The following is a 57,671-nucleotide window of genomic DNA, read 5'->3' as shown; positions in this document are numbered from 1 at the left end:
TGGGTTATCGGGGTGCTCGCGTTGGTGGCCCTGGACTGGGGTGTCACTTCGCTCAGTTCGGGGGAGTTCGGTCAGGCCAACGGGTGGTTGGCGGTGATCCTGCCGGCCTGGCTCTACTGGGATGACTTTCGCGCCTGGGGGTTCGGTGCCGCCCGGGTGGTGGCGGGCCTGGTAGCCGGGGCCGTGGGGCTGGCCCTCGGCCTAGCGGTGGCTGGCCTCACCGCTGAGCTGCCGCCGGTGGTCTCCGGCGGGCTGGGCGCGGCGGCCTTCACTGTGGGGTACGCGGTGGTGTGGTTCCACGGCGTGCGGTGGCTCGCCCGGAGGACGGGCTGAGGCCGCCCGCTGACGGCGGAGAACGGAGTACGGAGATGAGCGCGGCGGTCAAGTACACGCTGGGCCGGATCGGGCTGTTTGTCGTCGTGCTGGCGGCCCTGTGGTTCGTGGAGTTGAATCTTTTCATCAAGCTGATGGTGGCGCTGATCTTCTCGGCGGCGCTCTCCTTCTTCCTGCTGCGTCCGTGGCGGGAGGAGATGGCCGAGGAGATGGCCGCTGCCACCGAGCGGCGGCGCGCGGAGAAGGAGCGGCTGCGCTCCGCGCTGGCCGGCGAGGACGACGCCGGGACGGACTCGGCGGAGTCGGGCGGCGACGCGCCGAAGTCCTGATCTCTGGCCGGGAAAACCGAGCCGCTGCCGGGACGGCCCGGCTTCGGCGGCGGGTGTCCACACGCAGCAGGAGTGTGGTGCTGCGGGATCGCCATTTAATTTATACATGGAAGAATATTGATATGACCATGCGTTGAGTGGTGGAGTGTGCGGTACCAGGCGGGAAAGGTTTCCCGCGCTTGTCAGGAGGTTGTCCATGGCCTTCCGCACCCCCACCCTTCGCCGCCGCCTCGCGCTCGTCGTCGCCGCGGGGTTCGGCCTGCTCACCTTTGCCGCGTCACCGGTCTCCGCGAACACCACGCCGGACCCCACCGGTGAGTCGGCCATCGTCCAGTACCGGGTGCTCGGCCCGCGTACCGTGACCGACCGCAGCGCGGTCGCCAGCACCGGCGCCGCGATCGACTACTCCGAGCACGGTGTCCTGCACGTCTCCGCCACCGCCGCCGAGGCCGCCGCGATCACCCGGCTGGGCTTCGAGCTGGAGGAGGTTCCGGTAACGCCGACCGACCACGACCACGGGGACGTCGGCACCTTTGACTTTCCGCCTGCCGACTCCGACTACCACAACTACGCCGAGCTGACGGCGGTGGTGAACCAGGTGGTGGCGGACCACCCCAGCATCGCGCGGAAGGTCAGTATCGGCACCTCGCACGAGGGCCGGGACCTGATGGCGGTGAAGATCTCCGACAACGTCGGGACCGATGAGGACGAACCGGAAATCCTCTTCAACTCCCAGCAGCACGCCCGGGAGCACCTGACCGTGGAGATGGCGATCTACCTGCTCAACCTCTTCACCGACGACTACGGCAGTAACTCCCGGGTCACCAACGTGGTCAACAGCCGGGAGCTGTGGATCGTGCCGACCGTGAACCCGGACGGCAGCGAGTACGACATCGCCACCGGCTCGTACCGGTCATGGCGCAAGAACCGGCAGCCGAACAGCGGCTCGTCCTGGGTCGGCACCGACCTGAACCGCAACTGGGACTACCTCTGGGGCTGCTGCGGCGGCTCCTCCGGCTCCACCTCGTCGAGCACCTACCGGGGCCCGTCGCCCTTCTCCGCCCCGGAGACCGATGCGGTGCGCGACTTCGTTGACAGCCGGGTCGTGGGCGGAGTCCAGCAGATCAAGGCCAACATCGACTTCCACACCTACTCCGAGCTGGTGCTCTGGCCGTTCGGCTACACCTACAGCAACACCGCCCCGGGGATGACGGCCGACCAGTACAACACCTTCGCCACCATCGGCGGGGAGATGGCGGCCACCAACGGCTACACCCCGCAGCAGTCCAGCGACCTCTACATCACCGACGGCAGCAGCATCGACTGGATGTGGGGGGAGCACGAAATCTGGGCGTACACCTTCGAGCTCTACCCCGGCTCCGCCGCGGGCGGCGGCTTCTACCCACCCGATGAGGTCATCCCGGCGGAGACCGCCCGCAACCGGGAAGCGGTGCTGCTCCTCTCCGAGTACGCCGACTGCCCGTACCGGGCAATCGGCAAGGAGGACCAGTACTGCGACGGTGGCGGCGGCGGGGAGACGGTCTGGGCGGACACCTTCGAGACCGCGACCGGCTGGACCATTGACCCCGACGGCACCGACACCGCCACCACCGGCCAGTGGGAGCGGGGCGCCGCCCAGGCGACCAGCTACTCCGGTGCCAAGCAGCTCACCCCGTACGCGGGCAGTAACGACCTGGTTACCGGTCGGCTCGCCGGCTCCTCGGCGGGCACCCACGACATCGACGGCGGCGTGACCAGCGCCCGCTCCCCAGCGGTGGCCCTGCCGTCGAGCGGCACACTGACCCTCTCGTTGGCCTGGTACCTGGCGCACTACTCGAACGCCTCCTCCGCCGACTACTTCCGGGTCAGCGTCGTGCACAGCGGCGGCACCACCACCCTGCTCAACCAGGCCGGGGCGGCGACCAACCGCAGCGCCTCCTGGTCGGTGGCCAATCTCGACCTGACGCCGTACGCCGGCCAGTCGGTCCAGATCCAGGTGACGGCGGCGGACGCCGCCGGCGGCAGCCTCGTCGAGGCAGCAGTCGACAACGTCACCATCACCGTTTCCTGAATCCAGGTGGGGGCCCTGTCCCGGGGCCCCCACCCCACCTCGTCACACGTCTGCGGCCAACTCCGGGCTCCGGCCCGACCGTGCGCTACCGTGCTACCGACCATCCCGCAGCGAAGCCGGTGGGAAACCGGCACTGTCCCGCAACTGTGATGCCCCGGGCTTGTCCCGGAGACGAGTCAGGTCGCCTGCGGTCGGTCGCGATACGCGCTCTCGAGGAAGGGCGCCTCGTGGACGGGCACCTCGGTCCCTGTCGGCGAAGCACCAACTCCTCGACCGACAGGAGGCCCGATGTCCAGACGTACCCCCCGGTTCTTCACCGCGGCCCTCGCGGTGGCCGCGCTCGCGCTCGGCGGCTGCGCCGAGAAGACCACCGATTCCCCCGCAGCCGAAAGCGGCGCGTCGAGCGCCGCGACCTTCCCGGTGACTGTCGGCTCGCTGACGCTGGACCAGCAGCCCGAGAAGATCGTCTCGCTGTCGCCGACCGCCACCGAGATGCTCTTCGCGATCGGGGCGGGGCCGCAGGTCGTCGCGGTCGACGACAACTCCAACTATCCGGCGGAGGCGCCGCGGACCGACCTCTCCGGCTTCCAGCCGAACGCCGAGGCGATCGCCGCCCAGAACCCCGACCTGGTGCTGCTCGCCAGCGACCAGAACAAGATTGTGGACCAGCTCACCACGCTGAAGATCCCGGTCTTCCTCACCCCGGCGGCGGTCACGCTGGACGACACCTATCGGCAGCTCACCGAGGTGGGCGCGCTGACCGGGCACCCCGCCGAGGCCGCCGACGTGGTCAGCCAGATGAAGGACGACATCGCGGAGTTGGTCGCCGGCCTGCCCCAGCGGGCGGAGAAGCTCACCTACTTCCACGAGCTCGGCCCCCAGCTGTACACCGCCACCAGCAAGACCTTCATCGGCTCGCTCTACGCGCTCGTCGGGCTCGAGAATATCGCCGACCCGGCCGACGCGGATGGCGCGAGCGGCGGCTACCCACAGCTCTCCGAGGAGGTCATCGTCCAGGCCAACCCGGACTTCGTCTTCCTCGCCGACACCAAGTGCTGCCAGCAGAGCGTCGCGTCGGTCCAGGCCCGACCCGGCTGGGCGACGATCACCGCCGTGCAGGAGAACCAGGTCGTCGCGCTCGACGACGACATCGCCTCCCGGTGGGGCCCGCGCGTCGTCGACCTGCTCCGCACGATCATCGAGGCGACCGCCAAGGTCCCCGCGTGACGCTGGACCGGCGGCGGTAGCAAGGCCTTCCCATGCGGCAGGTGGTAACCCAGCGCCCCTCCGGCCTGCCGGAGGGGCGGCCGGCCGTGGCTCGGCCAGCCGGGCTGCGGCCCGGCTGGCTCGTCGCCGGGCTGGCCGCGGTCCTGGTCGCCCTGGTGGCGGGCGTCTCCCTCGGCCCGGTCAGCCTGCCGCCCGGCAGCGTCGCGGTCGAGCTGCTGAACCTCCTCCCCGGGGTCGGCCTCGACAGCGGGCTCACCGAGCGGGAGATCGCCATCATCACCGAGCTGCGCCTGCCCCGGGCCGTGCTCGGCCTGCTCGTCGGCGGGTTGCTCGCCCTGGCCGGCGGCGCCTACCAGGGCGTGTTCCGTAACCCACTGGCCGACCCGTACCTGCTCGGGGTCGCGGCCGGCGCCGGGTTGGCGGTCACCGTGGTGATCACCATTGGCGGGGCCGGCGGGGCGAACACCGGGCTGCCGGTCACCGTCCCGCTGGCCGCGTTCGTCGGCGCGATCGGCGCGGTCACGCTGACCTACCTGCTCGGCTCCGCCGGTGGCCGAAGCCGATCACCGGCGACCCTGATCCTGGCCGGGGTGGCGGTCTCCGCCTTCCTCTCCGCCGGACAGACGTACCTGCTGCAACGCAATGCAGACAGCATCCAACAGGTCTATGCCTGGCTACTCGGACGGCTCGCCACCGCCGGCTGGCACGACGTGTGGTTGGTCCTGCCGTACTTCCTGCTGACCGCCGTGGTGGTCCTGCTGCACCGGCGGGAGCTGGACGTCCTCTCGGTCGGCGACGACGAGGCGACCAGCCTGGGCCTGCACCCGCAACGGTCCCGCTACCTGCTGATCGCCGCCGCCTCCCTCGGCACCGCCGCCGCGGTCTCCGCGTCCGGGCTGATCGGCTTCGTCGGAATTATCGTGCCGCACGCCGTACGACTGCTCGCCGGCTCCAGCTACCGGGTGATCCTGCCGCTGTCGATGCTCTTCGGCGGGGCGTTCCTGGCGCTGACCGACGTGATCGCCCGTACCGCGGCTGCCCCCGAGGAGATCCCGATCGGTGTGGTGACCGCCCTGCTCGGCGGCCCGTTCTTCGTTCTGGTCCTGCGCAGCGCCCGGCGGGTGCTGGGATGAGCGCGCCGGCAGTGGCGGTACGCGACCTGCGGGTCCGACTGGCCGGCGTACCCATCCTGACCGGGGTTGATCTGAGCGTCGCCGCCGGCGAGTGGGTGACCGTGATCGGCCCGAACGGCGCCGGCAAGTCGACGCTGCTGCGCGCCGTCGGCGGCCTGCTGCCCACCGAGGGCGCGGTCTCCCTCTTCGGTACGCCGATCCAGCAGCTGTGTCGCCGGGACCGGGCCCGGGTGGTGGCGACGGTGGCCCAGTCGCCGGTGGTGCCGGCGGGGATGTCGGTCCTGGACTACGTGCTGCTCGGCCGCACCCCGTACATCGCGCCGCTGGGCCGGGAGTCCACCGCCGACCTGGCCGCCGCGCACGATGTCCTGGACCGGCTGGACCTCACCGGATTCCACGCCCGGGAACTTGCCACCCTCTCCGGTGGCGAGCGGCAGCGGGTCTTCCTGGCCCGAGCCTTCGCCCAGGGGGCCACCCTGCTGCTGCTCGACGAGCCGACCAGCGCGCTGGACATCGGCCACCAACAGGACGTCCTCGAACTGGTCGACCAGCTCCGCCGTGCGCATGGCCTGACCGTGGTCGCGACCATGCACGATCTCTCCATCGCCGGCGAGTACGCCGACCGGATGGTGCTCCTCGCGGACGGCCATGTCGCCGCCGTCGGCAGCCCCCGGGAGGTGCTCACGACGGAGCTGCTGGCTCGCCACTACCGCGCCACCGTGAAGGTGATCGACGGCGAGCACGGCCCACTGGTGGTACCCGTCCGCCCCGCCTCGGCGCCCGACGGGGTGCTGGGCCGGTGCTGACCGCCTGGGCAGGGATGCTGGAGGTCAGGGCGGGGCGATCGCGTTGAAGAGGGCACCCTGTGGGTCGCGCAGGGCCGTGCAGCGACCGGCCGCGCTGTCGCGGGGCGGCACCAGGATCGCCCCGCCCAGGGCGGCAGCCCGGGCGGCGGTCGCGTCCACGTCCGCCACCCCGAAGTACACCGACCAGTACGCGGGCGCACCGGCCGGGAGGTCGCCGAGCGGCGTGGTCATCCCGGCGACGATCTGGCTGCCGAGGCGCCAGCCGGTGTGCCGGGCCGAACCGGTTGGCGACTCGTCCGGCTGCCAGCCGAAGACCAGCTCGTAGAAGACCTTCGCGCTCTCCGGGTCGGGGGTGACCAGCTCGGTCCAGCTCATCGCCCCCGGTACCCCGAAGACCTCACCGCCGGGCATCGTCAACGGCTGCCACACAGACAGCGTCGCCCCCGCCGGGTCGCTCAACACCGCCATCCGACCCCGGTCGAACACGTCGAAGGGGGGCACCACGAGCTGCCCGCCGGCCTCCTCGACCCGAGCGGCCACCAGGTCGGCGTCGTCGGCGGCGATGTAGATCGACCAGATCGGCACCTGCTCGGGAATGGCCGGCGGCCCGGCACCCGCCACCGCCTGGCCGTGGCGGAGGAAGTCGGTGTAGCCGCCCGCCTCGGGCTCCGGCGCGATCCGCCCGGTCCACCCGAACAGCTCCGGGTAGAAGCGGCGCGCGTCGTCGAGGTCCGGCGTGGCCAGGTCGGCCCAGCAGGGGGTGCCCGCCGGAACGATGCCCACGTCAACCCCTCTCGTCCGGGCCGGCCACGGTGGCCGGCCCCGACCCGCATGGTGGCACTGCCGCAGCCCGATCGGCGGGAAAAAGGGAAATGTCACCCCCAAGAGGTGTCCTGCGGCAGGGGAGACCGAGTGGCGTTCCGCCCGTCGATGGCGGGCGCTGCTGCGCCGGGTGCCGCAGGACCGGGAGGCCCACGCCGACCCCGCCGACGAGGTCGCCGGTCGGCTGGACGACGAGCGCCGGATGGCGTCGGTCCTTTTCGGCAGTCCGCCGGCTGCCTCGCGCCGAGCGGGAGGCGGTCGCCCTGTGTCTCTGGTCCGGCGTTTCCTACGCCGAGGCCGCGGCCGTGCTCGGGATCAGCGAGGTCGCGCTTCGTTCCCGGGTGAGTCGCGTCCGGGCACGGCTGGCCCGGATATTCAGCACCGACAACAAGCAGGAGCAGTGATGACCGATCTCCTCGATCCACCCCCATGCGAGTCGCCATCGCCGCAGCCACGGCAGTCGTGGCTGTCAGCGCGGTCCTACTAGTCGGCAGGCCGGGTCTACCCGGAGCAGACCCCACCAGCGGGATCGAACTACTGGCGATGGGTCCAGCCGAGCTGAACCCGACGTTGCGTAGGTCGGTCGAGCAGTGTCTGGAGTGGAGAGCACAGCACTCGGTCTCCGAACCCACCGAGAATTCAACCGAAGGCGGCGCCGCCAGCGGAGGAGGCTGATGGGAGGAAGTGCCGGTGTTGCTGTCGGCGGCCGCCAGCGAAAATTCGTCGATGGGAGCGGCCGGACGGGCTAGGCTGGTCGATCCGTGCGCTCTCGCGCCGCGCCGAGGCACAGCCGGTACCCGACGTGGGTGGCCGGGCGGCCAGGTCACCCTGTCGACCCGGAGGAGCCGCCGTCATGCCTGCCGACCACACCGCTGACCTCACTGTTGAGCTCGACGCCGAGCGCACGCACATGGCCGCGTCGCGGGCTGCCCTGCACGCGATGCGCCGGCACGCCGAAGCCATGTACGCCGTCGGCGAGAAGATCGCCGGGGATCCCTTCTCCGCGGAGACCCTCGGGGTGGCGTTGGCCCGGCGGGTGGCCGAGCTCGCCGACGACCCCCGTACGCCGCTGTTCTTCGGCCGCCTCGACCTCGACGGCGCCGCCGAGCCCAGAGAGACCCTCGAGCCGGGAGCGGGTCCGGTGACCGGCCGCTATCACATCGGACGGCGGCACGTTACCGATCAGCTTGGTGAGCCGCTGGTGCTGGACTGGCGAGCGCCGGTCAGTCGCGCTTTCTACCAGGCCAGCGCCCGTGACCCGCAGGGCGTACGGACCCGCCGTCGGTTCGGGTTCGCCGGGGGCGACCTGACCAGCTTTGAAGACGAACGCCTCGACCAGGGCGAGGAACTCGGCAGCACCAGCAAGATCCTGATCGAGGAGATCGAACGCCCGCGGGTCGGGCCGATGCGCGACATCGTCGCCACGATCCAGCCCGAGCAGGATGAGCTGGTTCGCGCCGACCTCGACACCTCGATCTGCGTACAGGGGGCACCCGGGACCGGCAAGACCGCCGTCGGTCTGCACCGGGCCGCCTACCTGCTCTATCTGCACCGGGAACGGCTTCGGCGTACGGGCGTGTTGATTCTCGGACCGAACTCGGCGTTCCTCGGCTACATCTCGGCGGTCCTGCCCGCGCTCGGTGAGCTGGAGGTGCGGCAGGCCACCCCGGAGGGGCTCATCGGCCGGGTGCCCATCTCCGGTGTTGATCCGGTCGAGGCCGAGGTTGTCAAGCACGACCCCCGGATGGCGACCGTGCTGCGGCGGGCGCTCTGGTCCCGGCTGGGCCGAGCTGACTCCGCGATCCAGGTATCCGACGGCGCCTACCGGTGGCGCATCGATCCGGGGGTGCTCACCCGCCTGGTCGACGACACCCGGCGGGAGGATCCGGCATACCTGGTCGGCCGGGAACGGGTCCGCGCCCGGGTCGTCGGCCTGCTGCAACGCCAGGCCGAGACGCGCTCCGGCGAGTCGCCGGGGGAGCCGTGGCAACGGCGGATGGGAAAGGCCAAACCGGTGGCCGAGTTCCTCGACGCCTGCTGGCCGGCGGTGACGCCGCAGTCGCTGGTCTTCGAGTTGCTCAGCGACGCGGAGGTGCTGGCCCGGGCTGCCGAGGGCATCCTCACCGAGGCCGAGTGTCAGGCGCTGCGCTGGCCCCGGCCTTTCCGTAGCGTCCGGAGCGTCCGGTGGAGCAGCGCCGATCTGGTGCTGCTCGACGAGGCCGCCGGGCTCCTGCAGCGGGAGCCGAGCCTCCACCACATCATCATCGACGAGGCGCAGGACCTCTCCCCGATGCAGTGTCGGGCCGTCGCCCGGCGTACCACACACGGGTCGATCACGCTCCTCGGTGACCTTGCCCAGGGCACGGCACCGTGGGCGGCGACCGACTGGAGGGAGTCGCTGCGGCACCTGGGCAAGCCCGACGCGGCGGTCGTGCCGTTGACTACCGGGTTCCGCGTACCGGAGGCGGTGGTTGCGCTGGCCAACCGGCTGCTGCCCGCGCTGGAGGTGAACGTCCCCCCAGCGGTGTCGCTGCGTTCGGACGGCAATCTCGTCCTGCGCCGGGTGGACGACCTGGCCGCCGAGGTGGTCGCGGAGCTGGCCGCGACCACCTCGCTACCGGGGTCGGTCGGGGTGATCGCCGCTGACCGGCACCTTGACAAGCTGCGGGCCGCGCTCGTCGCCGCCGGCGAAGAGCCCGGGGAACTCGACGCCCCCGGGCGCGTCACCGTAGTCCCGGCGACGCTGGCCAAAGGCTTGGAGTACGACCATGTGATCGTGGTCGAACCGGCCGAGATCGTGGACGCGGAACCGCGTGGACTGCACCGGCTCTACGTCGTGCTCACCCGCGCGGTGACCCGGTTGACGGTGCTGCATGCCCGCCCGTTGCCCGGAGCGCTCGCCACCGATGCGCTCGACGATGCCGGCGGTGCTGCGGTGCCCGCTCCGGGCGTGACGCACGCCGCCGGGCCCCTTGGCGGCCGGCTCAGATAGCGGATGACCTTCGGATCCGGCGCTGGCTGCGGCGTTGGCCACTTCGACCCTGACCCGGCGTCGCGGTGCGCGGTGGCGGCGATACGGTCGGGGCATGGTAGAGCCGGTAGCGCGCCCTCGGGTCGGGCACATCCAGTTCCTGAACTGCCTACCGATCTACTGGGGGCTGATGCGCTCGGGCGCCCTGATCGACGTGGACCTGCACAAGGACTCGCCGGATCGGTTGAGCGCCGCGCTGGTCGCCGGTCACCTGGACATCGGCCCGATCACCCTGGTGGAGTACCTGCGCAACGCCGATGACCTGTTGCTGCTGCCCGATCTCGCGGTGGGTAGTGACGGACCGGTGCTCTCGGTCAACGTCGTCTCGACCCGCCCGCTGGCCGACCTCGACCGGCGTCGGGTCGCGCTCGGGTCGACCTCGCGGACCGGCGTGCTGCTGGCTCAGCTGCTGCTCGCCGAGCGGTACGGGGTGCGGCCCGAGTACTTCCGCTGCCCGCCGGATCTGACCCAGATGCTGCTGGAGGCGGACGCTGGGGTCCTGATCGGTGATGTGGCGCTGCGGGCCCTCCTGGAAGCGCCGTCCCGCGGCCTCACCGTCACCGACCTCGGCCAGGCGTGGAACGAGTGGACCGGGCTGCCGATGGTCTTCGCCGTCTGGGCGGTACGGCGCGACTTCGCCACCGCGCACCCCGGCCTGGTCAAGGAGGTGCACGAGGCGTTCCTGCGGTCCCGGGACCTCTGCCTGGCCGAGTTGGACCAGGTGGCCGCGGCGGCCGCCCGTTGGGAGAGCTTCGACGCGGAGACCCTGGCGACGTACTTTCGGAGGTTGGACTTCAGCCTGGGTGATCGCCAGATCGCCGGGTTGCGCGAGTTCGCCCGCCGGGCCGCTGCCGCCGGCGCCGTCCCCGAGCTTCCCGCCGACGGACCGGCCCGCTTTGTCGGTTGACCGCTACGCCCCGCGCTGACCACTGTGGCCTCGGCTGACCACAGTGGCCCGCGATGGCGTTGGCCCGCTCCTTCGGCGGACCAACTCGCGGCGCGCGTCGCCGGTCAGAGCGGTTCGGTCAGCAGGGCCTCGGTGATTTTCTGGCAGTTGTCCATGCCGTACTGGTAGCCCTGCGCGACCGGGTAGCGCAGCATCAACCCCATCGTCCAGGTGTCGCCGATCGCCAGACAGTTGACATGGTTCTCCTGCTCGCGGGTGCGGTCCACCCAGCCGTTCTTGATGGCGATGGTCTCGCTGACCGCCGACGGAAAGGCCTTGCGGATGCCGAAGTCGCCGGTGCCCCGCACCAGCCGCATCTCCTCGAGGAGCCAGTCCGTCCACTCCGGGCCGGCGGCCGTGCCGTCGGCGATGCACTCACCGAGCCGGGCGGTGTCCCGCGGGGACAGCTCGGTCCGGCTCCAGCCACCGTCCTCCGAAACGTTGCTGTCGGTCAGCTCGCATCGGGACAGTAGGCGCTCGATGGTGACGGACCCGCCGAGGTTGTTGTAGAACTCCTGGGTGAGGGCGTTGTCACTATCACGAATGATCTTGGTGGCGTCGGCGAGCTCGGTCTCGGTCGGGGTCCGGCCGGCCTCCACCGTGCGGCGCAGATAGTCGGCGACGATCCAAGATTTGATCATCGAAGCCGTGGTGTTGGTCTCGGCCATGTTCTCCGAGCCGATGATCTCACCGGTACGGCGGTCCAGCACGCTCCAGGCGTACCAGCTGTCGATGCCCAGGCTGGTGAGATCGTTCGCTGCGAAGGGTAGCGGTTCGAGGGTCGGGCTCGGCGATGGCGTGGGCTGGATCTGCTCTGTGGGGCCGCCAGACTGCTCCTGTGCTGGACTCCCTCCCCACTGGGCCGTCGCGTCGGAGGCGAAGGGTGACCCGGGTAGCAGGCGGAGGGAGGCCAACACGAAACCGATCAGTACGGCCGTGATCGCGGCCACCTTGAGCAGTGAGGTGCCGCCCTGCCGCGCGTCAGGCTGGCTGGCCATCAGAGATCCTCCCCGAGAAAGTCGGAGATCAGCTCATCAAGCGAGGCCGTCGGCTGCTGCGGCACCTTCAGGCCGGCGCCGGGCTGCGGGGTGACGAGCTGGGTGGTGACGTTGGCGCAGGTCTGGGCGCCGTAGTCGAGCCCGCTCTGCTGCGGGTACCGCATCATCACGGCGAGACTCCACTGGTCGTTCACCGCGAGGCAGTTGACGTGCCAGTTGCCGTCGTAATTCAGGGCTGTCCACCCGTTCTTCATGCCGACCGGACCCTGGCTCGTGATCGACTCGGGTAGGCCGTCGATGATCCCCCAGCGGCCGCCTCCGGAGCGCGCGTTCTGGTCGTCGGGGGCGGTCGTACCCCGAACCTGGCTCATCTCGTCCAGCAGGAACTCGGTCCACGTCGGCCCGGCGGCCGTTCCGTCGGCGATGCAGTCGCCGAGCCGGACCGCGTCCCGGGGGGACATCTGGGTGAAGCTCCACCACCCGACGTAGCCCGACACGGTGCCGGGTTTGGTGTCGGTGAGGCCGCAGGTGCTGATCATCCGGTCGATGGTGGCCGACCTGCCGACCTCCCGGTAGAGCAGGTTCGCCGCGTCGTCGTTGCTGTCCCGGACCGCGGTGGTGATGGCGTCGCGCATCGTCGTCGAGAGCGACTCGTCACCGAGCTGGTTGAGGTAGTCGGCGGCGAACCACACTTTGATCATCGACTCGGTGGAGCTGGTGTCGGCGAGGTTCTCCGCACCGGAGATCGTGTCGGTCTGGCGGTCCATCAGCGCCCAGGAGAAGAACTCGCCCTCGAAGGGTACGGACACCGGCGCGTCGGCCAGGGTCGGCGGCGGGGGCGGGGAGGGAGCGGGCGTGGGAATGCTCGCCTCGGTGTCGGTGCCGCCATCGTCGAGGCGGGCGTACGCAGCGGGAATGATCAAAGCAATTCCGAGGACGACCGCCATGACGGCTAGCAACCGTGGACGCATAACTGGGTGGACTCCAGATGTCGGGGCCAGGGGGCCGGCTCGCAAGACCGGGGAGGGATCGGCGCGGTCGAGGCAGGGGTGGCCTCGGCTACGTAACGATCGCCGGCAGCAGGTCGGTGTGACCGCGGGAAGTCTACGTCTGGATCCGCGCCGCGCCGAGACTCGTTCCCGGCGAAGGCGTGTCATAAATGGCGGGAGTTGCGGATGGTGCGCGCTTTATGAACCTATTTAGGGCTTGATTGTGACTCGGCTCATAGTGCTGTCGGTGGGGTTGGGTGGCTGACCCTTGGCCGGAAACCTGTTACACCCCCTAGAGATTGACGTGCTGAGCTGTAACACTTGGGGCATGTATGGGAATGACTTCCCCGCCGACGACACCTCCGGCGGCCTACTCGGCGAGGTCGAGGCGGCCGAGACGGCGCTGCGGGAGGCAGCCGAGCGTGGGCGGCACGGTGCCGTCGGTGCGGATCCGGCCGCCTACTTCGCCGAGGTCATCGCCGCTGACCAGAAGGTCGAGCCGCGGGACTGGATGCCGGAGGCGTACCGCGCGACCCTGATTCGCCAGATCGCGCAGCATGCCCACTCCGAGATCATCGGGATGCAGCCGGAGGGCAACTGGATCACTCGTGCCCCCTCCCTCAAGCGCAAGGCGATCCTGCTCGCCAAAGTGCAGGACGAGGCCGGCCACGGCCTCTACCTCTACGCCGCCGCGGAGACCCTCGGGGTCAGCCGGGACGAGCTGGTTGACCTGCTGCTGTCGGGCCGGCAAAAGTACAGTTCGATCTTCAACTACCCGACCCTCAGCTGGGCCGACATGGGCACGATCGGATGGCTGGTGGACGGCGCGGCGATCGTCAACCAGGTGCCCCTGTGTCGCTGCTCGTACGGGCCGTACGCGCGGGCGATGATCCGGATCTGCAAGGAGGAGTCGTTCCACCAACGGCAGGGGTACGAGATCCTCTACACCCTCGCCCACGGCACCCCGGCCCAGCGGGAGATGGCTCAGGAATCGGTGAACCGCTGGTGGTACCCATCGCTGGCGATGTTCGGCCCGCCGGACACCGACTCCACCCACTCCGCCCAGTCGATGGCCTGGAAGATCAAGCGCTTCTCCAACGACGAGCTGCGCCAGCGGTTCGTGGACATGTGCGTGGGTCAGGCCGAGGTGCTCGGCCTCACTCTCCCCGACCCGGCGCTGCGCTGGAACGACGAGCGCGGTGCCTACGACTTCACCCAGCCCGACTACGCGGAGCTGATGCGGGTGATCAAGGGGGCGGGTCCGTGTAACCGGCAGCGGATGGAGCACCGCCGTCGGGCGCATCGGGAGGGTGCCTGGGTCCGGGCCGCCGCCGCCGCGTACGCGGCCAAGCAGGCCAACAAGAAGGAACAGGCGAGTAAGAAGGAGAAGGTGGCGTGAGCGAGTACAGCGAGCCGACCGGCCAGCCGGGTGGGGCTCCGCCGGCGCCGCTCTGGGAGGTCTTCGTCCGGGCCCGGCGTGGGCTGGCGCACACCCATGTCGGCAGCCTGCACGCCGCCGACGCCGAGCTGGCTCTGCGCAACGCCCGGGACCTCTACACCCGGCGACAGGAGGGGGTGTCGATCTGGGTGCTGCCGGCCGCCGCCATCACCGCGTCGAGCCCGGATGAGAAGGACGCCTTCTTTGACCCGGCGGCGGACAAGGTCTATCGGCACCCGACCTTCTACGAGGTGCCGGAGGGGGCTGCTCACCTGTGACCGCGCAAGCCGAACAGACCGCGCCGGGAGCCATGCCGGCGACGACGCTGACCGTGCCGGGGGCCGTCACCCACCGCTTCGACTTCGTCCTGGGCCTCGCCGACGACGCGCTCGTCGCGGCCCAGCGGCTGGCCCAGTGGTGCACCCGTGGGCCGGAGATGGAAGAGGACATCGCCCTGTCCAACATCGCCCTCGACCAGCTCGGGGCGGCACGCCTGCTGCTGACCTACGCGGGCGAGGTGGAAGGAGCCGGGCGGGACGAGGACGCGTTGGCGTACCGGCGCGACGACCGGGAGTTCCGCAACTGCCTCCTGGTCGAGCTGCCCAATGGTGACTTCGCGCTGACCATGGCGAAGCTGCTCTTTCTGGCGGCGTACCAGGTGCCGCTCTACACCGCGCTGGCCGGCTGCGGCGACGAGCGGCTGGCCGCGATCGGGGCGAAGGCGCGCAAGGAGTCGGCCTACCACCTGGATCACGCCTCGTTGTGGGTGCGGCGGCTCGGCGACGGCACCGACGAGTCGCATCGCCGGATGCAGGCGGCGGTTGACGAGGTCTGGCCGTACACGCACGAACTCCTCGCCCCGGACCCGACCGCGCCGGTCGATCCGGCCACCCTGCGCGTCGACTTCGACTCAGTCGTCTCCGGCGTGCTCGCCGAGGCCACGTTGACGGTGCCCGAGACCGCCTGGAAGCCGGACGGCGGCCGGAGCGGCGTGCACACCGAGCACCTGTCGTACCTGCTCGCCGAGCTGCAGGTGCTGCACCGAGCTCATCCCGGAGCGTCCTGGTGACGACCGCCCGGGCTGCGGTGGCCGCGGTGGTGGACCCCGAGATCCGGGTGATCACCATCGCGGAGCTCGGCATTCTGCGGTCGGTTGACGAGGAACCGGGCACCGGTCGGGTGGTGGTCACCATCACCCCCACCTACACTGGTTGCCCGGCGATGGACGTGATCCGGGCCGACATCCGTCAGGCGCTCGTCGCCGCCGGCCACCCTCAGGCCGAGGTCCGTACCGTCTACACGCCGCCGTGGAGCACCGACTGGATCACCGAGGCGGGGCGGGCCAAACTCGCCCGTGCCGGCATCGCCCCACCCGCTCCGGTCCGCCCCACCGGCCCGGTGCCGCTGACCCTGACGGTCCGCTGCCCGTGGTGTGGATCCCCGGAGACCGAGCAGATCAGCCGCTTCGGTTCGACCGCGTGTAAGGCTTTACGACGCTGCCGATCCTGTACCGAACCCTTCGACCACCTGAAGGCACTGTGACTGTCACGATCACCCGGCCGACCCGTCGTCGGCCGGTCTTCCACCCGCTGCCCGTGGCCACCGTCGACCGGCTCACCGCTGATGCGGTGGCCGTCACCTTCGCCGTACCGGACGAGCTGCGCGCGACCTTCGCGTTCACCCCCGGCCAGCACCTGACCGTGCGCCGGAGGACGGAGCAGGGCGAGGAGGTGCGGCGCTCGTACTCGATCTGTTCGACGCCCCAGGACCTGGCCGAGCGGGGGTTGCTGCGGATCGGGGTCCGGGAGATCCCCGGCGGTGCCTTCTCCACGTATGCCTGTGCGGCCCTACGTGGCGGTGACACCGTCGAGGTGCTGCCGCCGCTCGGCCACTTCACCACCGCGCTGCGGCCGGACCGGGTGCGCGCCTACGCGGCGGTGGCCGCCGGCTCCGGTATCACCCCGGTGCTCTCCCTGGTCGCCACGGCCCTGGCCGTCGAACCCGCCAGCACCTTCACCCTGGTCTACGGCAACCGCTCGGCGAGCACCGTGATGTTCGCCGAGGAACTCGCCGACCTGAAGGACCGCTACCCGACCCGGCTGCACCTGGTCCACGTGCTCTCCCGCGAGCAGGGCGAGTCCCCCCTGCTCTCCGGCCGCATCGACGCCGAGCGGCTGGGCCGGCTACTCGACACGATCGTGCCGGCCGAGGCGATCGAGGAGTGGTTCCTCTGCGGCCCGTACCGGATGGTGACGGACGCCCAGCGGGTCCTGACCGCCCGGGGCGTCCCGGAGGCCGCGGTGCACGCCGAGCTCTTCCACGTGGATGCGCCCCCGGAGCCGGTCCGCCGCCCCGAGCACCAGCCGGAGGCGGGTACCGAGGTCACGATCATCCTCGACGGGCGTTCGTCAACGGTGACCATGGACCGGGCGGATCGGGTGCTGGACGCGGCGCTGCGGGTTCGCGCGGAGCTGCCGTACGCGTGTAAGGGGGGCGTCTGTTCGACCTGCCGGGCGAAGGTCGTGGCCGGTGCGGTGACGATGGCCCGCAACTATGCGCTGGAGCCGGACGAGCTGGCAGCGGGTTACGTTCTCACCTGCCAGTCCAGCCCGACCACCGATCGACTCACGGTTGACTACGATGCCTGAGCCCGCGGGGCGGTGCCGGCCGCGATTGGTCGGCCACCCGGGCGGCGGCGGGTCAACGGCCGGAGAGCTCACACCGCCGGTGGCCGCTCGTCACCGGTCGGGCCGGGGCGACGTAGGCTCGGGAGCGTGACGGTGAGCCGGGAGATCAACGACATCCTGCAGCGCGGCGCGGACGGCGGGCGGATCACGCCTGAGGAGGCCCTGCTGCTCTACACCGAAGCGCCCTTGCACGCGCTGGGTGAGGCGGCCGACGCGGTACGGCGGCGGTGGTACCCGGACAACATCGTCACGTACCTGATCGACCGCAACATCAATTACACGAACGTCTGTGTGACGGCGTGCCGGTTCTGCGCCTTCTACCGCGCGCCCAAGCACCGGGAGGGCTGGACCCACCCGACGGAGGAGATCCTGCGCCGCTGCGGCGAGGCCGTCGAGTTGGGCGCCACCCAGGTGATGCTTCAGGGTGGGCATCATCCCGACTACGGGGTGGAGTACTACGAGGAGCTCTTCTCCTCGGTGAAGCGGGCCTACCCGCAGCTCGCCATCCACTCGATCGGCCCGAGCGAGATCCTGCACATGGCGAAGGTGTCCGGGGTGGGGCTGACCGAGGCCATCACCCGGATCAAGGCGGCCGGCCTGGACTCGATCGCGGGCGCCGGCGCCGAGATGCTGCCGGCCCGGCCGCGGAAGGCGATCGCGCCGCTGAAGGAGTCCGGTGAGCGCTGGCTCGAGGTGATGGAGCTCGCCCACCAGCAGGGCATCGAGTCGACCGCGACGATGATGATGGGTACCGGGGAGACCGCCACCGAGCGGATCGAGCACCTCCGGATGATCCGCGACGTGCAGGACCGGACGCGGGGCTTCCGGGCCTTCATCCCGTGGACCTACCAGCCGGAGAACAACCACCTCAAGGGTCGGACCCAGGCCACCACCCTGGAGTACCTGCGGCTGGTGGCAGTGTCCCGGCTCTTCTTCGAGACCGTGCCACACCTCCAGGCGTCGTGGCTCACCACCGGCAAGGATGTCGGTCAGCTCGCGCTGCACATGGGGGTTGACGATCTGGGCTCGATCATGCTGGAGGAGAACGTCATCTCCTCGGCCGGAGCGCGGCACCGTTCGAACCTGCACGACCTGATCGGGATGATCCGGTCAGCGGACCGGATCCCCGCCCAGCGGGACACCCACTACCGGCGACTCGCCGTGCACCGCACTCCCGCCGAGGACCCGCGGGATGACCGGGTGGTGTCGCACTTCTCGTCGATCGCCCTGCCGGGCGGCGGCGCCGGGAAGACGCTGCCACTGGTTGACGCCGGGTGATCTACCCGGCCTTTCGGTAGCGACGCTAGTGTGAGGCTGGACGGCTCGAGGGTGTGGGCCGAAGGTATTGACTTCGGTGGCCTGTTCGTCGATGTGATGGTCCACGTTGTGGATGACAACCCCCGCTAATCCGGACAATCCCCGGGCTTGGCTGCGAGGGCAACGTTCGCACGCCCACGCGGCGGGCTAGCCAGGGTGATCATCGCCCGCTAGTGTCCCGGCCCGGTGCTTCGGGTCCGGGCGAGCCTGCCCGGGCCGCCCCACCCCGATCGAGGGGTGGTGGGCCTCCGCTCGTTTCGAAACTCGTGTCCCTAACCCTCGGGGGGATCGATGATGTTGCTCCACCGTCCGTCGCTGGCCCGGGCCGGGGCGGTCGCCCTGTTCGTCGCGGCCGGCAGCATCGGTGTCCGCTCCGGCGCACGCCGCTGACCAGGCCGACCTGGCATTGATTCCGCTCAGTTACGAGCTGGCCAAGGGTGTCGAGGAGGCCAGAGCCAAGCCTTTCAAGGTCCAGATCAACAACACCCGCAGCGCGGCCGACGCGAAGTCCGTGCGGGTGACCGTCGAGACGGCGCACCTGAAGGAACGCAAGGTCGGCGTGGTCGTGCCGGCGGGCTGCGAGGCCACCGGGACCACCTTCAGCTGCCTCCTCGGTGACCTGCCCGCCGGCACCAGCGAGGACTTCGGTATCCCCCTCTTCTCCCTCGGCAAGCGCGGTGATGCTGGTCACCTGGCCATCGCCGTGACCTCGGCCACCGCCGACCCGGTCCCGGGGGACAACGAGATCGAGCACGACATCACCGTCGTCAAGCCCGGCTACGACCTCACCAGCTGGGTGCAGGACGTCTACGCCGACGTGGAGGTCGACGGCGACGACAGCGGTGAGCCGGCACGGACGCCGGTACGGCCGGGTGAGACCGCGCCACTGGATTGGGCCGTCTACAACCACGGCAGCCGCTCGGCCACCGGTATCGCGTACGGGATCACCCTGCCGGCCGGCGTTACCTTCGCCGAAGTGCCGGCGGGCTGTGAAGAGTCGGGTCTCGATGGCCTGGTGCAGGTGCACTGCGCCGATTCTGGTGCGGTGCTGGACCCCGGCGAGTTCTACACCGCGCCGGTGCGGGTGCGGGTGGGCGCCGACGTGACCGAGCCGGTGCTCCGCCCGGGCAGCCTCTACTCGGTGGGTCTCGACCTCGCCTCCGGCGCGGCGGCGGCGACGCCGCGAACCGCCTCCGACCAGCAGCGGCGGATCTTCGCGGAGACCGACCCCGGCGATGACTCGGCCCAGTTCGACGTCTTCGTCAACCTCTCCGCGCCGAGCCCCACGCCCACCGGTTCGCCGAGCCCGACCGCCACGGCTACCCCGACCGCCACGGCAACCCCGACCGCCACAGCTACCCCGACCGCCACGGATACCCCGACCGGCTCCGGTGGTGGCGGCGGCCTGCCGGTCACCGGGGTGCAGGTCGGCCTGATCGGTGGCGTTGGTGCGGTCGTGCTGCTGGCCGGCGCTGCGCTGCTGCTGCTCTCACGGCGACGGAAGGTTGTCCTGGTGAGCCCGGAGTCGGAGCGGGACGCCGACTGACAGCCGGTGTCGACGAGGGCGGGGCGGGCCGACGGCCACCCCGCCCTCGTGGTGTGGGGGTGCGGCGTGGATGGCCTGGCAGGGGGCCCTCCCGGGGGGAGGTGCGACGGCTGGCACAGTGGAGGGGTGAGTACGTCGCAGGGCCAGCGCGCCAGCCTGGACAAGCAGCCGCACGAGGTCGCCACGATGTTCGACGGCGTGGCCGCCCGCTATGACCTGGCGAACACCGTTCTCTCCTTCGGGCAGGACCGGTCCTGGCGGCGGGCGACCCGGGCCGCGCTGGACCTGCGGCCCGGCGAGCGGGTGTTGGACGTGGGTGCCGGCACCGGTGTCTCGACCGGGGAGCTCGCCCGATCGGGGGCGTACGCGGTCGGCGCCGACCTCTCCCTGGGCATGTTGGCCGCGGGCCGGCGGACCCGCCCCGAACTGCCCCTGTTGGCCGGGGACGCGCTGCGGTTGCCCTTCGCCGACGCCAGCTTCGACGCGGTGACCATCTCCTTCGCGCTGCGCAACGTGCAGGACACGGACGCGGCGCTGCGCGAGCTGGCCCGGGTCACGAAGCCCGGTGGCCGGCTGGTGGTCTGCGAGTTCAGCACCCCGGTCAACCCCGTCTTTCGCACGGTCTACCTGTCGTATCTGATGCGGTCGCTGCCGGCGGTGGCGCGGTCGGTGGCGAGCAGCCCGGATGCGTACGTCTACCTGGCGGAGTCGATCCGCGCGTGGCCGGATCAGGCGGCGCTGGCGGAGCAGATCGGGTCGGCGGGCTGGCAGCGGGTGGCCTGGCGCAATCTGACCGGCGGCATCGTCGCGCTGCACCGTGCCCTCCGGCCGTGAGGGCGGCGCCCGTGCCTCGGGTCAGCAGGGCCCGCCGCAACGGCGATTCGTGCCGAAGCAGGGGGCTACGTCGGCTCTGCCGCCGCTGACCGGCGGCTTTCGCGCAAGTTAGGTACCCCTAATATGCAGCCGCTACCTGGCCGGTCATAGACTCCGTACCGTCTGGCTTGTGAACGTTTTCACGAGCGTGCGGGAGGGGAGGTGCGGATGACCACGGAGAACGATGCCGAGGTGATCGTCGTGGGCGCGGGCCCCGGTGGTTCGGCGACCGCGTACCACCTGGCCCAGCACGGCGTCCGAGTGCTGCTGCTGGAGAAGACCGAGTTCCCGCGGGAGAAGGTCTGCGGCGACGGGTTGACCCCGCGCGCCGTGCGCCAGCTGGTGCGGATGGGCGTGGACACCTCGGCCGAGGCGGGCTGGGTGCGCAACCGTGGCCTGCGGGTCGTCGGCGGTGGCCTCCGACTCGAGCTGGACTGGCCCGACCTGGCCAGCTTCCCCAACTACGGCCTGGTGCGTCCCCGGATGGACTTCGACGAACTGCTCGCCCAGCGTGCCGTCGCCGCCGGTGCCGAGCTGCGCACCGCAGTCGAGGTCACCGCCCCGGTGTTCGACCGTGCCGGCCGAGTGGTCGGGGTTGAGGCGGTGGTCGGCCCGGAGCAGGAACCGGCCACCTTCCGGGCGCCCCTCGTGGTCGCCGCGGACGGTGTCTCCGGCCGTTTCCCGCTCGCCCTCGGTCTGGCCAAGCGGGATGACCGACCGCTCGGCGTGGCGGTCCGGCGGTACTACCGCTGCCCGGCCAAGCACGACGACAACTACCTCGAGTCCTGGCTGGAGCTGCGCCGTAAGGGCAGTGACGCGCTCCTGCCCGGCTACGGCTGGATCTTCGGGCTGGGTGACGGCCGGGTGAACGTCGGGCTCGGCGTGTTGAACTCCTCCTCCGCCTTCGGCAAGACGAACTACCGGCGGCTGCTCACCGACTGGCTCGCCAACACCCCCGAGGAGTGGGGGATCGCCGACGAGGCCAACGCCGAGGGGTCGATCCTCGGTGCGGCGCTGCCGATGGGCTTCAACCGGGTGCCCCACTACTCGCGCGGAACGCTGCTCGTCGGTGACTCCGGCGGCATGGTCAACCCGTTCAACGGCGAGGGCATCGCGTACGCGATGGAGTCGGGGGAGCTGGCCGCAGAGGTCGCGGTGCAGGCACTCGCCCGGTCGGCCGGCGTCGAGCGGGAGCGGGCGTTGATGGCGTACCCGGCGGAGCTGAAGGCCCGGTTCGGCGGCTACTACCGGCTCGGCGGGATCTTCGTGAAGCTGATCGGTCGCCCCGAGATCATGCGGGCTGCCACGAAGTACGGCCTGCCGCACCCGATGTTGATGCGCTTCGTGCTCAAGTTGTTGGCCAACCTGACCGACCCGCGCGACGGGGACGCGATGGACCGGGTCATCAACGCGATGACGAAGGCGGCGCCAGCTGTGTGACGCGGTCTGGATCGCGGTGTGTTTTGACCCCGCCGGCAATCGCCGGTCGGGATGTGAATAGTGTGATATTTGTCCAGCATCGAGGGCAGGGAAGGACGAGCAGGAGAAACGATGTCGCTCTCGCCTTACATACCGATCATCGGGTTGTTCGCCCTCGCCGCGGCGTTCGCGCTGTTCTCCGTGGCAGCCGCCCGCCTCGCCGGCCCACGCCGCTACAACCGGGCCAAGCTCGAGGCGTATGAGTGTGGAATCGAGCCGAGCCCACAGCCGGTCGGCGGTGGCCGGTTTCCGATTAAGTTCTACCTGACGGCGATGCTCTTTATCGTCTTCGACATCGAGATCATCTTCCTCCTCCCCTGGGCTGTCTCGTTCGATGCCCTGCCGATCTTCGGCCTCGTGGAGATGGTCCTGTTCATCGTCGCGGTCCTCGTCGCGTACGCCTACGTGTGGCGGCGCGGCGGCCTGGACTGGGACTGAGGAAGGAGCCGTAGATGGGTATCGAGGAGAAGCTCCCCGCCGGTGTCCTGCTCACCTCGGTGGAGAAGTTTGTCAACTGGTCGCGTAAGTCGTCGGTCTGGGGGGCCACCTTCGGCCTCGCCTGCTGCGCCATCGAGATGATGGCGGCCGGCGGCCCGCACTACGACATGGGCCGTTGGGGCATGGAGGTCTTCCGGGCCTCACCCCGGCAGGCGGACCTGATGATTGTTGCCGGGCGGGTGAGCCAGAAGATGGCCCCGGTGCTCCGGCAGATCTACGACCAGATGGCCGAGCCCCGCTGGGTGCTGTCGATGGGCGTCTGCGCCAGCAGCGGAGGCATGTTCAACAACTACGCGATCGTCCAGGGCGTGGACCACGTCGTGCCGGTGGACATGTACCTGCCCGGCTGCCCGCCGCGGCCGGAGATGCTCATCGACGCGGTCCTCAAGCTCCGCGAGAAGATCATGCATGAGCCTCTTGGTCCGAACGGCCGCAAGATGCTGGAGGCCCGTAAGGCGCGCGGTGACGTGCCGGTCGTGCCCTACGGCTCGATGCCGTCGTCGTACCGCAGCGACAAGGCCCGCCGCGCCGAGTGGACGCAGGCTGTCCGCGAGGGCCGCGAGGAGCAGCTGCGGATTGAGAACTGGATGAAGGCCCAGCCCCACCTGCAGCAGTACGAGGGGTTGAAGAAGTGACTGAGCTTGCGAGCCCCGCGGTCGTGAACGGAGGGCCGGTGACATGAGCGCACCCCAGGACAGGACGGACGACGGCGGCGTGCCAGTACCGGTGACCCCGGCCGGGGCCACCGGCGGCGCTCCGGCCGAGCTGCCCCCGTCGAGCCCCGCCGGGCGTGGGATGTTCGGCGACCAGGGCACCGGCGATGTCTCCGGCTACGGCGGGCTGGTCCGCCCGCAGCGGTCGATCGAGGCGGCCACGCGGCCGTACGGCGGCTACTTCGACGAGGTCGCCGACGCGCTGGAGGAGGCGTACCCGGCCTTCGGCGAGGCGATCGAGAAGGTCGTGGTCGACCGGGGTGAGCTGACCCTGCACATCCGCCCGGAGCGGATCGCCGAGGTCTGCCAGGTGATGCGGGACGACCTTTCGCTCCGGTTCGAGCTCCTCTCGTCAGTGTCCGGGGTGGACTACCTCGGCGCCGACGCCCGCCGGCTGCACGTGGTCTACCAGCTGACCTCGATGACCTACCGGCGTCAGGTTCGGCTGGAGGCGGCGGTCTCCGCCGAGGAGCCGCACCTGCCCAGCGTGACCAGCGTCTACCCGACCGCCGACTGGCAGGAGCGGGAGGCGTACGACATGTTCGGCGTCATCTTCGACGGCCACCCCGGCCTGACCCGGATCCTTATGCCGGACGACTGGGAGGGCCACCCGCAGCGTAAGGACTATCCGCTGGGTGGTGTGCCGGTCGAGTACAAGGGCGCCGAAATCCCGCCGCCGGACCGCCGGAGGTCGTACCAGTGAGTGAGCTTGCGAACCCGGTCGCGAACGGAGGGCAGGGACGGTGAGCGCGAGGAGTGAGCTTGCGAGCCCCGCAGTCGGGAACGGAGGGCAGGTAGCGTGAGCGCGTCCAACTACGCCACGGAGCGGGAGACCGCCGAGGGCAAGGTCTTTACCGTCACCGGCGGGGACTGGGATGTCGTCCTCTCCGGCACTGACCCGATCAACGACGAGCGGATCGTCGTCAACATGGGTCCGCAGCACCCGTCTACGCACGGGGTGCTCCGGCTGGTCCTGGAGCTGGAGGGCGAGACGGTCCGTGAGCTCCGCTCGGTCGTCGGTTACCTGCACACCGGCATCGAGAAGAACATGGAGTTCCGGAACTGGGTCCAGGGCTCGGCCTTTGTGACCCGGATGGACTATCTCGCCCCGCTGTTCAACGAGACGGCGTACTCGCTGGCGGTGGAGAAGCTGCTCGGCATCGAGGAGCAGATCACCGAGCGGGCGACCGTCATCCGGGTCCTGATGATGGAGCTCAACCGGATCTCCTCGCACCTGGTCTGGGTGGCCACCACGGCCATGGAGCTGGGCGCGATCAACATGATGCTCTACGGCTTCCGGGAGCGGGAGTACGTCCTGGAGATCTTCGAGCTGATCACCGGGCTGCGGATGAACCACGCCTACGTCCGCCCGGGTGGGGTGGCGCAGGATGTGCCGGACGAGGCGATCGCCAAGATCCGTGACTTCTTGAAGCTGATGCCGAAGAAGCTCGCGGAGTACGAGAAGATGCTCTCCGGTCAGCCGATCTGGTTGGAGCGGACGCAGAACGTCGGGGTGCTCGACGCGACCGGCTGCCTCGCGATGGGTGTGACCGGCCCGGTGCTGCGCTCCGCCGGCCTCGCCTGGGACCTGCGCAAGACGATGCCGTACTGCGGCTACGAGACGTACGAGTTCGACGTGCCGACCCACACCGACGGTGACGTCTGGGGCCGGTATCTGGTCCGGCTCGCCGAGATTCGGGAGTCGTTGAAGCTCGTCGAGCAGGCGGTGGACCGGCTTCGGCCGGGCCCGGTGATGGTGGCGGATCGGAAGATCGCCTGGCCGGCGCAGCTCGCCATCGGGGTCGACGGCATGGGCAACTCGCTGGAGCACGTGGCAAAGATCATGGGGCAGTCGATGGAGTCGCTGATCCATCACTTCAAGCTCGTCACCGAGGGCTTCCGGGTTCCGCCCGGCCAGGTGTACGTGGGCATCGAGGCACCCCGGGGTGAGCTTGGTGTGCACGCGGTCTCCGACGGTGGGACCCGGCCGTACCGGGTGCACTACCGGGAACCGAGCTTCGTCAACCTCCAGGCCCTGCCGGCGATGGCCGAGGGCGGCCTGATCGCGGACGTGATCGCCGGTGGCGCCTCGTTGGACCCGGTGATGGGTGGGTGTGACCGGTGAGTGACGCAGTCGCGAACGGAAAGGGGGCACCGATGACCGTGTTTTCCGAGGAGACCCGGGCGCGGGCCCGGGAGATCATCGCTCGGTATCCGGCCGATCGGTCCCGCTCGGCGTTGCTGCCGCTGCTGCACCTGGTGCAGTCGGAGGAGGGGTATGTCTCTCCGGCCGGCATCGCGTTCTGCGCCGAGGTGCTGGGGCTGAACAAGGCCCAGGTCGGTGCGGTCGCCTCGTTCTACACGATGTACAAGCGGCGGCCGACCGGTGACTGGCTGGTCAGCGTCTGCACCAACACGATGTGCAACGTGCTGGGCGGCCAGGAGGTGTACGACGCCCTGGTCGAGCACCTCGGTGTCGGGCACGAGGAGACCACGGCCGACGGCACGGTCACCCTGGAGCACGCCGAGTGCCTGGCGGCGTGCGACTACGGACCGGTGATGACGGTCAACTACGACTTCTTCGACAACGTGGACCCGAAGACGGCGGTCGGCGTGGTTGACGAGCTGCGTGCCGGTAACCGGCCGCAGCCGAGTCGCGGGGCTCGGCTCTGCCAGCTGAAGGAGATGTCGGTGCAGCTCGCCGGCTTCGCCGACGAGCGCGAGGGCGCGGTCGCCGACGGGGTCCCGGGCGAGCCGACCGTGCGCGGGCTGCGGCTGGCGCAGGAGCACGGCATCGCGGTCACCGGGTTTGACCCGAACACGCCGATCCGCAGCAAGGCGGAGGCCGAGCAGGCAGCCGCCGAGGCGAAGGCGAAGGCCGAGGCCGCCAAGCCCGCCGCCGCTCCGGCTGGCGCGGCCAAGGAGAGCCGACCGGCCGGTTACGCCAAACCCGCCAGCGACGCCAAGCCCGCGGGGGACGAGGCGCCGGTGAAGGAGCGCTCGTTGAAGGACGCAGCGGCGGGCATGGGAGATGTGGCCGGGAACGAAAGGGGTGCAGACCAGTGACCACTCCTCGGCCGGAGACGCTGGCCAAGCTCACGCCGGTGCTCACCAAGCGCTGGCTGTCGCCGGACGCCTGGCGGATCGGGACCTATGAGCGGCTGGACGGGTACGCCGCGCTGCGCAAGGCGTTGGGTGCCCACCCGGACGACCTGATCCAGCTGGTCAAGGCCTCTGGGCTGCGCGGTCGGGGCGGCGCGGGCTTCCCGACCGGCCTCAAGTGGGGGTTCATCCCGCAGGAGCCGGACGGCAAGGCCCCGACCCGACCGCACTACCTGGTGGTCAACGCGGACGAGGGCGAGCCGGGTACCTGCAAGGACCTGCCGCTGATGACGCACGACCCGCACTCCCTGATCGAGGGTGTGATCATCGCGTCGTACGCGATCCGGGCCAACCGTGCCTACATCTACATCCGCGGCGAGGCAGTGCACGCCGCTCGCCGGCTGCGCCACGCGGTGCAGGAGGCGTACGCCCGGAACTACCTCGGGAAGAACATCCTCGGCAGCGGCTTCGATCTGGAGCTGGTGGTGCACTCGGGGGCCGGGGCGTACATCTGCGGTGAGGAGACCGCGCTCCTGGACTCGTTGGAGGGCTTCCGCGGCCAGCCTCGGCTGCGCCCGCCGTTCCCCGCGACCCACGGTCTCTACGCCAGTCCGACGGTGGTGAACAACGTCGGCACCATCGCCTCGGTTCCGTACCTCGTGTTGGGGGGCGCCGCCTGGTGGCGGAGCATGGGCACGGAGAAGTCCTCCGGCCCGATGATCTACTCGCTCTCCGGCCGGGTCGTTAACCCGGGCCAGTACGAGTGCTCGATGGGGGTCACGCTCCGCGAGCTGATCGAGCTGGCCGGCGGGATGCAGCCGGGGCACTCGCTGCGGTTCTGGACGCCGGGCGGCTCGTCGACGCCGCTGCTGACCGCCGACCACCTGGACGTGCCGCTGGACTTTGAGGGAGTGGCGGCGGCGGGGTCGATTCTCGGCACCACGGCGACGCAGATCTTCTCCGATCAGGACTGCCCGGTCTACGCGACGTACCGGTGGCTGGAGTTCTACCACCACGAGTCGTGCGGCAAGTGCACCCCGTGCCGGGAGGGCAACTACTGGATGGTCCGCGTCTACCGGCGGATCCTCTCCGGCCAGGGCACCCAGGAGGACCTGGACACGCTCCTGGACACCTGCGACAACATTCTCGGCCGCTCGTTCTGCGGCCTCGGTGACGGTGCCACCAGCCCGGTGACCTCCTCGCTGAAGTTCTTCAAGCAGGACTACCTCGACTATGTCGAGGGCCGGACCGCACCGAAGCTTTCCGACAAGCAGCTGGTGGGGGCCCACTGATGACGGACGTAGCCAAGCAGACCGAGATGGTCACGCTCACCATCGACGGCATTGAGGTCACCGCGCCCAAGGGGGAGCTGGTGATCCGGGTGGCCGAGCAGATGGGCGTCGAGATTCCTCGGTTCTGCGACCATCCGCTGCTGGCCCCGGTGGGGGCCTGCCGGCAGTGCCTGGTCGAGGTGGAGGGGCAGCGCAAGCCGGTCGCCTCCTGCACCCAGGCCGTCGCTGACGGCATGGTGGTGAAGACGCAGCTCTCCTCCCCGGTCGCCAAGAAGGCGCAGGAGGGGATGATGGAGCTGCTGCTCGTCAATCACCCGCTCGACTGCCCGATGTGTGACAAGGGCGGCGAGTGTCCGCTGCAGAACCAGGCGATGTCGACCGGCCGCACCGACTCCCGGTTCCACGAGCACAAGCGCGAGTACGAGAAGCCGCTGGAGATCAGCACGCAGGTGCTGCTCGACCGCGAACGGTGCGTGCTCTGCCAGCGGTGCACCCGGTTCTCCGAGGAGATCGCCGGCGACAAGTTCATCGACCTGATGAACCGTTCGTCGGCCGAGGAGATCAACATCTACCGGGACGAGGCGTACGGCGACGCGGAGAGCGGGGACGGCGATGTGCCGTTCAACTCGTACTTCTCGGGTAACACCGTCCAGATCTGCCCGGTGGGGGCGCTGACCGGCGCGCAGTACCGCTTCCGCGCCCGCCCGTTCGACCTGGTCTCCAGCCCCAGCATCTGCGAGCACTGCTCGGCCGGCTGCGCCCAGCGCACCGACTGGCGACGGGGCAAGGTGCTGCGGCGGCTGGCCGGCGACGACCCGGCGGTCAACGAGGAGTGGAACTGTGACAAGGGGCGCTGGGGCTTCCAGTACGCCCGCGCCACCGACCGGCTGACCACGCCGCTGGTCCGCGACGAGCGCACCGGCGAGTTGCGCGAGGCCTCCTGGAGTGAGGCGTTGACGGTCGCCGCCGACGGCCTGCGGGCCGCCCGCGATGGTGGATCGGGTACGGCGGTGCTCACCGGCGGTCGGTTGACCGTCGAGGACGCCTACTCGTACGCGAAGTTCGCCCGGGTCGCGCTGCAGACCAACGACCTCGACTTCCGGGCCCGGCCGGTCTCCCGCGAGGAGGCCGACTTCCTGGCCAGCTCGGTCGCCGGAGCCACCGATGTCAGTTACGCCGACATCGAGCAGGCGCCCGCGGTGGTGCTGGTCGGCCTGGAGCCGGAGGAGGAGTGCCCAATCCTCTTCCTGCGGCTGCGCAAGGCGCACCTGAAGAAGAACCTGACGGTCTACGCCATCGCGCCGTTCGCCACCCGCGGCCTGGAGAAGCTCGGCGCCAAGCTGGCCCGGGTGGTGCCGGGCGAGGAGGCGAGCGTGCTCGCCGAGCACGCGACGGTCGCCGAGGCGCTCAGCCAGCCGGGGGCGGTTCTGCTCGTCGGTGAGCGGCTGGGTACGACCCCGGGTGGGCTCTCCGCCGCGGCGGAGGTGGCCCGGCGTACCGGAGCCAAGCTGGCCTGGGTGCCGCGGCGCGCCGGTGACCGGGGTGCGGTGGACGCGGGCTGCCTGCCGAACCTGCTCCCCGGTGGCCGGCTGGTCACCGAGCCCGCCGCCCGCGCCGAGCTGGGCCAGGCGTGGGACGTGCCGGCCGGAACCATCCCGAGCCAGGCGGGTCGGGACACGGACGCCATCCTCACCGCGGCGAGCGCCGGCCAGCTCGGCGCGCTGGTCGTCGCCGGCGTCGACCCGGCGGACCTGGCCGACCCCCGGCTGGCCGAGCAGGCGCTGGACACGGTGCCCTTCCTGGTCAGCCTGGAGCTGCGCAACAGCGCGGTGGCGCGGCGGGCGAACGTGGTCCTCCCGGTCGCCCCGGTGGTGGAGAAGGCCGGAAGCTTCCTGGACTGGGAGGGGCGGCTGCGCCCCTTCGAGGCGGTGCTGAACACCGCCGCGATGACCGACGGTCGGGTGCTGGACGCGCTCGCCGCGCAGCTTGACGTGCGGCTCGGCACCGCTGATGTGCCGGCCATCCGCCGCGAGTTGGGCGAACTGCCGCGTACCCAGACCACGAAGCCGGCCCTGCCGACGGTGGCCCCGGCGGCCGTACCACAGCCGGGCGCCGGCGAGGCGGTGCTGGCCACCTGGCACCAGCTGATCGACCTGGGCAGCCTGACCGACGGGGATGAGCACCTCGGCGGTACGGCCCGCCCAGCGGTGGTCCGGCTGTCCCGGAGCACCGCGGAGTCGATCGGTGTCGCCGACTCAGACGCAGTGACCGTCGGCACCGAACGCGGCGGTGTCACCCTGCCGGTGGTGGTGACCGAGATGCCGGACGGCGTGGTCTGGCTGCCCACCAACTCGCCCGGATCGACCCTCCGCCGCAGCCTTGGCGTCGCGGCCGGCTCGGTCGTGCGGATCTCCGCCGGTACGACCGGCTCGACCGTTCCCCCGCAGTCCGACGCGCCGGTCGCCGCCGACGCGACCGGCCGCCCGGGCCCGCTCCTCAACTCCGGTGGTGTCCAGTGAGGGCGGGGAGAGCACGAGTGGGGCGAGTTAGCCCCGCAGTCGCGACCGAAAGGTGGGCACAGTGACCTTCCTCGCCCAGGAACCGACGCTGGCCGACTTTGGCCAGGACCCCTGGTGGCTGGTCCTGATCAAGGTTGTCTTCGCGTTTGCGTTCGGCCTGCTGGCCACGCTGCTCGGCGTCTGGTTCGAGCGGCGGGTCGTCGGCCGGATGGCGGTCCGGCCGGGCCCCAACCAGCTTGGCCCGTTCGGTCTGCTCCAGACGCTCGCGGACGGCATGAAGATGGCCTTCAAGGAGGACATCCTGCCGCGCTCCGCGGACAAGGTCGTCTACTTCTTCGCCCCGGTCATCTCGGTGGTCTGTGCGGTCACCGCGCTGTCGGTGATGCCCTTCGGCCCGATGGTCAGCATCTTCGGGCACCAGACGCCGTTGCAGGTCACCGATGTCTCGGTGGCGGTGCTGCTGGTGCTGGCCTGCTCGTCGATGGCGGTCTACGGCGTGGTGCTGGCGGGCTGGGCCTCCGGGTCGACCTACCCGCTCCTGGGCGGCCTGCGCTCCGCCGCGCAGCTGATCTCGTACGAGATCGCGCTGGGCCTCTCCATCGTGGCGGTCTTCATGCTCTCGGGCACGATGTCGACCAGCGGGATCGTCGCGGCCCAGGGAGAACGCCCCGAGGTTGAGTTCTTTGGCCTCAATGTCACGGCGCCCGGCTGGTACGCGATCCTGCTCTTCCCGAGCTTCGTCATCTTCTTCATCGCCATCGTTGGCGAGACCAACCGGGCCCCGTTCGACCTGCCCGAGGCGGAGTCCGAACTGGTCGCCGGCTTCATGACGGAGTACAGCTCACTGAAGTTCGCGCTGATCATGCTTTCCGAGTACGTCGCCATGGTGACCATGTCGGCGTTCACGGTGACGCTCTTCCTCGGCGGCTGGCGCGCGCCCTGGCCGATCAGCATCTGGGATGGGGCGAACTCCGGCTGGTGGCCGATGCTGTGGTTCTTCGGCAAGGTCCTCCTCCTCGTCTTTGTCTTCGTCTGGCTGCGGGGCACCCTGCCCCGGCTCCGCTACGACCAGTTCATGCGCCTCGGCTGGAAGGTCCTGCTCCCGCTCAACCTGGTCTGGATCCTGGTGCTGGCGGGCTGGCTGAAGACCCAGGGCTGGGAGCAGGCGGACCGGCTGATCCTCTACGGGGCCGTCGCCGGTGTGGTGCTGATCGTCACCCTGATCTGGCCAAGCCGTCGGCCGGCGCCGAAGCCGACCCTGGCCGAGGAGGTCAACGACCGGCCGCCGGGCAGCTTCCCGCTGCCGCCGCTGGACCTTCAGGTACCACCGAGCCCGCGGACGCAGCGCATTGTCGCCGAGCGGGAGCCGGCCAACCTCGCCGACACGGACTCCAGGGAGGTGTGACATGGGCGCGATCACCGGAACGTTCAAGGGCTTCGGGGTCACCTTCTCGCACATGTTCAAGAAGGTGGTCACCACCGACTACCCGTTCAAGCCGCCGGTCGCGGCGCCGCGCTATCACGGGCGGCACATCCTCAACCGGCACCCGGACGGCCTGGAGAAGTGCATCGGCTGTGAGCTGTGTGCCTGGGCCTGTCCGGCGGACGCGATCTACGTGGAGGGTGGCGACAACACCGAGGAGGAGCGCTTCTCCCCGGGCGAGCGGTACGCCAGCGTCTACCAGATCAACTACGCCCGGTGCATCTTCTGCGGACTCTGCATCGAGGCGTGCCCGACCCGCTCGTTGACCATGAGCAACGAGTACGAGCTGGCCCGGGACAACCGCAAGGATCTGATCTTCACCAAGGAGCAGCTCCTGGCGCCGCTGCTGTCCGGTATGGAGCAGCCGCCGCACCCGATGCGGCTGGGTGACAGCGAGAAGGACTACTACGTCGGCGCGTTGGAGAACCCGGGCACCTCGGCCGGGGCGGAGCGCTCGCCGATGGGCCCCGGCCGCTACCGGATCAGCGAGCACCCCGGTGTGCAGTTCCCCGGCGCCGACCAGGCCGCAGAACGGGCGGACAAGGGAGACGGAGCATGACCACGCAGACGGTGCTCGCCGCGGCGGGTTCGGTACCCGGAGGTGAGGCAGTCACCTTCTGGATCCTCGCCCCGCTGGCGCTGATCGGCGCGATCGGCATGGTCGCCGCCCGCAACGCGGTGCACTCGGCGCTGATGCTGGTCGTGACGATGCTCTGCCTGGGCGTCTTCTACGTGATCCAGGCCGGGCCGTTCATCGGCGTGGTGCAGATCATCGTCTACACCGGCGCGATCATGATGTTGTTCCTCTTCGTGCTGATGCTGGTGGGCCGCGGCGTCTCGGATTCGGTGATCGAGACGTTGCGCGGCCAGCGGGTCGCGGCGCTCGTGCTCGGCGTCGGGTTCGCCGGACTCGTCGGCACCGGCCTGCACCGGGCGCTGGCCGACAGCACCGCCGTCGGGCTCACCGCGGCCAACGCCGAGGGCAACGTGCAGGGCATCGCCCGGCTGCTGTTCACCAAGTACGTCCTCGCCTTCGAGCTGACCTCGGCGCTGCTGATCACGGCGGCGGTGGGTGCGATGGTGCTGGCGCACATCGAGCGGCGCCGGGAGGACCGGATGGACCAGGCCGCCACCATGAAGGCGCGGTTCCGCCCCGGTAACTACCCCGGCCCGAAGCCCGGCCCCGGCGTCTTCGCCACCTCCTCGTCGGTCGCCACGCCGGCCCGCCTGCCCGACGGCCGGCTGGCCGAGCAGAGCACCCCGGAGATCCTGCCGGTTCGTGAGCTGACCGCCGAGGACACGACGTTGAAGGGGACCGAAAAGTGAGCGAGTTCTTCTCGGTCGAGCCGAACTACTACCTGGTCCTCGCCGCGGTGCTGTTCACCATCGGTGCCGCCGGGGTACTCGTCCGGCGGAACGCGATCGTGCTGTTCATGTGTGTTGAGCTGATGCTCAACGCGGCCAATCTGACCCTGGTCACCTTCAGCCGGATCAACGGTGACCTCAACGGGCAGATCATGGCGTTCTTCGTGATGGTGGTGGCCGCGGCCGAGGTCGTGGTCGGACTCGCGATCATCATGGCGATCTACCGGACCCGGCGCTCGGCGAGCGTCGACGACGCCAACCTGCTGAAGTACTGAGGGGCCTGCGGTGATGGAGATTCTGGCGAAAGCCCCCGTCGAGCCGGTGGGCGACGTCACGTACGCGACCGCCGAAGGGTTGCTCGGCAGCGTCTGGCTGCTGGTGGCGATCCCGCTGGTCAGCGCGGCGATCCTGCTGCTACTCGGCCGTCGGGCGGACCGGTGGGGGCACTGGCTGGGTGTCGCGTCGGTCGGTGTCGCGTTCCTGCTTGGCCTGACCTACTTCTTCCAGCTCCGCGGTCTGGAGAACCGGTCCGTTGAGCTGAGCCTCTGGGATTTCATCGCGGTCGGTGAACTGCGAGTGGACTTCGGGCTGCTCTTCGACCCGCTGGCGGCGGTCTTCGTACTGCTGATCACCGGGGTGGGCTCCCTGATCCACCTGTACGCGGTGGAGTACATGGCCCACGACCCGGGGCGTCGGCGGTTCTTCGCGTACTTCAACCTGTTCGTCGCCGCCATGCTCCTGCTGGTGCTCGGCAACAACTACGTGATGCTCTTCTTCGGCTGGGAGGGCGTCGGGCTGGCGTCGTACCTGCTGATCTCCTTCTGGTACGTGCGGCCCGCCGCCGCCACCGCCGGTAAGAAGGCGTTCCTGATGAACCGGGTCGGCGATGCCGGCCTGCTGATCGGCATCTTCATCATGTTCGCCACCCTGGGCACCACGCAGTACGACGAGGTCTTCACCGGTGTCGGCTCGCTGACCGCCACCACGGTCCTGCTGCTCGGCCTGCTCCTGCTGCTCGGTGCGGCCGGAAAATCGGGCCAGTTTCCGCTGCAGGCGTGGCTTCCGGACGCGATGGAGGGCCCGACCCCGGTCTCGGCGCTCATCCACGCCGCCACCATGGTCACCGCGGGTGTGTACCTGATCGCCCGCTCCAACCCGATCTTCTCGGCGAACTCGACGCTGCAGCTGGTCGTGGTCAGCGTCGGCGCGCTGACGCTGCTGCTCGGCGCCATCATCGGGATGGCCAAGGACGACATCAAGCGGGTGCTCGCCTGGTCGACGGTGAGCCAGATCGGCTACATGTTCCTCGGAGTCGGCCTCGGTGGCGCGGCGTACGCGCTGGCCATCGTGCACCTGCTGGCGCACGGCTTCTTCAAGGCCAACATGTTCCTGGGTGCCGGCTCGGTGATGCACGGGATGAAGGACCAGGTCGACATCCGGCGCTTCGGTGGGCTGGCGAAGTACATGAAGATCACCTGGTTGACCTTTATGGCGGGCTGGCTGGCGATCATCGGCCTGCCGCCGTTCTCCGGCTTCTTCTCCAAGGAGCCGATCATCGTGGCCGCCTTCGAGCGGGACGACTGGACGGCCTGGCTGTTCGGTATGGCGGCCCTGCTCGGTGCCGGACTGACCGCGTTCTACATGACCCGGCTGTTCGTGCTCACCTTCCACGGCCCGGCTCGCTGGACCGAGGAGATCGACCACCCGCACGAGTCGCCGAAGCTGATGACGATCCCGCTGATCCTGCTCGCGGTCGGCTCCATCGGCGCCGGCGCCCTGATGGTCGGGCCCGTGCCCGAGTGGCTGGAGGCGACCGCCGGACTGGGTGGTGGCTCGGAGGCCGCACACGAGACGGTGCTCTCGCACCTCGCCATCACGATTCTGTCGATCGGGGTAACCGTGATCGGTGCCGGGCTCGCCTGGTTCCTGTTCCGGCGCGGCACGGCCACCGAGCCGCAGCCGGCGGGGGTGCTGGTCACCGCCGCCCGGAAGAACCTCTACACCGACGCCGTCAACGAGACGGTGTTCGAGAAGCCGGGCATCTTCCTCACCCGGGCGCTGGTCTACCTGGACAACCGGGGCATCGACGGGCTGGTCAACGCTCTCGCCGCCGGCGTCGGCGGTGGCTCGGGTCGGCTCCGGCGGCTGCAGACCGGCTTCGTCCGGTCGTACGCCACCTCGATCCTGGCCGGTGCCCTGCTGGTGGTGGCGGCCTTCCTGGCCGTCGAGGCGGGGTGGCTGGTGTGATCGACCTCAGGAGGCGGTCGGGGAACCCCGCAGTGGCCGCCGTCGGCGGACCGCACAGTGACGACGGAGGTAAGGCCGCGTAATGTCCGACTTCCCGTTTCTTTCGGTGCTCACCGTGGCACCGCTGGTCGGTGCCCTGGTGGTCGCCGTCCTGCCTCGCCGCCGGCCGGAGCTGGCCAAACAGGTGGCGCTCGGCTGGTCGCTGCTGGTGCTGGCGCTCTCGGTGGTCATGTGGGTGACCTGGCAGACCGGTGGTGACCGGTTCCAGTTCCGCGAGTCCTATCCGTGGATTCCGAACTGGGGCGTCAACTTCACCTTCGCCGCCGACGGTATCGCGCTGGTCATGCTGATGCTGATCGCGTTGCTGGTGCCGCTGGTGATTCTGGCTTCCTGGCACGACGCCGAGTCGTCCAAGCGGTCGGTGCCAACCTACTTCGCACTGTTGCTGGTGCTCGAGTTCACGATGATCGGCGTCTTCGCCGCCGCCGATGTCTTCCTCTTCTACGTGTTCTTCGAGGTCATGCTCGTGCCGATGTACTTCCTCATCGGCAGTTACGGCGGACACCAGCGGCAGTACGCGGCCGTGAAGTTCTTTCTCTACTCGCTGGTCGGCGGCTTGTTCATGCTCGCCGCGGTGATCGGCCTCTGGGTGGTCGGCGGGAAGACCTTCGACTGGGTGGAGCTGTCGCAGGTGGACATCTCCACCGGTGCCGAGCGCTGGCTCTTCCTCGGCTTCTTCATCGCCTTCGCCATCAAGGCCCCGTTCTTCCCGTTCCACACCTGGCTGCCGGACGCCGGTGGCGCCGCCCCCGCCGGTGCCGCCGCGCTGCTGGTCGGTGTGCTCGACAAGGTCGGGACGTTCGGCCTGTTGCGCTACTGCCTCCCGCTGTTCCCGGACGCGGCCAAGTGGTTCGCCCCGTGGGCGCTGGCGCTGGGCGTGATCGGCATCATCTACGCGGCGCTCCTCGCGATCGGTCAGAACGACCTGAAGCGGCTGGTGTCGTACACCTCGATCGCGCACTTCGGCTTCATCGGGATCGGCATCTTCGCGTTCACCAGTCAGGCGGCCACCGGCGCGGTGCTTTACATGGTCAACCACGGGCTCGCCACTGGTCTGCTCTTCCTGGTGGTCGGGATGCTGGTCGCCCGCCGGGGCTCCGCGCTGATCAGCGACTTCGGTGGCGCCGGCAAGCTGGTTCCGCTGCTGGCCGGGGTGCTCTTCTTCGCTGGTCTCGCCTCGCTGGCGCTGCCCGGCACCGCACCGTTCATCTCCGAGTTCCTGGTGCTGATCGGCACCTTCTCGGTGAACAAGCCGGTGGCGGTGATCGCCACGCTCGGGATCATCCTGGCCGCCGCGTACGTGCTGTGGATGGTGCAGCGCACTACCCAGGGCACGCTCAACCCGGCGCTGACCGAGGTCGAGGGGATGAAGCGTGACCTGAACCTGCGCGAGAAGGTCGTAGTGGCCCCGCTGGTCGCGCTGATCGTGCTGCTCGGCTTCTACCCGAAGCCGGTCACGGATGTAATCAACCCTGCTGTCCAGGCGACCATGCAGGATATCGGCAAGACTGACCCGGCCCCGTCGGCCGGAACTCCACAGGAGGCGAGCCGGTGAGCGAGCTGAAGCTTCCGTCGATCGACTACGCGGCGCTCGCGCCGACGCTCATCTTGTTGGGCGCCGCTCTGGTCGGTGTCCTGGTCGAGGCGTTCGTGCCGCGCCGGCGGCGGCACGTGGTGCAGCTCGCGGTGGCGCTGCTGGCGGTGCTCGGTGCGCTGACCATGGTGGTGTTGAACGCCAATGATCGTCTGATCACCATCGGTGGGGCGATCGCCATCGACGGGCCGGCGCTCTTCCTGCAGGGCGCGATTCTGGTGTTGGCCGCGATGGCCTTGCTGCTCATCGGTGAGCGTACGGTCGAGCGCGGCGGGGCGTTCGTCGCTCAGGCGGCGGTGACCGCCGAGTCGGCGGACGACCGTCGGCAGGCCGAAGGGGCCCCGGGCGCGACCGAGGTGTACCCGCTGACCAGCTTCGCGGTCGGCGGCATGCTGATCTTCGTGGCGGCGAACGACCTGCTGACCATGTTCATCGCGCTTGAGGTCCTCTCCCTGCCGCTCTACCTGCTCTGCGCCCTGGCTCGCCGGCGGCGGCTGCTGAGCCAGGAAGCGGCGATGAAGTACTTCCTGCTCGGCGCCTACGCTTCGGCGTTCTTCCTCTTCGGTGTCGCGCTGGTGTACGGCTTCACCGCCGGCATCCCCGGCCGGGCGGCGGGGGTTGACTTCGCCACCATCCACGCGGCAGTCGCGGAGAGCCCGTCCAGCTCGGTGCTGCTCTTCGGCGGTATGGCGATGATCGCCATCGGCCTGCTGTTCAAGGCCGGTGCCGCGCCGTTCCACGTCTGGACGCCGGATGTCTACCAGGGGGCGCCCACCCCGATTACCGGCTTCATGGCCGCCTGCACGAAGGTCGCCGCGTTCGGCGCCCTGCTGCGGGTCTTCCACGTTGCCTTCGAGGGAGCCCGCTGGGACTTCACCCCGGTCCTCGGCACGGTGGCGGTGCTGACCATGCTCGTCGGCGCGGTGCTGGCGGTCACCCAGACCGACATCAAGCGGCTGCTCGCGTACTCCTCGATCGCCAACGCGGGCTACCTGCTGGTCGGGGTGCTCGCGCCGACCAGCGACGGGGTCTCCGGGACGATGTTCTACCTGGTGGCCTACGGCTTCTCGGTGCTGGCCGCGTTCGCCGTGGTCACCCTGGTTCGGGACGCCGACGGCGAGGCCACCCACCTGTCCCGCTGGGCGGGCCTGGGGCAGCGCTCGCCCTTCTACGCCGGGCTGTTCACCTTTATCCTGCTCGCCTTTGCCGGCATCCCGCTGACCAGCGGCTTTACGAGCAAGTTCGCGGTCTTCAGCGCGGCGTTCGACGGCGGTCAGGGCTGGTTGGTGATCGCCGGTGTGCTGACCAGCATGGTGCTCGCCTTCCCGTATCTGCGGGTGGTCGTGCTGATGTGGCTCTCCGAGCCCGGCGAGTCCACTCCCGCCGTGGTCATGCCGGGTTGGCTGACCTCGGCCGCGCTGACCATCGGTGTGGTTGCCACCCTGGTGCTCGGCGTGTTTCCGCAGCCGCTGCTCGATCTCGCCGCGGGAGCCGCAGAGTTCGTGCGGTGATACCGCTGATCCGGGGCCGGCACGTGACCTCCGTGCCGGCCCCGGGGCTGTTCTCGGAGGTCATGGGCGCATTCGGTGAGCCCTCCGTCATCCCCGCCCCGGGGCTGGCGGTACTGGTGTGGCATGGTGGGAGACGTGGTGAATCCGGCTGACAAGCTTTCGGGTGCCACCGGCCTGGGCAGTCGTTCCGGCCGGGGCGGCGCGGGTCAGGTGGGTGCCGTCGGGCTGCACCCGATCGACGCGGGGCTCCCGGATTCGGCGCTTCAGGTGCTGTCAGGGGTCGAGGCTGCGCTGCGGGACGATGTCGTCAGCGCCGACCCGTTCGTCACCGAGGCCGCGCGACACCTCCTTGACGCCGGTGGCAAGCGATTCCGCCCGCTGTTGGTGGCGCTTGGCGCCCAGTTCGGGGACCCGACTCGGGAGCAGGTGGTGCCGGCGGCCGTGGTGGTGGAGCTGACCCACCTGGCCACGCTCTACCACGACGATGTCATGGACGAGGCGCCGGTGCGTCGGGGGGCGCCGAGCGCCAACTCGCGGTGGACGAACTCGGTGGCCATTCTGGTCGGTGACTATCTCTTTGCCCGCGCCGCGGATATCTCGGCCGACCTGGGCACCGAAGCTGTCCGACTGCAGGCGCGGACCTTCGCCCGGTTGGTGCACGGCCAGATCGCGGAGACCGTGGGGCCACGCCCCGGTGTCGACCCGGTGGCGCACCACCTGCACGTGATCGCCGAGAAGACCGGCTCGTTGATCGCTACCGCGGCGCGGTTCGGTGGGATGTTCAGCGGGGCCAGTCCGACGCACACCGAGGCGCTGGCCGGTTATGGCGAGACCATCGGGGTCGCCTTCCAGCTCTCGGATGACCTGTTGGACATCTCCAGCGAGGCGGAGCGCTCCGGCAAGACGCCCGGGACGGATCTCCGTGAGGGCATCCCCACCCTGCCGGTGTTGTACGCTCTCGCCTCGGACGACGCTGATGCCTCGTCGCTGCGGCTCCGGGAACTCCTGGCGGTCGGCCCGCTGACCGACGACGACCTGCATGCCGAGGCACTTGGACTGCTCCGGGAGAGCCCGGCGTTGAAGCGGGCCCGGGAGACCGTCCGGAGCCGCGCTGAGGAGGCGCGCGCGCAGCTTGCGCCGCTGCCGGCGGGCCCGGCCCGGCAGGCGCTCGAAACTCTCTGTGACCAGATCGCGGACCGGACCGGCTGACAATCTCTCTGCGACCAGTTCGCGGTCGGGCTGCCGCATCCGTCGGTCCGGCTGCCGCAACTTCGGTCCGGTTAGTACCTCCATCGAGCTGGATGTGCTGTCGCCGGGAGCCAGCATCAGCACAGCGTCGGGCGGTGTCCGGGTACCCGCACACCCCCGTCGCGAGCAGCGGAAAGTGATCATCGGGTCACTAATAGTGGATGACGATCTGGTGTTCTCTGCCCGAACAGGCGTTTCCTGCCGGTCCTGAATTTCATATGGTGTAAGTCCCCGGCTGCGGAGGTGGTTGTGCGCGACCCCTTGGCGGAGCCTTCGGACCTCATCCGAAGCGTGTCCCGTGCGCTACGAGTGCTCGAATCAGTCGGTCGTGCCCCGAAGGGGCTGACCGTCAAACAGATCGCGCGACGGTGCGAGCTGACCGTGGCGACCACCTATCACCTCGTCCGCACCCTGGCGTACGAGGGCTACGTGATCCGGCGCGAGGACGGCACGTACATCGTGGGCCTGGAGATAGCCGACCGCTACCGTGAGCTGGTCAGCGCCTTCCGTGGACCGCCGGCGGTCGGGGAGTCCCTGCGGCGGGCCGTCCTCGACACCGGCTATAGCCACTTCCTGGGCCGCTTCGTCGGCGGCCAGATCGCCATCACGGCCGCCACCGAAGGCCCACGCTCTCCCTACCTGGAGGACCTGGTTCCCGGCTTCGATGAGGGGGCACACGCTACCGCACTCGGCAAGGCGCTGCTCGCGACGCTCACCACCGAACAGCGGCTGCGCTACCTGCGGGAAAACGGCATGCGCCCGTTCACCACCGGGACGCTGACCACCGTCGAGGCGTTCGAGGCCGACCTGGCGGCTGGAGAACGGCGGGGGATGCAGCTGGAGCTGGGACAGTATCGGCCGGGGGTGGCCTGCGCAGCCGTCTTGGTGAGCGCTGACAAGGACGTGGAGCGCCGGGTAGCGCTCGCCTGCGCCTTGCCGGCCAGCGAGATGATGACCTCCGCCCGGGTCGTTCGCGCCAAGCTGCTCGCCACGGCCCGGGGTATCGCCGAGTGTCTCGTCCAGGACACCTGACCGGCTGCGGGCCGGCCGCAGCAGGAAGCGGGCCCTCACCCCACGGGGGAGAGGGCCCGTTCGTGCCCGGAGGGGCCGAGGGGAGCTGAGAGATCAGCTACCGATCGGGCCGCCGTCCAGGCGCCAGGTGACCACGACACCCGGCTTGGCGTAGTCGCCGTCCGGCCAGGTGGAGGCGGGGTTCTCGATCGAGGCGCCGGAGATCTCCCCCGGGTGCTGCACGGCCACGAAGACCGAACGGTTGTCGCCGGTGATGAACGGGCCACAGGTCTCCGCGCCGGTCGGCACGGTGAGGAACTGCTTCAGGTGGCCGCGCTCCGGGCCTTCGGTCGGCGTCGCGAAGAGGCCGTCATTGCTGCCCAGCGCGTTACCGTCGGTGGAGATCCAGAGGTTGCCGGTGGCGTCGAAGGCGAGGTTGTCCGGGCAGGAGATCGGGGAGACCTTCGTCTTGTCGTACCCGGCGAAGTAGGTCGAGGAGTCGGCCGGGTCACCAGCGACGATCGGCAGCGACCAGGTGAACTTCTCAGCCGAGTTGTCCCCGTGCTTCTCGACCAGCTCCAGCACGTGGCCGTGGCGGTTGGCGCTACGCGGGTTCGCCTCGTCCGCCTTCGGGTTGCTGTCGACCCCACGCCGGGAGTTGTTGGTGAGCGCCACATACACCTTGCCGGTGTGCAGGCTCGCCTCGACATCCTCGGGCCGGTCCATCTTGGTCGCGCCGACCTGGTCCGCGGCGAGCCGGGTGAAGGTGAGCACCTCGGCGGCGGTCATGCCCTCGACGTACGAGCGGTTGCCGCTGACCAGCTTGATCCACCGACCGCCGCCGTTGAACGCGCCGTCGCTGGGTAGCTCACCGGAGCCGTCGATCTCGTCGGCGCTGGTGTAGTCCAGCTTGGCGACGTAGAGGGTGCCCGACTCCAGCAGAGTCAGGTTGTGCTCCCGGTCGCGCCAGGAGCTGCCCTTCTTGAACTTCTTCTCCGACACGAACTTGTAGAGGTAGTCGAACCGCTCGTCGTCGCCCATGTACGCGACCACGTGTCCGCTCTTCGCCACGATGACGTTCGCGCCCTCGTGCTTGAACCGGCCCAGTGCGGTGTGCTTGCGCGGCCGGCTCTCCGGGTCGTACGGGTCGATCTCGACGACCCAGCCGAACCGGTGTGCCTCGTGCGGGTGCTGGGTCAGGTCGAAGCGCTCGTCGGCACGGTCCCACTTCCGGTTCCCGCTCGGGTAACGGTCGGTGGTGTTGACGCCGTACCGGGCCAGCTTCGGCTTCAGCTCCTCCGGGGCGCCGTCGCCGCCGATGAAGTACTGGTTGAAGTTCTCCTCGCCGGAGAGCACCGTGCCCCAGGGGGTTACCCCGCCGGCGCAGTTGTTCAACGTGCCGATGGCTGTGCGCCCCTTCGGGTCGGCCGCGGTCTTGAGCCAGTCCGAGCCGGCGGCCGGGCCGGTCAGCTCGAACTTCGTCTTCGAGGCGGTCACCCGGCGGTTGTACTGCCGCTTGCCGGACTTGACCGGGCGCCACTCGCCGGTGCCCTGAACCCGCTCCAGCTCCACCACGGACATGCCGTGCGCGGCCATCGCGACCTTCAGCTGCTCGACGCTGAGCGAGTCCACGTCGGTGAAGCCGGGGAACATCAGGTTCTCGTCGGTGTACTCGTGGTTGACCACGAGCAGGGCCTTGTTCCGGCCCAGCGGCAGTACACCGACGAAGTCGTTGTTGTAACCGAACTGCTTGGCCTGCGCCTTGGCCGTCTGCTTGTGCAGGTTGAATGGGGGCGCGCCCGGTACCACCTCGTCACCCCAGCGGATGACCACCGAGTGGTCGTAGCCGTTCGGCACGATGAAGCTGTCCAGGGTGTTCGGTGGAACTGGCTTGAAGGTCAGCTTCCCGTCGCCGACGCCGCCGCGCGGGGCGGCGAACTCGGTCGTCTCCGGCGTCACTGCAGCGGAGGTGGCGGCGGAAGCGGCGCCGCTGCCGGCGAGCGCACCGGCGCCGCCGAAGCCCAGGACCAGCGCACCGACCGTGCCGGCGCGGACCACACCACGCCGGGAAACCTCGGCGTCCACCAGGTCGCCGAAGTAGGTGTTGTCCGAGGTGTTGGGCACCGGGTGGTCACAGGCGTTACCGCACCGGTAGAGACAGGTCATTGCGTCACGACTGCCGTGGCGGATGGAGCCGAGCAGCGGGAGCAGCCGAGGACGGTCGCTCATGTGGAGGGGCCTCCTGATTTCGATGGCGCATGCCGAGGTCAGCGGATGGCATGCGTACACGCCGCAGGCTAGGAGAGGACAATTACCGTCAGTGTGCGGCAATGTGAACCGAAGCTGAAATCCCTCATCGGGTCAACGGGGACTGGCAGCGGCCGAGGGCCCCGGGTGTCACCTGCCCCGACACTGCTTGGCGAGCCGGGTGACCGGGGTCGACCGCCGCCTTCTCGGAGGTGACCGGCCCCGACACCGTTTGTTGGGGTGACTCCGGCCGGACCGATGCAGCTGCCGACTGGGAGTTGGGTAACGCGGCTAGGAGCGTGGGTCAGTGCTCGGCTACTGGCTGGGTGTCCGTTGTCAGTTGGTCGATCTGACCTGCCGGAACGCGACGTCCGTTTACCGCGAGCACCCTTCGCGTGGTTCACGGACAGTTGATGACGGCTCGTGCACCGGATGGCGAGCTTCTTCGACTCACATCCTGCGAAAGGCAAAAGAATGCACGTGGTCCCCGGGCTCAAGGTGCTGTACTTCGGGACACCGGTGGTGCTGATCAGCTCACGTAACGAGGACGGCACCGCGAACCTCGCGCCGATGTCCTCGGCCTGGTGGCTGGGCCAGTCCTGCATGCTTGGTCTCGGCAACAGTGGCCAGACGACGGCGAACCTGCTACGCGAACGAGAATGTGTGCTCAACCTGCCCTCATCGGCGATGGTCGACGCCGTTGACCGGATCGCCCTCACCACCGGAAAGTCGGCCGTGCCGGACCACAAGGCAAAGCAGGGCTACCGGTACGAGCCGGACAAGTTCTCGGCCGCGCAGCTGACCGAGCAGACATCGGAACTGGTCCGGGCGCCCCGGGTCGCGGAATGTCCGGTCCAGCTGGAGTGCCGGGTCGTCTCGACGCACCCCTTTGGCGGCCCCACCCCGCATGCCACCGCCTTCCAGGTCGAGGTCCTTCGCGCCCACGTCGAGGAGGACCTGATCATTCCGGGGACGCATTACGTAGATCCACTCGGATGGGACCCGCTCATCATGAAATTCTGCGAGTTCTTCGGCGGTGGACACAGCGTGCATCCGTCGAAACTCGCCGAAGGCTGGAAGATGCCGCATCAACTCCAGCCGGTGGCCGTCCGAGCTGGTGCCGCGCGCCGGTAGCCCGCCCGTGGTTCGTGATCATTTCTGCGGGTGGTGGTGGCATACGTGGTCCGCACGATCTTCCGCCACGCCGGAACCACCCGACTGCCGCCCTGCCCGCCCGACCAGCCGGGCCGCTGACGCGGCCACCGGCCCCTACCAGGCCGCATACCTGACATGCAGGACCCCACCGCCGACTCACCGGCGCCAGCGGGGTGACCACGACCGATCGCATCGATCACGGCCAGCCGCCGCTTGCTCGCTACCGACCCACGCTCCTAGTCGCGGTCGAAGATGGCGCCGAGTAGCCAGGTGACCACACCGATGAAGAGCGCACCGAGGACGGCGGCCGGCCAGAACCCGTCGACGTTGAAGGGCAGCCCGGCCTCACCGGCGATCCAGCTGGTCAGCAGGAACAGCAGACCGTTGACGACCAGCGCGATCAACCCGAGGGTGAGGAGGTAGAGACCGCAGCCCACAGTCCTGATGATCGGTTGGAGCACCGCGTTGACGACGCCGAAGATCGCGGCGACGAGGATCAGCGTGGTGACCGTCTCGGTGGCCGAATTCGCATCCAGCGTGATGCCCGGGATCAGGAGCGTGGCTAGCCAGAAGGCGACCGCGGTGATGCCCAACCGGATTAAGAGCCCTTTCAGGAAACCCATGGCGGAGAATGCTGCCACGGACTGTTCTTCCAGGGAAGTCTCGGGTCCTGTCTGCTGCCGAAAACCCGGCCTGAACCCGTGGTTCTGGGCCTCCCGCCCCCGGCGCGAGCATCGCGAGCAGGCCGCCGAAGAGCTGGTGCATGGGGGCGGGGCCGGTTCCGTGACATCGACCGACTCCGTATCGTATCGATACCGAAGCGGGGTGTTGATGCGCGCGACGATCCGGTATGGCCAGGCCGCTGTGATCTTGCGGCACCTTGTAGATTGGATCCAATACGCGTGCGTTGTCGCCGGGAGGAGGGCTGGCCTTGACCGAATGGGAGCCGGCCACCGAGGTGGAGGTGACGCTGCGTGACGCGTTGCGCGCCAGCGACCAGCAACGATACTTCCGTGTTCTGGCCCGCACGGAGCTGCTGCTGCCCGTCTCCGCGCCGGCGCCGGCCGGCCAGGCCTCGACGAATTGGGGCACCTGGACCACCGGTGGCCGAACCCACGTGCTGGCGTTTACCTCGGTCGCCGCGCTGCGCGCCTGCCTCGGTGAGCACACGGGCGCGAATCGCCGAGCCGCCTACGCTGAGCTTGTCGACCATTGGCCCAACCACGAGTGGTGGTTGGCGATCAACCCGGGTCTGCCCATTGAGGGCTATCTGCCGGCCTGGTATGTCGCCCAGCTCTCCCGTGGCGATGTCCGCCTGCCCGGTCGCACGATGGGGACTCGGGCCCGGCTGGAGCACGACGAGACCTACCCCCGACCCCGTCCCTTCGAGCGCCGGGAAGCGGAGTCTGCCGCCGGGGCGAAGGAGCAGGACCGCGCTCCGCGGGCTGGCCGAACACCCGAGGGTGTCGCCCCCCTGCGCCTGTCACCATCCACGTCGCCCTCGGGCACCCCGCTGCGTACCCCAGCCGACCTGCGCGCGGCCGCCCTCCGACGGCCGATGATGGATGCTGGCCGCGCCGCCGGTGGGGACCCGGTGGCCCCCCGGGCTCGCCAGCCCGGGCCCGGCCCCGCCGATGGAGCCGTACCCCCGAGGGGGCAACCCCGGGGTCTCCCCGAGCAGCCCCCCGGCCGCCGGTCCTTCTTCGAACCGGCTGCGGCCCGTAGCGACCGAGATGAGCGGAGCGTCCGACCGTCCCGCCTTACCCGGAGCGCCCAACAGTTCCCGCGCCGCCGACCGACCAGTGAGCCGTCGCCGGCCACGTCGCCGATGTTCTCGGCCCGAGCCACGACCCAGGTCAACCAGGACGGTGTTACCCCGCCCAGCGTGCCAGCACCCGGGCTGGCTGCGCAGCAGACGGCGGCCGAGGAGGAGGCCCGGACAGTCCGTTTCCCGGTGCCCGACCCGGCGACCCTCCGGCGGTACGCGCGCCGCACCGCCGCGGCGGAGGCGCCCTCTCTGCCCCGGCCTACCTCGGCGGAGTCGGAGCCGACCCCGATCGCCGAACCCGCCGCCGATTCGCTACCCCGGCGGACTCCTTCTCCGACCGTGATCGAGGGGACGGTCGTCCAGGCCCGGAACCTCACCGCTGCCGGCTCGGACGATGTGTCGGCGACAATGCCGATCTCGGTAGCGGCGGGTGTGATCCCGGTCGGTGGCGACGTCACGGTCCCGGTCGGCCTCGACCCGGCGCTCCTCGCCAGTGGCGACCCGGTCGAGGCCACGATGCGGATCAATGTGGCGGAAGCGGGTGGCCTTCCCCCAGGCCCGACGCCCGCCGCGAGTCCGAGCCCGACCTCCGTGCCGCCGGACTTCACACCGGCCAACGAGGTCGAGGCGGATCTGGTCACGGCGGCTACCAGCGGCAACACCGACACCTTCCTGTCGACGCTGCTGCTGGCCCAGGTGCTGCTTCCGGTGGCGGCCGACTCGGCACCGGGTAGCCGGCCCGGTGGGGCTGGGTTCGTCTGGCGGACCGAGGAGTTGGACGGGGCGGAGTCCGTGGTCGTCTACACCTCCCCGGAGCGGCTCGCCGACCACACCACCGGCACCGTAGAGACCATCCGAGTCCGCTTTGTGCAGCTCATCCAGCGTTGGCCGGACCAGTCGTGGTCGTTCGCCGTCAATCCGGGGACCCCGATCGGCACGAAGATGCCCGGCGAGCAGATCGTCGGGCTGGCCAACTGGGCGGTGGAGGTGGGCCTGGGCGAGGATCGGCCAGAGCCAGAGGCGGCACCGGCCGCGTCGGCGCCGGCGGACCAGCCGGCACCGGCCGACCGGCCGCGTTACCGGCCGCCGAGCCCCGGATCCACGAGCCCCGTCCTGATGCAGAAGGCGGTGGCCGCCAGCCAGCTTGCCTACTATCTGGAACGGGGGTACGACCGCGTCTCCGGTTTCGTGCACCGGGCGGGCGAGCTGGCGCACCTGACCACCCCGGCTCAGCTCTACGACGCGCTCGGCCTGGGCTACCCCGGCTCTCCCTTCAAGCGAAGCGCCGAGAAGATCTACGTACTGCGGTGGCCGGCGTTCCGGCCGAACCTCTACCGCATCCCGTACGGCGGGCAGAGCGAAGCCGCGATGCGGGCCATGGAGGGCTGGGTGATCGAACGGCCGCCGTTCCGTGGCAACGGCTTCGCTCCGAGCGAGAGTAGCGATGTCGTGGCGGAGTTCAAGGTCGACAGCGCCCGGCTGCCGCACGGCACGCAGCTGTGGCGGATCGACGCGGACGGCACCGAGCGGCTCGTCGCCACGTTGGATGTTGACGCACTGCTGTGGCGACAGGCGGGTAACGGGTGACACGGGACGGGTACGTGGCTCGCTGGCGGGACCGCGAATACCAGGCCAGCCCGGACGGTGATGACGTCCGGCTCTATCAGTGCGAGCCGGGTGCGGGCTTCACCGAGGTACGCCCCGGCCGCCACCTACGCGTCGTGCCGGCCGCCGAGGTTGACGAGCTGACGTACATCCGCACCGCCTGCACCTGGCATCGGCAGCCGTTCATCGTGTTGGGCGAGCACGACGGTTGGCTGCGGGTCGAGTACACGGGTGGGCGCTGGCCGGTCGCCGAGGCGATGGGCCTCGAGGCGTTCGACTACGGCGTCTACCAGGGCTGGGCACCGGCCGCGGAGGTCCGCGACCTGCGGGAGCTTCGCGTCTAGCGCCCAGCTAGGACTTCGCCCAGCGCAGGATCTCGCCGAGCACGATCTCCGGGGCCTCGATGTGCGGGAAATGCCCGACCTGGTCGAGCAGGCGCCACTCGTACGGGGCCACCACGTACCGGCCGGAGCCCTGGGCGGTACGTGGCAGGACCGCCCGGTCGAGGGCGCCGTGTAGCTGGAGGGTCGGCGTGACGAGGGGCCTCTGCATGAGCCGAACGAAGCGGTAGCCGTGCAGCCGTAGCACTGACCGGAAGGCCCACCGGTAGCCCTCCAGGGCGCAGAACGCCGCCTGCGGGATCTGCATCGCCGTCCGGCACCGGTCCGCGTACGGTTCGAATTCCGGGCTTTGCACCCAGCGTGGCCCGCCCCAGCGCCGCAGGAACTCCGCTACCGCCGCCCCGTCGTCGCGGGTCAGCACGTGCTCGTAGCGCGGCAGCTGGAACAGCAGCGTCGGCGTGGAGGCAGCGAACTGGCCGCGCGGATCAGCGAAGATGGCGGCCCGTAGCCGCAGCGGGTGCGGGGCGCCGAGCACCACCAGTCGGCGGACCAGGGTCGGGTGGAAAGACGCCGCTGTCCAGCCCAGCAGCCCGCCCGCACCGGAGCCCACCACGGTGGCGGAGCGCTCGCCCAGCGCCCGGATCAGCCCGGCGACGTCGGCGGCCAGGGTGTATCCGTCGTATCCCCGGGGTGGCTTGTCGCTCGCGCCGTAGCCGCGCAGGTCGACCGCGACCGCCCGGAACCCGGCGTCGGCGACCGCCGGCAGCATGTCGTGCCACGCCCACCAGTGCTCCGGAAAGCTGTGCAGGAAGAGCACCATCGGGCCGGTTCCGGCCTCGACTACGTGGAACCGGCTGCCGTTGGCGCCGACGAACCGGTGCGTCCACGGCCCCTCGGCGAGAACGCAGGACTCGTCAAGGGCCCCGTCGCGCTGCTCGGTCATGTGCCACAGCCTAAGGCCCGGGTCATAACCGGGCCCGACGCCCAGCGGAGCGGGTCTGGAGCCGAACCGGTGTCGGGGCCGGGATCCGGGAAGGGCGATGCCCGGGCCGATCACCGGCCCGGGCATCGCCTTCGTGTGGTTCTCGTTACTTGAAGCGGACCTTGATGGAGGTGCCCTTCTGCTTCAGCACCTCGATCTTCGTGCCGGTCGCGGGGAGCTTCACCCCGTGGTTGGGCAGCTCCTCGTACCAGTACTTCTTGGTGTCGTCGAAGAGCGGCTGCGCGGCCTGGCCCCGGATGTACTGCGGCTGGCTGTCGATGTGCAGCGTGAACGAGTCCGCCTTCTCGAGGCTGAACGGCGCGTCGTACACCTGGACCCGGGCCCGCCATGGCTCGCCGGTCAGGTTGTAGATCGGCCGCGGGCGCGAGTCGATGTAGAGGTTGCGCCCCTCACCCGGGTGCGCGAACGTGTCGTTGTCCGCCCACCGGGTGTTCCAGTAGGAAATCAGCAGACCCTCCTGGTACGCGTAGTGGTCCACCCAGTCCGGGCGGGTGTTCGCGTACCCGAAGTAGTACGGCCCGGTCTTCAGGTACTTGTCGTACGAGACGTACGACCGGTGGCCGGCGATGTAGTAGTTGTCGAAGAGCTGGGTGTACTTCTCCTCGGCGATGCTCCAACCGGCCAGGGCCCAGTCGCCGGCGCCGGTCTCCCCACCGTCGTTGAGGATCGTCTCACCGTCGGCGGTGACGGTGATCTCGTCGCCGTAGAAGCCGCCCTCGGAGACACCACCGTCGGTCTGGTAGCGCAGCCGGAACTGGACTGATTTCCCCGCCTGGGCATCCATGGGGAGGTTGACGTCGACCCACTCGTCGTTGCTACTACCGTCCAGGGCGAAACGTCCGGGAGAGATCTCCTTGAACGGGGTGCCGTCGGCGGTGCCGGGCAGCGGCGTCCAGGTGTCGCCACCATCCTCCGACACCTCGAAGAAGAGGTAGTCGTAGTCGGCCTCGATGCTGTAGCGGCCCTTCATCGTCAACGCGGCCGACGACTTTCCGCTGAGGTCCAGCGTCCGGGTCATCGTGTTGTTGAGGCCGTCCTCGTTGCCGGAGAAGAACTGCTTCGTCCCGGCGAACGGCGCACCGTTGTCGAACTCGTACTCCCGCTTCGGGAGCACGACCACGGCGGCCTGCGGCTTCTTGGAGTTGTACTCCTGTGGGCCGAGGGTTATGGTGCGCTTCTGACCCGCGACGACCACCTCGTAGTCGAGCCAGCCCAGCTGGAGCTTGTTCCAGGCGCCCAGGTCACCGCCGCGCTCACCGATGCCGCCGTCACCCGGGGCACCGAGTCGGCTCTGGGCCATCAGCGTCCAGTGCTCGTTGTTGTTGTCGCCACCACTGACCACGTTGTAGTCGTCCGGTAGACCGAGGTCGTGGGCGTACTCGTGGTAGAAGACGCTGCGTCCGCCATTTTCCGGCTGGATCGTGTAGTCACCGATCCAGATGCCGGTGTCGCCGATCTGGGTGCCACCCGCCGGGAAGTTCGGCGGGCCGGTGCGGCCCTGGTCGGACGCGAACGCGTACCAACGGTGGCTCCAGATCGCGTCCTCGCCCTGGTGCGGGTCGCTGTTGGCCATGTCGCCACCAGAGTGGACGATCTGGAAGTGGTCGATGTAGCCGTCCGGCTCGTTGAAGTTGCCGTCGGAGTCGTGGTCGTACCGGTCCCACTGGTCCATCGCCTGGAGCTCTTCGGCGATCTCCGCGTCGGTAAGGCCGGCGGCCTTCTGGTCGGCGACCCACTGGTTCGCGGCGTCCCGCACCAGGGTCCAGACGTTGGTGCAGACGCTGCCGCCACAGACCGCCGGGTCGTCACCGTTGGCGTCGGTCGGGTCGTCCAGGGAACGGCCGTAGCGGGCCGCGTTGTACTGGACCTTGACCCAGTCGGTGACCGTGCCCTCGACGCTGTATCGGCCCGAGGACTGGGCCTCGAAGTACTGCTTGACCGACTCGTCGCCGGCTGCCTCGCCGAAGTACAGCGTCCGGAAGTAGTCGGCGCTGTAGTCCGCCTGCCAGCTCGTGGAGTTGTCCAGCGCCCGGTTGGGCTCCGGGATCTCGTTATGCAGCGGACCGTCGAACCGCGCCGGACCCGGCCAGGTGGGGGCGGTGTCCTGGTCGGGATAGTCCGGGTGCCGCTCGTTGCCGAACTCGGCCAGGATCACGAAGATCCGGTCCGTGCTCTCCCGGGAGAGTTCGACGTACTGGTCCTTCTTGCCGCGGTGCCCACGGGCGGTCGGAGAACCGCCGTCCGTCTCACCGACCTTGACTACGGTGCTGCCGTTGACTCGCTGCGATGTGGCCTCGCCGGAGAGGACGTTGGTCAGGCCCTCCTGGCGCAGCGCCCGTCGTTTCTCCTCTAGCGGGTTGGGCAGGTCATGGTCAACGTGGGCAGGCTCTGCGGCTGAGGGAGCCGGTGTCGGCTGCTGGAGCTTCGGCGCGGCACTGGCGGATGGTCCGACCGCCAGTCCCGTCGCCGTCAGCGAGAGCCCGAGTAGACCCACTGCGACTTTGCGCACGCGGTACCTCCGGGTGTGAAGTTAGAACCGGCCTAGCGGGGGCATGGCCGGTGAGGTGATCCCACGGATGGGACCACTGGTGAAGATAGACATCGTTGCTGATGAGGGGAAGACTGTCCGGACACTTTGTTGCAAGAAGTTGTTGGCCGAGCGGTCCGGCGTCACATGCCGGCCGGTGCCGTCTGGATCAGTCCTCGCCCCTGCCGGCGCCCATGCCGGTGGCGATGAGTTCCATCACCGAGGAGTCCTGCAGCGTGGTCACGTCGCCCAGGGAGCGGTTCTCCGCCACATCCCGCAGCAACCGTCGCATGATCTTGCCGGAGCGGGTCTTCGGAAGCTCCGGCACAAGCATGATCTGCCGCGGCTTCGCGATCGGCCCCAACGTGCGCGCGACGTGGTTACGCAGGTCCGCGATGAGCTCAGCGCCCGCCGTCCCCTCGGTTTCGGCGCTGCCTCGAGGGATGGCGAAGGCGACGATCGCCTGCCCCGTGGTCGGATCGGTCGCGCCGACCACCGCCGCCTCGGCCACCGACGGGTGCGACACCAGGGCCGACTCCACCTCGGTGGTGGAGATGTTGTGCCCGGAGACCAGCATCACGTCGTCCACCCGGCCGAGCAGCCAGATGTGACCGTCATCGTCCTTTTTGGCGCCGTCCCCGGCGAAGTAGACCCAGTCGTCGCCCACACCCGCACCGGCGCCAAAGCGCGACCAGTACGTCTCCACGAACCGGTTGTCGTCGCCCCAGATGGTCCGCAGCATCGACGGCCACGGCTCCCGAAGCACCAGGTAGCCACCGCCGCCGTTGGGCACCGGCTGACCCTGGTCGTCCACCACGTCGCCGTTGATCCCCGGTAGCGGAGTCATCGCCGACCCCGGCTTGGCATGGGTCACTCCGGGTAGTGGCGAGATCATGATGGCGCCGGTCTCGGTCTGCCACCAGGTATCCACAATCGGCAGCCGGCCCCCGCCGACGTGCTGCCGGTACCAGATCCAGGCCTCGGGGTTGATCGGCTCACCGACGCTGCCCAGTAGGCGTAGGGAGGACAACTCGAATCCAGCGGGGATCTCCTCACCCCACTTCATCATCGTGCGAATGAGAGTCGGAGCGGTGTAGAGGATCGTCACCCGGTACTTGTCGACCAGCTCCCAGAACCGGCCCCGGTGCGGGGTGTCCGGAGTGCCCTCGTACATGACCTGGGTCGCACCGTTGGAGAGCGGGCCGTACACGATGTACGAGTGGCCGGTGACCCAACCGACGTCGGCGGTACACCAGTAGACGTCGCTCTCCGGTTTGAGGTCGAAGACCCCGTGCATCGTGTACGAGGCCTGGGTCAGGTAGCCGCCGGTGGTGTGCAGGATCCCCTTCGGACGGGCGGTGGTGCCGCTGGTGTACAGGATGAACAGCGGGTGCTCGGCGTCGAAGGCGCTGGCCTCGTGCTCGACCGACGCCCGCCCGACCGTCTCGTGCCACCAGCGGTCCTTCGCCGACCAGGCACACTCTTCGCCGGTGCGGCGGACCACCAGTACGTGCTCCACCGACGGGCAGTTCGACACCGCCTCGTCAACGGTCGGCTTGAGCGCGGAGGGCCGGCCCCGCCGGTAGCCGCCGTCGGCGGTGACCACCACCTTCGCGGCGGCGTCCTGAATCCGATTTGTCAACGCGTCGGCGGAGAAGCCGCCGAAGACCACGCTGTGGGTGGCACCGATCCGGGCGCAGGCCAGCATCGCCACCACGGCCTCCGGCACCATCGGCAGGTAGATCGCCACCCGGTCGCCGGCGGTCACCCCGAGCTCGGTCAGCACGTTCGCCGCCTGGCAGGTCAGCTTCTGTAGCTCCGCGTAGGTGATCGTCCGGGTGTCACCCGGCTCGCCCTCCCAGTGGATCGCGACCCGGTCACCCCGGCCGGCCTCGACGTGCCGGTCCAGGCAGTTGTACGCCACGTTGAGCTGACCGCCGACGAACCACTTCGCGAACGGCGGCTTCGACCAGTCGAGTACCCGGTCCCACTGCTTCGTCCAGGTCAGTCGCTGGGCCTGCTGCTCCCAGAAGGCCAGCCGGTCGGCGTTCGCCACGGCGTAGGCCTCGCTGGTGACATTGGCGCTCGCGGCGAGCTCGGCCGGCGGCGGGAACTGGCGCGTCTCGTTCAACAGATTGGCCAACGCCTCGCTCATGCCTGCTCCCTCGTCGTTCGGGTGACCTGCGTCTCGGTGCAGAGGTTAGCCCGCCGGCCGGGCGCAGGCGACTGTCGAGGGCAACGGATCGCGCCGAATGGAGCCTCCCCCGCGCCGGGTGGCACGGCGTCGGCTCGATGGCACGGCACCGGTGGGTGGCACGGCACCGGCTCGACGGCACGGCAGGCGTGGGCGGTACCTGCGGTCCCGATAGCGTGGCGGGGTGACCGATGACCCGCTCGCTCCACTGCTCGCCCTCGCCGATGTCGCCGCTGCCGTGGAACGGGCCCGCGAGCGCTTCGACCAGGCGCTGCGGCACCGCGCCCTGCGCCAGCACGGCGGCCAGGTGGCCGCGGAGGTCAGCCTCCGCTGCGCGGTGGCCAGCGCCGCCCTTGAGGGGCACGCCCACGATCGCGAGGAAGTCCGTGCCGGCACCGTCACCGAGCCGGTGCTGCAGGGCGCACTGCGGGTCGCCGGGGCGCTACCCGGGCTGACCGACCTCTGGCCGAAGGCGCCCCGGCAGGTGCTCGCGAAGCTGCACGTGCTCGCCGCGCGGGAGCTGGTGCCGGAGACAGAGCTGGGACGCCCGGTGCCCGACGCGGTGGTGGCGGCCCGGCTGGACGGGCTGGCTGACCTGGTAGCCGGGGGAAGTGCGGCGCCGCCACTGGTGCTCGCCGCGGTGGTCCACGGCGAGCTGTTGAACCTGCGGCCCTTCGCCGGCCCGTCCGGGGTGGTCGCCCGTGGTGCCGCCCGGCTGGTGCTGATGTCCCGGGGGGTTGACCCGCGGGGCCTGCTCGCCGTGGACGTCGGCCATCGCGAGCGGGAGCCGGAGTATGTCGGCTCGGCCGGGGCCTTCGCCACCGGAACCCCGGACGGGCTTCGCTCGTGGCTGCGGCACTGTCTGAGCGCCGTCGAGCTGGGCGCCGACCAGCTCACCGGGATCGGCGATGAGGTGCTCGCCGCGACCCCGTAACCTTCCACGCCCGACTTACCCGAGCCCGACCCGCCAGCGCAGGCCGACCGCGACGGTCAGGTCGTCGGGGTGGCCCGGGTCCGACGGTGCCGGCCGTACCAGGCGATGCCGATCGCCACGCCAACCCCGACGCCGAGCGCGGCGGCGGCGACCGGCACGGCGGGGCGGTCCCGCAACCGCCGCCCCAGTGGGATCGGGTGCCGGAACTCCAGCACCGGCCAGGAGTTCTCCGCGGCGAGCTTGCGTAGCTGACGGTCCGGGTTTACCGCGGTCGGGCGGCCGACGCACTCCAACAACGGTCGGTCCGTGTACGAGTCCGAGTAGGCGTATGAGTCGGTGAGGTCGTAGCCCCGCTCGAGCGCCAGCTCGCCCACCGCGTCCACCTTGGCCGGGCCGGCCGCGTAGAACTCGATCTCCCCGCTGTAGCGGCCGTCCACCACGGCCATCCGGGTGGCGATCACATCGGTCACCCCGAGTAGCACCCCGATCGGCCGGACCATCTCCTCCCCCGAGGCCGAGACCAACACGACGTCCCGGCCGGCGGCCTGGTGCTCCTCGATCAGGGCGGCGGCCTCGGCGTACACGTAGGGGTTGATCAGCTCATGGAGGGTCTCCGCGACGATCTGGCGGACCTGCTCCACCTGCCAGCCCTTGCACAGCGCGGCGAGGTAGTCCCGGGTCCGGGCCATGGTCTGCTCGTCGGAGCCGCCCAGCCGGAACATCAGCTGCGCGTACGCCGACTTGACAACGTCTCGTCGGGTTATCAGGCCGTCCCGGTAGAACGGCCGACCGAACGCCAGCGCACTTGACTTGGCGATGACGGTCTTGTCCAGATCGAAAAAAGCGGCGCTTCGGCCCACGGCGCGCAAGTCTAGCCCGATGGACTATCGTCTGCGGGGGCCCGGGTCCATCAACCCTTCGGATGTGTGATGTGATCGACTGTAGGCCTGCTTAGCGTGATCGTGATCACACTCTGCGGGAAGAATTCAGCAGGGAGTGGAGGCTACACCACTCGACGTAGCCAGGTTCACTCAGGCAGACTGTCGACACAACAGGCGTTTCATCTTCGCGGACAACCGACAGACCCTCGGCGGTTGCACCCCCCCGTGACCGCTGAGTGGTTCGGCTCGACCCCCCCGGAGCCGGACCCCGACGACCCCCGTCTTCCCCCCGACGGGGGTCGTCCCTTTTAGGCTCGCCTTCCAGCCCAGGTGAAGGCCCGTCCTCCGGGTCGACCGGGTGAGGCGACGGGCGGAAAGTCAGCGGATCGTCAGCGAACGTTAGCCGTACCCGGTCGGCGTAGTCCTCTGGCGTGTGCGTGTACCGGTCCAACGTCGTCGACGCCTTCTCGTGCCCCGCCACCCGCCGCACGATGTTGACCGGCACCCCGTCCGTCACCAGCCACGTGATGTAGGAGTGCCGAAGGTCGTGGAACCGCAGCCCAACGAACGCCGAAGCCGCCGCGCGACCGCTGCCCCCTCCGTCGGGAACTCCGCCCGATGCTCCCGGCCGTCCCGATCCGGCCACACCGCCAGCCACCGCCCGCCGGCCCGACTCTTCGGGTACGCCCGCAGCACGATCCCGCCGTGGGTCTTCACCGCCACCTGGGCGACGTGCAACAGCCCCCGATCGAGGTCGACCGCCTCCCACGACAGGCCCGCGCACTCACCCCAGCGCAGCCCCGCCCCGGCGGCAGCGCCCCGGTGCTCGACCGGGACGGCAGGCAGAAGCCGGCCGAAGAACGCCTCCCGGCTGACCGTGCCCGGCCGGGCCTCACGCGCCCGGTTGCGCGGCACCCGCACCCCTTCGCACGGGTTCACCACGATGAGCCGCGCCCGGATCGCCGTCTGCATGATCGTCGACAGCAACCCGAGGTGCTTCGCCGTCGTCGAGGGCGCCAGAGTCCGGCCGAGAGCGGTGACCCACTCCTGCACCGCCAGATAGTCGATCCGACCCAAGGGCCAGTCCGCCCACTGCGGCAGCAGATGCGCCCGCAGCATCGACTCCGTCCGCTCGGCCGTCCGAGCCTCCACCGACCGCCCGGCCAACCAACGGGTCACGAACTCACCGAATCGCATCCTGCCCGCGTGCGGGTCGACGTACGTGCCCTTGTTCAGGGCACCTTCGACCTCGGCGAGGTAGGCGTTCGCTTCCCTCTTCGTACGGAAGGTCTTCGCCTTTTGCCGGTCCGCCGAGTCCCGCCAGTTCGCCCGGTACGTTCCCGCCGGGGTCTTGACCACGAAGCCCACGGTCACCAGACTCCGCGTGACGAGTCGGTGCCGGTGGCCGCGAGGCCGCCATGGTCCAGCCGTGCACGTGGGTGAACGACGCCGCCCCGGCGAGTCCGCCGACGGTGAGGACGATGAGGACCAGGACCACGCCCTCCACCCGTTCCGCGTTGCTGGTGTTCACGCGGTCACCTCCTGCTCGCCGGTGCCGTCGGTGTAGTCCAGTCGCCGGTAGGTGCGGCCGAGGTGGCGGATGTCGTCGTCGGTGAGGTAGGCGAAGCGGACCCGGACGGGTTCACGGACCCGTCGAGGACGACGAACCCCACCCCCGCCGCCGTTTCGGGAATTCGGTCGCACAAGGCGCCCGGTCGCGGGCGGCGTCGCCGAGGAGCGTGACCAGCACATCGCCGATGGGCTCAGCGAGCAGATCAAGAAGGGTCGCGATCGGGCACGCAGCGGGCACACCAAACCAAAGAATTGATTGGAATAGTTGAGGCCCAGGTCGGAAACATGTCCTGACCTGGGCCTCAACCTGGAGCGGGTGACGGGAATCGAACCCGCACTGTCAGCTTGGGAATTGGACAAGATCGGGGCGTGGCATGGCGCTTCTCCTTGTCAGCATGGTCTCTGGGGGTCTGGTTTACCCCTTGCTGACACCGGCTCATGGCGGGTCAACGAAGTTGATGGGGGTCGGCTGACGTCATCGGCCTGTCCAGGGTGGACCCTGGGGTGAGGGCGCCCGTGGCTCTTGGTTGATCATCTTGTTGTCGAAGCAAGTTGATCACAACAGAAGAGCCACGGACATGGTTGAGGATACGACCCGGCTGCTGGGCCTTGCCGGTCTGGCCGTCGTTGAGGTCGCGGACGGGCCGGACGGTCCGGTGGTGGACCTGGTCACCGCTGAGGATCAGCGGGCACGGCGGTGTCCGGAGTGCGGAACACTGGCACGCAGGTCGAAGGGTCGACGGGTGACCCGGCCACGTGACCTGCCGATCGGTGGG

General features: G+C 69.7%; 49 protein-coding genes, 2 pseudogenes and 1 riboswitch (1 of these 52 running past the window's edge). Of the genes and pseudogenes, 39 read left to right on the top strand and 12 right to left on the bottom strand.

Features of this window, described 5'->3' with window-relative positions; all coding sequences use genetic code 11:
• From K228_RS0114135 to K228_RS0114110, 6 genes are all read left to right on the top strand, one after another.
• Window positions 1-333: the 3' portion of a hypothetical protein gene (locus tag K228_RS0114135; RefSeq protein ID WP_025619024.1), read on the top strand. The gene continues 90 nt to the left of window position 1, outside the view; the window shows 333 of its 423 coding nt (coding positions 91-423); its start codon lies beyond the left edge, outside the window; it ends in the stop codon at window positions 331-333.
• Between the two features lie 35 nt (window positions 334-368).
• A complete protein-coding gene (locus K228_RS0114130) occupies window positions 369-662 on the top strand; it encodes a DUF4229 domain-containing protein (protein WP_025619023.1) in 294 nt (97 codons plus the stop codon).
• A gap of 196 nt (window positions 663-858) precedes the next feature.
• Window positions 859-2,733 (top strand): M14 family metallopeptidase, encoded by a 1,875-nt coding sequence (locus tag K228_RS0114125; RefSeq protein ID WP_025619022.1) that lies wholly within the window; start codon window positions 859-861, stop codon window positions 2,731-2,733.
• Between the two features lie 61 nt (window positions 2,734-2,794).
• Window positions 2,795-2,940, top strand: a riboswitch (cobalamin riboswitch).
• 81 nt (window positions 2,941-3,021) lie between these two features.
• On the top strand, window positions 3,022-3,960 hold the full coding sequence (locus K228_RS0114120) for an ABC transporter substrate-binding protein (RefSeq protein WP_025619021.1): 939 nt from the start codon (window positions 3,022-3,024) through the stop codon (window positions 3,958-3,960).
• Between the two features lie 32 nt (window positions 3,961-3,992).
• A complete protein-coding gene (locus K228_RS0114115) occupies window positions 3,993-5,093 on the top strand; it encodes a FecCD family ABC transporter permease (protein ID WP_025619020.1) in 1,101 nt (366 codons plus the stop codon).
• Window positions 5,090-5,899: an ABC transporter ATP-binding protein gene (locus K228_RS0114110; RefSeq protein WP_025619019.1), complete on the top strand. Its 810-nt coding sequence runs from the start codon at window positions 5,090-5,092 to the stop codon at window positions 5,897-5,899. The genes K228_RS0114115 and K228_RS0114110 overlap by 4 nt, the downstream gene beginning before the upstream one ends.
• 24 nt (window positions 5,900-5,923) lie before the next feature.
• On the opposite strand, the gene K228_RS0114105 is transcribed toward K228_RS0114110, so the two are convergent.
• Entirely contained in the window at window positions 5,924-6,682 is a 759-nt protein-coding gene (locus K228_RS0114105) for a VOC family protein (RefSeq protein WP_025619018.1), read from the bottom strand.
• Between the two features lie 89 nt (window positions 6,683-6,771).
• Between K228_RS0114105 and K228_RS25635 the strand changes: the two are divergent.
• The 3 genes and pseudogenes from K228_RS25635 to K228_RS0114090 form a co-directional block, all read left to right on the top strand.
• Window positions 6,772-7,026, top strand: a pseudogene (locus K228_RS25635) (hypothetical protein); the annotation flags it as partial.
• A gap of 548 nt (window positions 7,027-7,574) precedes the next feature.
• Window positions 7,575-9,713: a HelD family protein gene (locus K228_RS0114095; RefSeq protein ID WP_025619017.1), complete on the top strand. Its 2,139-nt coding sequence runs from the start codon at window positions 7,575-7,577 to the stop codon at window positions 9,711-9,713.
• 94 nt (window positions 9,714-9,807) lie between these two features.
• Window positions 9,808-10,659, top strand: coding sequence for a menaquinone biosynthetic enzyme MqnA/MqnD family protein (locus K228_RS0114090; RefSeq protein ID WP_025619016.1), 852 nt, complete (start codon window positions 9,808-9,810; stop codon window positions 10,657-10,659).
• Between the two features lie 104 nt (window positions 10,660-10,763).
• Here K228_RS0114090 and K228_RS0114085 read toward each other — a convergent pair whose 3' ends face one another.
• Together K228_RS0114085 and K228_RS0114080 are read right to left on the bottom strand one after the other, a co-directional pair.
• Window positions 10,764-11,696, bottom strand: a complete 933-nt coding sequence (locus K228_RS0114085) for a serine hydrolase (protein ID WP_025619015.1) — start codon at window positions 11,694-11,696, stop codon at window positions 10,764-10,766.
• Window positions 11,696-12,667 (bottom strand): serine hydrolase, encoded by a 972-nt coding sequence (locus K228_RS0114080; protein ID WP_025619014.1) that lies wholly within the window; start codon window positions 12,665-12,667, stop codon window positions 11,696-11,698. The genes K228_RS0114085 and K228_RS0114080 overlap by 1 nt, the downstream gene beginning before the upstream one ends.
• A 346-nt stretch (window positions 12,668-13,013) precedes the next feature.
• On the opposite strand from K228_RS0114080, the gene paaA reads away from it, so the two are divergent.
• The 25 genes and pseudogenes from paaA (at window position 13,014) to K228_RS0113950 (ending at window position 40,689) form a co-directional block, all read left to right on the top strand.
• Entirely contained in the window at window positions 13,014-14,084 is a 1,071-nt protein-coding gene (gene paaA, locus K228_RS0114075) for a 1,2-phenylacetyl-CoA epoxidase subunit PaaA (protein WP_025619013.1), read from the top strand.
• Window positions 14,081-14,401 (top strand): 1,2-phenylacetyl-CoA epoxidase subunit PaaB, encoded by a 321-nt coding sequence (paaB, locus tag K228_RS0114070; RefSeq protein ID WP_018720785.1) that lies wholly within the window; start codon window positions 14,081-14,083, stop codon window positions 14,399-14,401. Before paaA ends, paaB begins: the two co-directional genes overlap by 4 nt.
• Window positions 14,398-15,192 (top strand): 1,2-phenylacetyl-CoA epoxidase subunit PaaC, encoded by a 795-nt coding sequence (gene paaC / locus K228_RS0114065; protein WP_025619012.1) that lies wholly within the window; start codon window positions 14,398-14,400, stop codon window positions 15,190-15,192. Before paaB ends, paaC begins: the two co-directional genes overlap by 4 nt.
• Window positions 15,189-15,665 (top strand): 1,2-phenylacetyl-CoA epoxidase subunit PaaD, encoded by a 477-nt coding sequence (gene paaD, locus K228_RS0114060; RefSeq protein WP_025619011.1) that lies wholly within the window; start codon window positions 15,189-15,191, stop codon window positions 15,663-15,665. The genes paaC and paaD overlap by 4 nt, the downstream gene beginning before the upstream one ends.
• Window positions 15,662-16,771 carry a 1,2-phenylacetyl-CoA epoxidase subunit PaaE gene (paaE, locus tag K228_RS0114055; RefSeq protein ID WP_025619010.1) on the top strand — a complete coding sequence of 370 codons (1,110 nt, stop codon included), beginning with the start codon at window positions 15,662-15,664 and terminating at the stop codon, window positions 16,769-16,771. The genes paaD and paaE overlap by 4 nt, the downstream gene beginning before the upstream one ends.
• Before the next feature lie 126 nt (window positions 16,772-16,897).
• Window positions 16,898-18,088: a cyclic dehypoxanthinyl futalosine synthase gene (gene mqnC / locus K228_RS0114050; protein WP_025619009.1), complete on the top strand. Its 1,191-nt coding sequence runs from the start codon at window positions 16,898-16,900 to the stop codon at window positions 18,086-18,088.
• A 330-nt stretch (window positions 18,089-18,418) separates the two neighbouring features.
• A pseudogene (locus tag K228_RS25630) lies at window positions 18,419-19,673 on the top strand (cell wall anchor protein).
• 126 nt (window positions 19,674-19,799) lie between these two features.
• Complete coding sequence (locus tag K228_RS0114035) at window positions 19,800-20,507, top strand: demethylmenaquinone methyltransferase (RefSeq protein WP_025619008.1); 708 nt, start codon at window positions 19,800-19,802, stop codon at window positions 20,505-20,507.
• A 207-nt stretch (window positions 20,508-20,714) separates the two neighbouring features.
• On the top strand, window positions 20,715-21,986 hold the full coding sequence (locus K228_RS0114030) for a geranylgeranyl reductase family protein (protein WP_025619007.1): 1,272 nt from the start codon (window positions 20,715-20,717) through the stop codon (window positions 21,984-21,986).
• A gap of 111 nt (window positions 21,987-22,097) precedes the next feature.
• Window positions 22,098-22,463 (top strand): NADH-quinone oxidoreductase subunit A, encoded by a 366-nt coding sequence (locus K228_RS0114025; RefSeq protein ID WP_025619006.1) that lies wholly within the window; start codon window positions 22,098-22,100, stop codon window positions 22,461-22,463.
• Window positions 22,464-22,477: 14 nt separating this feature from the next.
• Complete coding sequence (locus K228_RS0114020) at window positions 22,478-23,158, top strand: NuoB/complex I 20 kDa subunit family protein (RefSeq protein ID WP_025619005.1); 681 nt, start codon at window positions 22,478-22,480, stop codon at window positions 23,156-23,158.
• Window positions 23,159-23,201: 43 nt separating this feature from the next.
• Window positions 23,202-23,939, top strand: coding sequence for an NADH-quinone oxidoreductase subunit C (locus K228_RS0114015; RefSeq protein WP_025619004.1), 738 nt, complete (start codon window positions 23,202-23,204; stop codon window positions 23,937-23,939).
• A gap of 96 nt (window positions 23,940-24,035) precedes the next feature.
• Window positions 24,036-25,361, top strand: coding sequence for an NADH-quinone oxidoreductase subunit D (locus K228_RS0114010; RefSeq protein ID WP_025619003.1), 1,326 nt, complete (start codon window positions 24,036-24,038; stop codon window positions 25,359-25,361).
• Window positions 25,362-25,393: 32 nt separating this feature from the next.
• Complete coding sequence (gene nuoE, locus K228_RS0114005) at window positions 25,394-26,302, top strand: NADH-quinone oxidoreductase subunit NuoE (RefSeq protein ID WP_025619002.1); 909 nt, start codon at window positions 25,394-25,396, stop codon at window positions 26,300-26,302.
• On the top strand, window positions 26,299-27,630 hold the full coding sequence (nuoF, locus tag K228_RS0114000) for an NADH-quinone oxidoreductase subunit NuoF (RefSeq protein WP_025619001.1): 1,332 nt from the start codon (window positions 26,299-26,301) through the stop codon (window positions 27,628-27,630). Before nuoE ends, nuoF begins: the two co-directional genes overlap by 4 nt.
• Window positions 27,630-30,149 carry an NADH-quinone oxidoreductase subunit G gene (locus K228_RS0113995; protein WP_025619000.1) on the top strand — a complete coding sequence of 840 codons (2,520 nt, stop codon included), beginning with the start codon at window positions 27,630-27,632 and terminating at the stop codon, window positions 30,147-30,149. Before nuoF ends, K228_RS0113995 begins: the two co-directional genes overlap by 1 nt.
• Window positions 30,150-30,210: 61 nt before the next feature.
• Window positions 30,211-31,554, top strand: coding sequence for an NADH-quinone oxidoreductase subunit NuoH (nuoH, locus tag K228_RS0113990; RefSeq protein ID WP_025618999.1), 1,344 nt, complete (start codon window positions 30,211-30,213; stop codon window positions 31,552-31,554).
• Between the two features lies 1 nt (window position 31,555).
• Window positions 31,556-32,191: an NADH-quinone oxidoreductase subunit NuoI gene (gene nuoI, locus K228_RS0113985; RefSeq protein WP_025618998.1), complete on the top strand. Its 636-nt coding sequence runs from the start codon at window positions 31,556-31,558 to the stop codon at window positions 32,189-32,191.
• Complete coding sequence (locus tag K228_RS0113980; RefSeq protein WP_025618997.1) at window positions 32,188-32,958, top strand: NADH-quinone oxidoreductase subunit J; 771 nt, start codon at window positions 32,188-32,190, stop codon at window positions 32,956-32,958. The genes nuoI and K228_RS0113980 overlap by 4 nt, the downstream gene beginning before the upstream one ends.
• Window positions 32,955-33,272, top strand: a complete 318-nt coding sequence (gene nuoK, locus K228_RS0113975) for an NADH-quinone oxidoreductase subunit NuoK (protein WP_018217166.1) — start codon at window positions 32,955-32,957, stop codon at window positions 33,270-33,272. Before K228_RS0113980 ends, nuoK begins: the two co-directional genes overlap by 4 nt.
• Before the next feature lie 13 nt (window positions 33,273-33,285).
• Window positions 33,286-35,244 (top strand): NADH-quinone oxidoreductase subunit L, encoded by a 1,959-nt coding sequence (gene nuoL / locus K228_RS0113970; protein ID WP_025618996.1) that lies wholly within the window; start codon window positions 33,286-33,288, stop codon window positions 35,242-35,244.
• An 82-nt stretch (window positions 35,245-35,326) separates the two neighbouring features.
• The gene (locus K228_RS0113965; protein WP_025618995.1) at window positions 35,327-36,859 is read left to right on the top strand and encodes an NADH-quinone oxidoreductase subunit M; all 1,533 of its coding nucleotides are present in this window, start codon (window positions 35,327-35,329) and stop codon (window positions 36,857-36,859) included.
• Entirely contained in the window at window positions 36,856-38,409 is a 1,554-nt protein-coding gene (gene nuoN / locus K228_RS0113960) for an NADH-quinone oxidoreductase subunit NuoN (RefSeq protein ID WP_025618994.1), read from the top strand. Before K228_RS0113965 ends, nuoN begins: the two co-directional genes overlap by 4 nt.
• 123 nt (window positions 38,410-38,532) lie before the next feature.
• The gene (locus tag K228_RS0113955) at window positions 38,533-39,618 is read left to right on the top strand and encodes a polyprenyl synthetase family protein (protein ID WP_025618993.1); all 1,086 of its coding nucleotides are present in this window, start codon (window positions 38,533-38,535) and stop codon (window positions 39,616-39,618) included.
• Window positions 39,619-39,906: 288 nt separating this feature from the next.
• Complete coding sequence (locus tag K228_RS0113950) at window positions 39,907-40,689, top strand: IclR family transcriptional regulator (protein WP_025618992.1); 783 nt, start codon at window positions 39,907-39,909, stop codon at window positions 40,687-40,689.
• A 93-nt stretch (window positions 40,690-40,782) separates the two neighbouring features.
• Here the strand turns inward: K228_RS0113950 and K228_RS0113945 are convergent, their stop codons facing one another.
• Window positions 40,783-42,897, bottom strand: coding sequence for a PhoX family protein (locus K228_RS0113945; RefSeq protein ID WP_025618991.1), 2,115 nt, complete (start codon window positions 42,895-42,897; stop codon window positions 40,783-40,785).
• Window positions 42,898-43,347: 450 nt separating this feature from the next.
• Between K228_RS0113945 and K228_RS0113940 the strand changes: the two genes are divergently transcribed.
• Window positions 43,348-44,049, top strand: a complete 702-nt coding sequence (locus tag K228_RS0113940; RefSeq protein ID WP_080671604.1) for a flavin reductase family protein — start codon at window positions 43,348-43,350, stop codon at window positions 44,047-44,049.
• Window positions 44,050-44,306: 257 nt separating this feature from the next.
• Here the strand turns inward: K228_RS0113940 and K228_RS0113935 are convergent, their stop codons facing one another.
• Window positions 44,307-44,693 (bottom strand): phage holin family protein, encoded by a 387-nt coding sequence (locus K228_RS0113935; protein ID WP_025618989.1) that lies wholly within the window; start codon window positions 44,691-44,693, stop codon window positions 44,307-44,309.
• 308 nt (window positions 44,694-45,001) lie between these two features.
• Here K228_RS0113935 and K228_RS0113930 point away from each other — a divergent pair, with 308 nt between their 5' ends.
• Together K228_RS0113930 and K228_RS0113925 are read left to right on the top strand one after the other, a co-directional pair.
• Complete coding sequence (locus K228_RS0113930; protein WP_025618988.1) at window positions 45,002-47,425, top strand: SseB family protein; 2,424 nt, start codon at window positions 45,002-45,004, stop codon at window positions 47,423-47,425.
• Complete coding sequence (locus tag K228_RS0113925) at window positions 47,422-47,787, top strand: hypothetical protein (RefSeq protein ID WP_025618987.1); 366 nt, start codon at window positions 47,422-47,424, stop codon at window positions 47,785-47,787. Before K228_RS0113930 ends, K228_RS0113925 begins: the two co-directional genes overlap by 4 nt.
• Window positions 47,788-47,794: 7 nt before the next feature.
• Here the strand turns inward: K228_RS0113925 and K228_RS0113920 are convergent, their stop codons facing one another.
• From K228_RS0113920 to acs, 3 genes are all read right to left on the bottom strand, one after another.
• Window positions 47,795-48,727, bottom strand: coding sequence for an alpha/beta fold hydrolase (locus tag K228_RS0113920; protein ID WP_025618986.1), 933 nt, complete (start codon window positions 48,725-48,727; stop codon window positions 47,795-47,797).
• Between the two features lie 145 nt (window positions 48,728-48,872).
• Window positions 48,873-51,281 (bottom strand): immune inhibitor A domain-containing protein, encoded by a 2,409-nt coding sequence (locus K228_RS0113915; RefSeq protein ID WP_025618985.1) that lies wholly within the window; start codon window positions 51,279-51,281, stop codon window positions 48,873-48,875.
• Window positions 51,282-51,483: 202 nt separating this feature from the next.
• Window positions 51,484-53,469 (bottom strand): acetate--CoA ligase, encoded by a 1,986-nt coding sequence (acs, locus tag K228_RS0113910; RefSeq protein WP_025618984.1) that lies wholly within the window; start codon window positions 53,467-53,469, stop codon window positions 51,484-51,486.
• A 223-nt stretch (window positions 53,470-53,692) separates the two neighbouring features.
• Here acs and K228_RS0113905 point away from each other — a divergent pair, with 223 nt between their 5' ends.
• Window positions 53,693-54,442: a Fic family protein gene (locus tag K228_RS0113905; protein ID WP_025618983.1), complete on the top strand. Its 750-nt coding sequence runs from the start codon at window positions 53,693-53,695 to the stop codon at window positions 54,440-54,442.
• A 56-nt stretch (window positions 54,443-54,498) separates the two neighbouring features.
• On the opposite strand, the gene K228_RS0113900 is transcribed toward K228_RS0113905, so the two are convergent.
• The 4 genes from K228_RS0113900 to K228_RS28335 form a co-directional block, all read right to left on the bottom strand.
• Complete coding sequence (locus K228_RS0113900; protein ID WP_025618982.1) at window positions 54,499-55,302, bottom strand: HAD family hydrolase; 804 nt, start codon at window positions 55,300-55,302, stop codon at window positions 54,499-54,501.
• A gap of 106 nt (window positions 55,303-55,408) precedes the next feature.
• On the bottom strand, window positions 55,409-55,828 hold the full coding sequence (locus tag K228_RS29540) for a hypothetical protein (RefSeq protein ID WP_245603476.1): 420 nt from the start codon (window positions 55,826-55,828) through the stop codon (window positions 55,409-55,411).
• An 8-nt stretch (window positions 55,829-55,836) separates the two neighbouring features.
• Window positions 55,837-56,697 carry an Arm DNA-binding domain-containing protein gene (locus K228_RS29535; RefSeq protein WP_050580990.1) on the bottom strand — a complete coding sequence of 287 codons (861 nt, stop codon included), beginning with the start codon at window positions 56,695-56,697 and terminating at the stop codon, window positions 55,837-55,839.
• Window positions 56,698-56,850: 153 nt separating this feature from the next.
• The gene (locus K228_RS28335; protein ID WP_245603475.1) at window positions 56,851-57,027 is read right to left on the bottom strand and encodes a hypothetical protein; all 177 of its coding nucleotides are present in this window, start codon (window positions 57,025-57,027) and stop codon (window positions 56,851-56,853) included.
• A 446-nt stretch (window positions 57,028-57,473) separates the two neighbouring features.
• On the opposite strand from K228_RS28335, the gene K228_RS0113885 reads away from it, so the two are divergent.
• The coding region (locus K228_RS0113885; protein WP_029723574.1) for a transposase family protein at window positions 57,474-57,671 on the top strand (198 nt) is incomplete at its 3' end.

It is taken from the genome of Salinispora cortesiana, from assembly GCF_000484695.1.
GTDB classification, from domain to species: Bacteria; Actinomycetota; Actinomycetes; order Mycobacteriales; family Micromonosporaceae; genus Micromonospora; species Micromonospora cortesiana.
Note: the sequence above shows the minus strand (reverse complement) of the source record. Positions and strands in the feature narration are given on the sequence as shown.

Excerpts from the sequence above, each read along its gene's own strand:
- K228_RS0114130 (WP_025619023.1), top strand. The coding sequence starts at position 369 with ATGAGCGCGGCGGTCAAGTACACGCTGGGCCGGATCGGGCTGTTTGTC.
- K228_RS0114125 (WP_025619022.1), top strand. The coding sequence starts at position 859 with ATGGCCTTCCGCACCCCCACCCTTCGCCGCCGCCTCGCGCTCGTCGTC.
- K228_RS0114120 (WP_025619021.1), top strand. The coding sequence starts at position 3,022 with ATGTCCAGACGTACCCCCCGGTTCTTCACCGCGGCCCTCGCGGTGGCC.
- K228_RS0114115 (WP_025619020.1), top strand. The coding sequence starts at position 3,993 with ATGCGGCAGGTGGTAACCCAGCGCCCCTCCGGCCTGCCGGAGGGGCGG.
- K228_RS0114110 (WP_025619019.1), top strand. The coding sequence starts at position 5,090 with ATGAGCGCGCCGGCAGTGGCGGTACGCGACCTGCGGGTCCGACTGGCC.
- K228_RS0114095 (WP_025619017.1), top strand. The coding sequence starts at position 7,575 with ATGCCTGCCGACCACACCGCTGACCTCACTGTTGAGCTCGACGCCGAG.
- K228_RS0114090 (WP_025619016.1), top strand. The coding sequence starts at position 9,808 with ATGGTAGAGCCGGTAGCGCGCCCTCGGGTCGGGCACATCCAGTTCCTG.
- K228_RS0114085 (WP_025619015.1), bottom strand. The coding sequence starts at position 11,696 with ATGGCCAGCCAGCCTGACGCGCGGCAGGGCGGCACCTCACTGCTCAAG.
- K228_RS0114080 (WP_025619014.1), bottom strand. The coding sequence starts at position 12,667 with ATGCGTCCACGGTTGCTAGCCGTCATGGCGGTCGTCCTCGGAATTGCT.
- paaA (WP_025619013.1), top strand. The coding sequence starts at position 13,014 with ATGTATGGGAATGACTTCCCCGCCGACGACACCTCCGGCGGCCTACTC.
- K228_RS0114030 (WP_025619007.1), top strand. The coding sequence starts at position 20,715 with ATGACCACGGAGAACGATGCCGAGGTGATCGTCGTGGGCGCGGGCCCC.
- K228_RS0114025 (WP_025619006.1), top strand. The coding sequence starts at position 22,098 with ATGTCGCTCTCGCCTTACATACCGATCATCGGGTTGTTCGCCCTCGCC.
- K228_RS0114020 (WP_025619005.1), top strand. The coding sequence starts at position 22,478 with ATGGGTATCGAGGAGAAGCTCCCCGCCGGTGTCCTGCTCACCTCGGTG.
- K228_RS0114015 (WP_025619004.1), top strand. The coding sequence starts at position 23,202 with ATGAGCGCACCCCAGGACAGGACGGACGACGGCGGCGTGCCAGTACCG.
- nuoE (WP_025619002.1), top strand. The coding sequence starts at position 25,394 with ATGACCGTGTTTTCCGAGGAGACCCGGGCGCGGGCCCGGGAGATCATC.
- K228_RS0113995 (WP_025619000.1), top strand. The coding sequence starts at position 27,630 with ATGACGGACGTAGCCAAGCAGACCGAGATGGTCACGCTCACCATCGAC.
- nuoI (WP_025618998.1), top strand. The coding sequence starts at position 31,556 with ATGGGCGCGATCACCGGAACGTTCAAGGGCTTCGGGGTCACCTTCTCG.
- K228_RS0113980 (WP_025618997.1), top strand. The coding sequence starts at position 32,188 with ATGACCACGCAGACGGTGCTCGCCGCGGCGGGTTCGGTACCCGGAGGT.
- nuoL (WP_025618996.1), top strand. The coding sequence starts at position 33,286 with ATGGAGATTCTGGCGAAAGCCCCCGTCGAGCCGGTGGGCGACGTCACG.
- K228_RS0113965 (WP_025618995.1), top strand. The coding sequence starts at position 35,327 with ATGTCCGACTTCCCGTTTCTTTCGGTGCTCACCGTGGCACCGCTGGTC.
- K228_RS0113955 (WP_025618993.1), top strand. The coding sequence starts at position 38,533 with ATGGTGGGAGACGTGGTGAATCCGGCTGACAAGCTTTCGGGTGCCACC.
- K228_RS0113945 (WP_025618991.1), bottom strand. The coding sequence starts at position 42,897 with ATGAGCGACCGTCCTCGGCTGCTCCCGCTGCTCGGCTCCATCCGCCAC.
- K228_RS0113940 (WP_080671604.1), top strand. The coding sequence starts at position 43,348 with ATGGCGAGCTTCTTCGACTCACATCCTGCGAAAGGCAAAAGAATGCAC.
- K228_RS0113935 (WP_025618989.1), bottom strand. The coding sequence starts at position 44,693 with ATGGGTTTCCTGAAAGGGCTCTTAATCCGGTTGGGCATCACCGCGGTC.
- K228_RS0113920 (WP_025618986.1), bottom strand. The coding sequence starts at position 48,727 with ATGACCGAGCAGCGCGACGGGGCCCTTGACGAGTCCTGCGTTCTCGCC.
- acs (WP_025618984.1), bottom strand. The coding sequence starts at position 53,469 with ATGAGCGAGGCGTTGGCCAATCTGTTGAACGAGACGCGCCAGTTCCCG.